Here is a 55,903-nt window from a genome sequence, read left to right as displayed (position 1 = left end):
GGACGCCCTCCACGCGCGCGAGGCCGAGCCGCTCCAGTACGTCGGGCAACTCGTCGTAGACCGCGTGCACGAGGGTGGCCCTGTCCCCGAAGGGGGCGAGGCGCTCGCCGGAGAGGCGCAGGGCCTCCTTGTCGCGGTCCAGGGCGACGAGGTGAACCTCGGGGAACCGGGTCAGCAGGGCCTCGCTGTGCCCGCCGAGGCCGAGCGTGCAGTCGACGACCACCGCGCCCGGCCGCTCCAGGGCGGGTGCCAACAGGTCCAGGCACCGCTGGAGCATCACCGGGACGTGTCGACTCTGGCTCAAGGGGCCCTCTCAGGTCCGGCACGGGGCTGTACGCACCGCCGGGTCCCCGCCCGCTCAAGAAGGGGAGGCCTGCCGGCGCCGGAAGCGTCAGCCGACCGGGAGCGGGAGGAGGCCGAGCCGTACGTACGCGCCGCGCACGTGGGGAGAATCCGGAAAGTCGCCGGGGTCTCCGGGAAAAGTCCAGCAGGGAGAGCCTCGCCTCCCGCTTCGCGCAACTTTAGTCCACGCTGTCTCGCGGTCAATCAACCGGCCTGCGCGTCGCGGGCCCGGGTGCGTGCGAAGCCTCAAAACGGGAAGAATCACCCGGACGGGTGCACCCCCGCCACCCGTGTGGGTTACCTCACAAGAGGACGCAATGACGCTCTTTTTCCCATCCCGCACCAAGACCGCACCGCCGGTGACCAGTACCGTCATAGGTATGACGACCTCCGCATCCGTACCCACAGAGTCCGAAGGCGCCATAGCCGACGGCGGGACTGTGACGGACCGCCTCGTCGAGGCCAACGCGCAGTACGCCGCCGCCTTCACCGATCCCGGGATGGACGCCCATCCCGTCCTGCAGGTGGCCGTGGTGGCCTGCATGGACGCCCGTCTCGACCTGCACGACGCGCTCGGCCTGGAGCTGGGCGACTGCCACACGATCCGCAACGCGGGCGGTGTGGTCACCGACGACGTGATCCGTTCCCTCACCATCAGCCAGCGGGCGCTCGGCACCCGCAGTGTCGTGCTCATCCACCACACCGGCTGCGGTCTGGAGTCCCTCACCGAGGAGTTCCGGCACGACCTGGAGATGGAGGTCGGCCAGCGCCCCGCCTGGGCGGTGGAGGCCTTCCGGGACGTCGAACAGGACGTACGGCAGTCCATGCAGCGTGTGCGCACCTCGCCGTTCCTGCTGCACACTGATGATGTGCGCGGCTTCGTCTTCGACGTGAAGACGGGTCTGCTGCGCGAGATCGACCCCGCCTGACGCGCCCGCCCGCCCCGAAACTTCGAAAAGTTCGCCGCTGGGACCGCCCAAAAGGTCGTAAGACCCGACAAAGCGAAGGCAGTTGTCCACAGGCGAGTGACACGAACCGGTAACGGCAACAAGAATGCGGGTGTGGCGTCACGCGGAACTATTCCCGCGTGCCGTCCGTGTTTCGGGGTGGGCCGGTCCGCAGTGCGTGCGCCGGCCCATGGAAAGAACGGGCCGAGGAGGGCCGGGTGACGACCTATGACGATCGAGCGAGCCTTACAGATCTGACCGCCACTGTGGAGCGAGTCCGCAGTTCGGTGGAAGGAGTGATCGAGGGCAAGCCCGAGGTCGTACGGCTTTCGCTGACCGTGCTGCTCGCCGAGGGACATCTTCTGATCGAGGACGTTCCGGGTGTGGGCAAGACAATGCTGGCCAAGGCGCTGGCACGGTCGATCGACTGTTCGGTGCGGCGAATCCAGTTCACGCCCGACCTGCTGCCCTCGGACATCACCGGGGTGTCCATCTGGGACCAGCAGCAGCGGGACTTCGAGTTCAAACCGGGCGCCATCTTCGCGCAGATCGTGATCGGCGACGAGATCAACCGCGCCTCGCCGAAGACCCAGTCCGCGCTCCTGGAGTCCATGGAGGAGCGTCAGGTCACCATCGACGGCCAGACCTACGAGCTGCCCAGCCCCTTCATGGTGGTCGCCACGCAGAACCCGGTCGAGATGGAGGGCACCTATCCGCTGCCCGAGGCCCAGCGCGACCGCTTCATGGCCCGGGTCTCCATCGGCTATCCCAGCGCGGAGGCCGAGTTGCAGATGCTGGACATCCACGGCGGGGTGAGCCCGCTGGACGATCTGCAGCCGGTGGCCCATGCGCACGACATCGTCAAGCTGGTCGAGGCGGTCCGCGGCGTCCATGTCGCCGACCCGGTGCGCAGGTACGCGGTGGAGCTGGTCTCCGCCACGCGCAACCACCCCGACCTCAGACTCGGCGCCTCCCCGCGCGCGACGCTGCACCTGCTGCGCGCGGCGAAGGCCTCCGCCGCCCTGAGCGGCCGTGAGTACGCGCTGCCGGACGACATCCAGGCCCTCGCGGTCGCGGTCCTGGCGCACCGCCTGCTGCCGACCGCGCAGGCCCAGCTGAACCGTCGTACGGCGGAGCAGGTCGTCCAGGAGATCCTCCAGCGCATCCCCGTGCCCGCGGCGCCCCCGCAGCAGAGCAGCTTCGGCATGGGCCGCGGTGCGCCGTCCTACGGCGAGCAGCCGCCCCGGAGGCTGTGATGGCCGTCGGGGGGCCGGGCGACCCGGAGCCCGAGCGGGACGAGAAGGGCGGTGTCCGTACGGCCCTGGCGGGGCTGACCACCCGCGGTCGCTCGTTCCTGGCGGCCGGTATCGCGGCGGCCGTCTGCGCGTACGTCCTGGGGCAGGGCGATCTGCTCCGGGTCGGGCTGCTGCTGGCCGTGCTGCCCCTGGTCTGCGCGACCGTGCTCTACCGCACCCGCTACCGGGTCGCCGGCAGCCGCCGGCTCTCCCCCGCGCGCGTGCCGGCCGGCAGCGAGGCCCGGGTCCATCTGCGGATGGACAACGTCTCGCGGCTGCCCACGGGATTGCTGATGCTCCAGGACCGGGTGCCGTACGTGCTCGGTCCGCGTCCCCGGTTCGTCCTGGACCGGGTCGAGGCGGGCGGCCGGCGCGAGGTGTCCTACCGGGTCCGCTCGGACCTGCGCGGCCGCTACCCCCTGGGCCCGCTGCAGCTCCGTCTGACGGACCCCTTCGGGATGTGCGAACTGACCCGCTCCTTCTCGACCTTCGACACCCTGACGGTCATCCCGCGCGTGGAGGCCCTCCCCCCGGTCCGCCTCAGCGGCGAGGCCAAGGGCTACGGCGACGGACGGAACCGCTCGCTGGCCCTGGCGGGCGAGGACGACGTGATCCCGCGCGGCTACCGCTACGGCGACGACCTGCGCCGCGTGCACTGGCGCTCCACCGCGCGCTACGGCGAGCTGATGGTGCGCCGCGAGGAGCAGCCGCAGCGCGCCCGCTGCACGGTGCTGCTCGACACCCGGGGCATCGCCTTCGCGGGCCAGGGTCCGGACTCGGCCTTCGAGTGGGCCGTGTCGGGCGCCGCCTCCGTCCTGGTGCACATGCTCGAACGGGGCTTCTCCGTAAGGCTGTTGAGCGACACCGGCAACTCGGTGCCCGGCCAGGACGCCGACGGGTTCGCGGGCGCGAGCCAGGAGTCGGCGGACGCGGCCGGGCTGATGATGGACACCCTCGCGGTGATCGACCACTCGGACGGCTCGGGCCTGTCCCGGGCCTACGACGTCCTGCGCAGCGGGAACGAAGGGCTGCTGGTGGCCTTCTTCGGCGACCTCGACGAGGAACAGGCGGCGGTGGTCGCGCGGATGCGCCAGCGCAGCGGAGGTGCCCTCGCGTTCGTGCTGGACAGTGACGGCTGGGTGCGTGAGACGACCGACGTCCCCGGTGCCGGGGACCAGCAGGACGAGCGGCTGCGGATGCTCCGCGACGCGGGCTGGACCGCCGTGGGCGTGCCGCGCGGCGCGTCCCTGACCGAGCTGTGGCAGCAGGCCGACCGGGAGCGGAACGGCATCACCGCGGCCGGCCTCGGGGAGGGATGGGCATGAGCGGGCGGGCACGACTGGCGGTATGCGCCTGGGTGGCCACGTTGTTGGCGGCCACCGCCTTGATGCCGCTGGTCACCCCGGCGATCTGGATCTTCCAGGCCGCCTTTCTGCTGGCGATCCAGACCGGGGTGGGCGCGGCGACCCGGCGGGTCCCGCTGGCCCGGCCGCTGACCGTCGCGGCGCAGGCCCTGGTCACGCTGCTGATGCTGACCCTGGTCTTCGCCCGCGAGCAGGCCCTCGCCGGGATCGTCCCGGGTCCGCAGGCCTTCCAGCACTTCGCCGACCTGCTGCAACAGGGCTCCGACGACGTCTCCCGGTACGCGATCCCGGCACCGCTGCACGACGGCATCCGGCTGATGATCATCGGCGGTGTCCTGGTGATCGGCCTCGCGGTGGACACGCTCGCGGTCACCTACCGCAGCGCGGCCCCGGCCGGCCTGCCGCTGCTCGCGCTGTACTCGGTCGCCGCCGGGCTGTCCGACAGCAGCGTCGACTGGCTGTGGTTCCTGCTCGCCGCCGCGGGCTATCTGATGCTGCTCCTGGCCGAGGGCCGGGACCGGCTCGCCCAGTGGGGCCGGGTCTTCGGCGGGGCGCCCCGCACCACCCCGGGCTCGGACTCCTCCGGGCCGCTCGCCCCGGTCCGCACCGGGCGGCGGATCGGCGCCGTCGCGCTGGCCATCGCCCTGCTGCCGCTGCCCACGATCTCGGGCGGTCTGCTGGACGCCGCCGGGACGGGCGTGGGCGCGGGCACCGGAGGCGGCGGCACGATCTCCGCGGTGAACCCGCTGGTCTCCCTGCGGGACAGCCTGAACGTGAACGAGAACCGCCAGGTCCTGTCCCTGCGCACCAGCACGAACGACATCTCGGACCTGTATCTGCGGATCGTGTCCCTGGACGACTTCGACGGCACCACGTGGAAGCCGTCGCAGCGGCACATCGTCGGCGTACCGGACAAGTTCCCCACCCCGACCGGCCTCGGCGCCGGCGTCAAGCGCTCGGTGATCCAGACCCGGATCTCGGCCGCGGGCTGGTACGCCCAGGACTGGCTGCCGATGCCGTACCCGCCCAGCGGGGTGAACGTGGACGGCAGTTGGCGTTATGAGCCCGTGGGCATGACGGTCGTGGGCGACCACGGCCAGAACACGCGCGGGGTGAGCTACACGGTCGACAGCCTGGATGTGCAGCCGACCGCGGAGCAACTGGCCACGGCACCGGAGCCGCCGGCCGCCCTGAAGAAGCAGTACACCAAGGTGCCGAAGTCGCTGCCCGCGGTGGTGGCCGAGACCGCCCGCCAGGTCACCGCGGGCTCGACCAGTCACTACGAGGAGGCGGTCAAGCTCCAGGACTACTTCGCGGTGACCGGCGGCTTCCAGTACGACACCCAGGTCGACGTCGGCACCGGCCGCAACGCCATCGCGAAGTTCCTGAAGGACAAGCAGGGCTTCTGTGTCCACTTCTCCTTCGCGATGGCGGCGATGGCCCGCACCCTGGGCATTCCGGCCCGGGTCGCGGTGGGCTTCGCACCGGGCACCCCGGAGGCGGACTCCTCGGTTTCGGTGGGCCTGAAGGACGCACACGCCTGGCCCGAGCTGTACTTCGAGGGCATCGGCTGGACCCGCTTCGAGCCGACCCCCAACCGGGGCTCGGTGCCGTCGTACACCCAGTCGACCACGCCCGGCAGCGACATCCCGGACCCGGCCCGGCCCTCGACCTCGACGAGCCTGGCGCCCTCCACCGCCCCCTCGGCGAGCGAGAGCTGCACCGCCCAGCTGCGGAAGCTGGACGGCTGCACGAGCCAGGCCCCCGCCCTCGCGGCGGGCGACGACGGCAGGGGCCCGTGGTGGTACCTGCGGATGTCGGCGCTGGGGCTGGGCGCGCTCCTGCTGCTGACGATCCCGTTCTCGCCGATGCTGTGGCGGACCCGGATGCGCTCCGTACGGCTGGGAGCGCACGGTCGTACGGAAGCGGACGCGGCGGTCCACACGCTGGCTGTCTGGGAGGAACTGACCGATACGGCCTGGGACTTCGGGATCTCCCCCGACGAGTCGCAGACCCCACGCAAGGCCGCCGCCCGGATCGTCAGGCTCGGCCGTCTCGACCCGCAGGCCGCCGCCGCGGTGCACCGCGTGGCGGACGCCGTGGAGCAGGTCCTCTACGCGCCCCGGCCACAGCTGACGGCGGGGCTCGCGAAGGACGTCCGACAGGTGGTCGTCGGCTTCCAGGACACGGCCGGCCGCAGCACGCGGCTGCGCGCACTGGTCGCCCCGCGCTCGACCGTCCGGGTGGTGTGGGCGCTGTCGGCCTGGCGGACGTCCGTGGCGACGCGGGCGGCAGCGCTCCGGCCGACGCTGCGGAAGCCGTCCGGGCAGCAAGGCTGAGGGTTCAGGGCCCAGCGCGAGCAGGGCATGAGTGAGGGGGTGACCACCGGTTCGGTGGTCACCCCCTCACTCATGTCTTGAGGAGCGCCTCGCGTCTGGAGAAGCCGGCCGCTGCTACTGGCCCTGTTGCTCGTCGCGGCGGCGCTGCCAGCGCTGCTCGATACGATCCATCACCGAGCGCCGCTGCCGTCCCTGACGGCGGGCGTGCGGAGCGCCTGCGGCGGGCTGTTCGCCAGGCTTGGGGGCCTTGCGCCAGCCGGTCACGGCGAGTACCGCACAGCCCAGCATGACGAGGAATCCCACCACGCTGACCCAAATCTGCTGTGCGACCATTCCTGCCATGAGGAGCGCAATACCTACGAGGAAGCCGGCCACCGCCTGGTAGACCCGTCGCCGGGTGTACGTGCGCAGCCCGCTTCCCTCAAGCGCTGTCGCGAACTTGGGATCTTCGGCGTACAGCGCTCGCTCCATCTGCTCGAGCATTCGCTGCTCGTGCTCCGAGAGCGGCACGGAGTCCTCCTCATCGTGCAGTCGCCGGGGCGACCCGGGGGGTCCCTTCAGGATAGGCAGGGAATCGCCCCCGTGAAACCCGCCCCTCTACGCCAATTGACCAACCGGAATCCGCCATGGCCGTTCCGGCTCGCTGAAGCTTCCATTCCCCAGCGGCCGTCCCGTCATGCCGGGCGGTCTCCCTCGATCATACGGCGCCGGGCCCCCGATCGGGGGGCCTGTGGCGTACTCCATGTGCTGTCGAGCCCCTGATCAGGGGTCCGGCACGGGAGGCCACTCACGCCTCGACCGCACCCCGAGTCTCGCCGAGCACATGAAGCTGCGTGGCCACGGAGTGGTACGCCGGGAGCTCGGCCGCCGCGGCCTCCAGCTTCAGCAGCGCGTCCAGGGCGCCGGGCTCGGTGTCCACGAGCACTCCGGGCACCAGGTCGGCGAAGACCCGCACCCCGTGCACGGCGCCCACGTCGAGGCCCGCGCCCCGGACGAACGCGGTGAGCTGTTCGGCGGTGAAACGGTGCGGGACGGGGTCGGCGGCGCCCCAGCGGCCGTTCGGGTCGCCGAGGGCCTGGCGGGCCTCCGTGAAGTGGCCGGCGAGGGCGCGCGCGAGCACGGCGCCGCCGAGCCCGGCGGCGAGCAGGCTGAGGACGCCCTCGGGGCGCAGGGCGGCCACCACGGTGCGGACGCCCTCGGCGGGGTCGTCCACGTACTCCAGGACGCCGTGGCACAGCACCGCGTCGTAGCCGCCGCGCTCGACCACGTCGAAGAGGCCGTGGGCGTCACCCTGGACGCCCTGCACGCGGTCGGCGACACCGGCCTCGGCGGCGCGGCGCTCCAGCGCGAACAGCGCGTTCGGGCTGGGGTCGACGACGGTGACGCGGTGACCGAGGCGGGCGACGGGCACCGCGAAGTTGCCGCTGCCGCCTCCGGTGTCGAGGACGTCCAGCACGTCCCGACCCGTGGCCTTGACCCGGCGGTCGAGGGCGTCCTGAAGGACGTCCCAGACCACGGCGGTACGGAGGGAGGCGCGGGGGCGGCTCGGGTCCGACACGGCAGTTGACTCCTCGGCGCGGCACCGCCTGTGCACGGCGGAGCGAACGGGCTGCCTCCCCGGTCCCGGCATGGGTGGAGGGAAGGCTTCAGGCGCCCTCCACCCTATTGCCTCCGGTGCCGTACCTGAGCGCTCCGCTGGTAGAGCGGTGATGAACCTGCCGGCCGGTGGGGGCTGGTCGCGGCCACGCGGCGGAGCCGCATATCGATACAGCCCCGCGCCCCTTCGGGGCGCTTCGCCCGGGCGCCACTCACCCGGCGCGGTCCCCCGGCCGCTCCGGGTCCTGGCGTGGCTGGGGCAGGACCGGCTGGAGGACCAGCATGCGCTCGACGAGGCGCAGGAACATCGCCACGTCGCGTATGAGGTCGTCGGCGTCCCGGCGGGTCGCCGCGCCCTGGATGCCCGCCTCGGCCCGCGCGCGGCGCCGGGCTCCGGAGGCGAACAGGGCGCTCCACTCGGTGAGTTCGGGCGCGATCTCGGGGAGCACTTCCCAGGCGCTGCGGATACGGCCGCGACGCCGGGCCGTGGGCTCCGGCTGGACCCGCGCGGCGAGTACCGCGGCGGCGGTGCGCAGGGCGGCCAAGTGGGCTGTGGCGTAGCGCTCGTTCGACGTTTCGAGGACGGCTGCCTCGTCCAGTCCCGCACGGGCCTGGGCCAGGAGGTCGAGGGCGGCGGGCGGGGCCGTGGCCCGGCGGAGCACGGGGTGTACGTCGCTCGCCGGGCCGGTCAGTGAGGGGGCAGGGCCGGCGGCGCGGCGCCGACGGGCGGCGGCTGCGGACGGGTGGGCCATGACGAACCTCCTGTCGTCGTGTGACGGCACGCCCAGTCAGGTAGTGCCGTATGTGCCCATCGTGAGGTATGGCACTGACAATCCGTTCTGACCTGCGCTTTTGCTTCGATCGAAGGTTCGCGTTAGTTTTTGCACTGACCAGTCAGTTCAAAGAGTTCGCTTTGCGGGCAGGGGGCGGGGAACCGTGGGTGGGGTCGGTGTCACGGCCGAGGACTTCGGGCTCAGGGGGCCGCGCGGCTGGGCGTTCCGGGGGATCTCCCTGGACGCCGGGCCCGGGTCTCTGATCGCCGTGGAGGGGCCGTCCGGGTCCGGGCGTACGAGCCTGCTGCTCGCGCTCACCGGACGGATGAAGGCGTCCGAAGGGACCGCCACCGTGGGCGAGTTCACGCTGCCGAAGCAGTCGGCGGCCGTACGGCGGGTCAGCGCGCTGGCCAATGTCGCCGGGGTCACCGACCTCGATCCGGCGCTGACCGTGGGCGAGCATCTGCGCGAACGGGCGCTGCTGCAACGGCGGTTCGGGGACTCCGTACGTGGACTGCTCCGTCCGCGTGCCGAGCGGGCCGTCGAGGCGGGGCTGCGGATCGAGCGGGCTCTGACCTCCGCCGGGCTCGACCGCGAGGCGCTGCCCAAGGGCTCGCGGACCGCCGTACGGGATCTGGAACGGCCGCAGGAGGTGCGGCTGTCCATCGCGCTGGCGCTCGTCGGGCGGCCGGCGCTGCTCGGTGTGGACGACGTCGATCTCAAGCTCTCGGATGCCGAACGGGCCGAGATCTGGGACCTGTTGAGGTCGCTCGCCGAAGCCGGAACGACAGTCGTGGCAGTGTCCACCGAGGGGACGGAGAAGGCCGATGCACGCGCCACGACTGGCCGCGCTTGAGCTCAGGCGCTTCGGCAGGGGGAAGCTGCCGCGCGCCGCGCTCGTCGCCCTCCTGCTGCTGCCGCTGCTGTACGGCGCCCTGTACCTGTGGTCCTTCTGGGACCCGTACGGCCGCCTGGACCGCATCCCCGTGGCGCTCGTCAACGACGACAAGGGGGCGAGTGCCGACGGGAAGAAGGTCACCGCGGGCGACGACATCACCGAAGGGCTGCGCGCCAGCGGGACGTTCGAGTGGCACGAGGTGAGTGCGGCCACCGCGCGGAAGGGCGTCGAGGACGGCACGTACTACCTGTCGCTGACCATGCCCGCCGACTTCAGCAGGCGTGTCACCTCCAGTGCGGGCGACTCCCCGGAGACGGGCGCGCTCCAGGTGCGGACGAACGACGCGAACAACTACATCGTCGGGCAGATCTCCCGGACGGTGTTCAGCGAGGTGCGGTCGGCCGCGTCCACCAAGGCCTCGCGGACCTTCCTGGACCGGATCTTCGTCTCGTTCTCCGACATCCACGGCCAGACCGTGAAGGCGGCTGACGGCACCGACCAGCTCAAGGGCGGCATCGGTACCGCCGAGGAGGGCTCCAAGGATCTCGCCGACGGCCTGAAGGACGCCAAGAAGGGCAGCGGCAAGCTCTCCAAGGGCCTGAAGAAGCTCGACACGGGCGCGGGCGACCTGGCGGACGGCTCGCGGCAGGTCGCGGCGGGGACGCAGACCCTCGCCGACACGGTCAACGGGGTCGCCGACAAAGTGGGCCCCTTCCTCAAGGACAACGAGAAGACCATCGGGGACACGGCTCAGTTGGTCGCCGACTCGGCCAAGACCATCCGCGCCAACCTGGGCACCCTCGCGAAGACCGCTCCGGTCGCCGCCAAGGGCGCGCACGCGGCCTCGGACACCCTGGCCGAGGTCTACAGGGCGCGCTGCGAAAGCGTCGTCCTGAAGGATGACGCCTGTCCCGACCTGAAGAAGGCCGCTACGGCCGCCTCCGATGTGGCGAAGGTCGCCGACGACGTGAACAGCCTGGTCGCCGACCAGAACGGCGACCTGAAGAAGCTCGACGCCAACCTCGCCACGCTCCAGACGCAGGCCCAGGCGCTCGCCGACCGCGCCCCGCACCTCTCCGAGGACCTCGACGACGCGGTGGCCAAGGTCAACAGGTTGAACGACGGAGCCTCGAAGGTCGCCGCGGGCGCCAGGACCCTGCACACCGGGCTCGGCACGGCCAAGACCGGTGCCGCCGACCTGGACACCGGTGTCGGCAGGCTCAGGACGGGTGCCGTGGACCTCAACGGCGGCCTGTACAAGCTCGTCGACGGCTCCGGGAAGCTCGCCGGCGGTCTGCACGACGGCGCCGCGCAGATCCCGGACTACGACAAGCAGGACCGCGACCAGCGCACCGGCGTCATGGCCGACCCGGTCCAACTGGCCACCCAGGACCTGCACAAGGCGCCCAACTACGGCACCGGATTCGCCCCGTACTTCATCCCGCTCTCCCTGTGGGTGGGCGCGATGGTGGCGTACATGCTGATCGCGCCCATGAACCGACGCGCGCTCGCCGCCGGCGCCTCGGCCTGGCGGATCGCGCTCGCGGGCTGGCTGCCCGTGGTGGCGGTCGGGGTGCTCCAGACCGTGGCCCTGATGGCCGTACTGCACTGGGCGATCGGCCTGGAGATGGCACACACGGCCGGCACGATCGGCTTCCTGTTCCTGGTGACGGCGTGCTTCGCGGCCATCGTGCAGTGGCTGAACGCACGCTTCGGGGCGGCGGGCCGGATCCTCGTACTCGCCCTGCTGATGCTCCAGTTGACGTCGGCGGGCGGCACCTATCCGGTGCAGACCAGCCCGGGCTTCTTCAACGCGATCCATCCCTTCCTGCCGATGAGTTACATCGTCGAGGCCCTACGGAGGCTCATCACGGGCGGTGGCCTGGGACCCGTGTGGCACGCGTGCGTGGTGCTCGTCGCCTTCACCGCGGGCGCGCTCGCGCTGACCGCGCTGTCCGCGCGCCACCGCCAGGTGTGGACGCTGGACCGGCTGCACCCGGAGCTGAGCCTGTGACCCGGCCCAGGACCTCGGCACCCGTGCCCGCGGCAGGAACCGGGCCTGTGACAATCAGGCCCATGGAAAGCAGCAACACCCCGTCGGGCGGCAGCACGCGCCGCGAGGCCACCCGGCAGAAGCTCTACGAGGCGGCCGTCACACTCATCGCCGAACAGGGCTTCTCGGCCACCACGGTGGACGAGATCGCCGAGCGTGCCGGGGTCGCGAAAGGCACCGTCTACTACAACTTCGCGAGCAAGTCCGTCCTCTTCGAGGAGCTGCTGCGGCACGGCGTGGGCCTTCTCACCGCCTCGCTCCGGGAGGCGGCCGAGCAGACGGCCCGGGACGGCGGCAGCAAGGTGGACGCCCTGGACGCGATGATCCGCGCGGGCCTCGGCTTCATCGCCCGCTACCCGTCCTTCACGCAGCTCTACGTGGCCGAGCTGTGGCGCACCAACCGCGCCTGGCAGCCCACGCTCATGGTGGTGCGGCAGCAGGTGAACGCCGCCATCGAGGACGTGCTGCACGCGGGCGTGGCGGGCGGCGAGTTCAGCCCTGAGATCGATGTCCGGCTGACCGCCGCCGCGCTGGTCGGGATGGTCCTGGTGGCCGCCCTGGACTGGCAGTCGTTCCAGCCGGAGCGCTCCCTGGACGACGTCCACTCGGCGCTGTCCCGGCTGCTCCAGGGGCGGGTGAGCGGGGGCAACTGAGCGCACACACAGAAGCGCCGGTCCGTTGTGGCCGCGTCCCCCGCGGGCCGCCTCGAACCGGCGCTTCCTTGTGCTTCCCCCGTACGTTCCCCCCGTTGGAACCCCCGTCGGTCAGTCCCCCGGGTTCCCCCGTGCCTCGCTTCCGCCGAAGGTTCGGCGGAAGGAGCGGCCAAGGGCGCGGGCCCCGTTCCGCCGCCCCGTGTCGGCGGTTCCGGAGCCGCGCCCCTTTCCGTGTCTCCACTCTCTCGTTCGCGCAGGTCGCACCCCATCCGCGCGCGTACTCATCTCACTCCCTAGGTACGGATACTCAGCCGTACGCACTCAGGCCCAGGACGCCATGTTGCCGAGTGGTTACTATCGCCTCCGTGTCCGTACTCCCCCTGGTCTTCACCAGCGGCTGGGCCAGCGGCATCAACGCCTACGCGGTGGTGCTGCTGCTCGGGATCTTCGGCGCGACCGGAGTGACCGACGCGGTCCCCGAGTCGCTGCAACGCCCTGAGGTCCTCGTCACAGCGGGCGTGCTGTTCCTGTGCGAGGCGGTCGCCGACAAGATCCCCTACGTCGACTCCGTGTGGGACTCCGTGCACACGGTGATCCGGCCGGCCGCAGGGGCGTGGGTCGGGGCGGTGCTCGCCGGTCACAGCGGTTCGATGAACGATGTGGTGGCGGGACTGATCGGCGGTTCGTCGGCGCTGGCCAGCCATACCGTCAAGGCCGGGACGCGGATGGCGATCAACACCTCGCCCGAGCCGTTCAGCAACGTGATCATGAGTTTCGCGGAGGATCTCGGGGTCGGCGGGATCGTGTCGTTCGCGATGTTCCATCCCCAGGCAGCGGCGATCATCGCGGCCGTGCTGCTGGTGGCCGGGCTCACGGTCCTGTTCTTCCTGATCTCGCGGATCCGGCGCTTCCTGCGCCGCCGGGCCCAGCGCCGGGAGGAGAAGCAGCTCGCCGCGCAGGTGGGACATCCTCCCGGACGGCCACCGGACCAAGATCCCTGGTGACCGCCCGCGGCCGGGACTGTCAGTGGCGGCCGATAAAGTCGCAGGCATGGCACGGATTGCGGTGATCGGCGCCGGCATGGGCGCGATGGCGGCCGCTGCCCGGCTGGCCGTCGCGGGCCACCGGGTGGCGGTCTACGAGCGTACGGAGACGTACGGCGGTGCGGTGCGCCGCTTCGAGCGGGACGGGTTCTCCTTCGACACCGGCCCCGGGCTGCTGGCCGTGCCCGCGGTCTACCGCGACCTGTTCGTCAAGACCGGCAAGGAGCCGCTGGAGGACCTGGTCGAGCTGGTCCAGGTCGACCCGTCGTCCCGGCACGTCTTCGCGGACGGCACGGCGGTGTCGTTGCCGAACGCCTCCCGCGCGGGCGTCGTCACGGCCCTGGACGAGGCTCTGGGCGGCGGCGCGGGACAGCGCTGGGGCGACTTCCTGATCCGGGCCCGCGAGGCCTGGGACCGTACCCGCAGGCCCCTCCTGGAGGAGCCGTTGTGGCCCAACTGGTCGGTGCTGGCCGAGCAGGAGCCGTATCCGGCGGTCCCGCACAAGAAGCTGCTGCGCACGCGCAGGGCGAGCACCCTCGCCGAGATCGGCGCCTGGGAGCTGCGTGACGACCGTCTGACGGCCCTCTTGGAGAGCCACGCTCTCGCGTACGGCCTGCACCCCCGGTCCGCTCCGGCGAGCGCGGCCGTGCTGCCGTACATGGAGCATGCCTTCGGTACCTGGTATGTGCGGGGCGGTATGCGGGAGTTGGCGCGCGCGGTGTACGAGCGGTGTCTGGCGAGGCGGGTCGAGTTCGTCTTCGGGGCCGAGGTCACCCGGGTGCTGGAGAAGGACGGGCGGGCGGCGGGGATCGAGCTGGCCGACGGTCAGGTGGTCGACGCGGACCATGTCGTCGCCGATGTGGACCCGGCGCGGCTGCGGACCCTGACGGAGCGTCCGCTGGACGAGGACGGTGATGTGCGGGCCGACCCGGACTCACCCCGGCCGGTGCGGTTCACGCTCCTGCTGGCCCTGCGCGGCCCGCGCGAGGACGGAGCCGTGCATCGGACGGTCGTCCACGCGCCGGACCGCGAGGCCGAGTTGGACTTCCTGGCCTCCCCCGGCGGCGACGAGCCCCGCTGTCCCACGGTGACGGTGCTGCGCCCCGACGACCCCCCGCTCCGGCCGGACAGCGCGCACGAGTCCGCGGTGGTGTCCGCCGTGCTGTCGAGCGAGGCCGGCTGGGAGGACGAGAGGACGGTCCGGCGGTACACGGACTTCCTGCTCGAAGCCGCCGGACGGGCCGTTCCGGGGCTGCGGGAGCGCCTGTTGTGGCACGAGGTGCGCGGACCCGAGGACACGGTGAGCGAGACCGGCGCTCGCTTCGGCGCCGTGCCCGCTCCGTCGCTCGCCGCCGGGCAGGGCCGTTTCCTGCATCCGGCGAACACCACACGCCTGCCCGGGCTCTACCGGGTCGGCGGCTGGTCCCACCCCGGCGGCGGTCTCCCGCACGCCGGCATGTCGGGGGCGCTGGTCGCTGGACTGATCGTGGAGGGGCCGCAGTTCAGAGGGTCTCAGTAGGCTTCAGAAACGGTACTGCTCGTCGTAGCCGGCGCCCGACTGCGGCTGCTGCTGCGGCTGTTGCTGGCCGTCGCCCTGGTAGGGGTACTGCTGCTCCGCCGGGAGTTCGCCGCCGTAGGTCTCGTCGTTGCGCTGCTGCGGGACCCACACGCCGCCGGCCGGGGTCTCGGCGACATAGCCGCCGTTGCCGTACTGGTCCTGTGTGTAGCCCTGCTGGGGATACTGCTGCTGGCCGTCGTAGCCCGTGTCGTACGTGGCGCCGCCGTAGGTCTGCGTGCCGATGTACGGGTCGGAGTAGGCCGCGTACTGCTGCTGGCCGGTCGTGTCGTAGCCGTACTGCTGCTGGTCGTAGCCCGAGTAGCCGTCGTAGTTGTAGTTCTGGTCGCCAGCCTGGGCCGCAGCCGCGTAGGCCTGGTCCTGGGTCTGGCCCGCGGTGGCGTACGCCTGGTCCGTGCCCGTGTACTCGGGGTCGGTGGCGTTCGCGTACGCGGCGGTGTTGTAGACGCCGTAGGAGCCGGTGTCGTCGGGCAGGGGCTGCGGCTCGTAGACCGAGGTGGTCTCGGCGGCCGTCGGGTCGACGGGGCGGTTCGGGGTGAAGACGTCGTCGCGGTCGTAGTCGTCGTCCCGGCCGTAGGCGGCCTTGTTCTGGCCGTACTCCTGGAAGCCGCCGCCCGTGTCGAGACCGGAGGCCTCAAGGCCCGGATCCTGCTCGTCCGGTTCGCCGCCGCGGCGCTTGCTGCCGCCCGCGCCCGGTCGCCCGGAGACCGCCCAGCCGGCGTCGAAGCCGCTGCGGAACGACAGGGTGACGTAGGTCTGGCCGACGGCGAAGGCCACGGCACCCAGGCCGATCACGACGACCGAAGCCATCAGCACCCCGAGCACGACGCCCAGGAAGCCCACGAAGGCGAGCAGCCGCCAGCGCAGCCTTGCCTTGTACTGCAGCAACACCTCACCGAGCAACCACAGTGCGACGATGCCGAACGCGATGTAGAGGACCGTCCAGCCCATGTACGCCCCTCTCCCAGTGGCCGCTACGCAGTGTGTCGTATGTCCGGGCGGCCGGTCTAGGCCCGCGGTGGGTGGTGCAGGCCCAGGTTCTCGTAGATTTCCAGCGTCGCCGTGGAGTTGTTGAGCGTAATGAAGTGCAGTCCTGGCACTCCCTCGGCCAGCAGCCGGGCACAGAACTCCGTGGCGAACTCGATCCCGATCGAGCGTACAGCCGCGGGATCGTCTTTGGCTGTGAGGATTCGCTCTTTCAAACCCTCCGGGATGGCGGCGTTGCTGAGCTGCGGCAACCGCTCCAGCATCCGGACGCTGGTCACCGGCATGACCTCGGGGATGACCGGGGTGCCGCAGCCCGCGGCCTCGACGCGGTCGCGCAGCCGAAGATACGACTCCGGCTGGAAGAACATCTGGGTGATCGCGTAGTCGGCGCCGGCCCGGCACTTGTCGACGAAGTGCGCGACGTCCGTGTCCCAGTCCGGGGAGCGCGGGTGCAGCTCCGGGAAGGCGGCGACACCGACGCAGAAGTCGCCCGACTCCTTGATGAGCCGGACCAGTTCGGCCGCGTACGTCAGCCCCTGCGGGTGCGCCACCCAGTCGGCCATGGGGTCGCCTGGCGGGTCGCCGCGCACGGCGAGGATGTTGCGGATCCCGGCGTCGGCGTACTGGCCGATGATGTTGCGCAGTTCGGCGACGGAGTGGTTGACCGCGGTCAGGTGGGCGACCGGGGTGAGCGTGGTGTCGGCGACGATCTGCTCGGTCTCCTTGACGGTGCCCGCGCGGGTCGAGCCGCCGGCGCCGTAGGTCACGGAGACGAAGTCGGGGGCGACGGCCTCGACCCTCCGCAACGCGCTCCACAGGTTCCGCTCGCCCTTGGGGGTCTTCGGCGCGGAGAACTCGAACGAGTACGTCCTCTTGCCGGTCGCGAGCATGTCGCGCACAGTTCGTGCGCGATCAGTCCTGGTGGATGCGGTTCCGAAGGCCATACCCGCAGGTTAGTCAGGGGGCGGCGGTCACCCAACCGGAACCGGAAATTTGCCTGATTTGTCGCCCTGTTGTCCACCCACCGGACACCAGCGCGACCATATGGACAGCCGTCAGAGCTGCCGGAGCCGCTTCGCGAACTCCGCCGCCGCCGCGCCGGGGTCGTCTGCCTCCGTGATCGCCCGTACGACGACGACCCGGCGGGCGCCCGCTTCGAGCACCTCGTCGAGGTTGCCGAGGTCGATGCCGCCGATGGCGAACCAGGGGCGGTCGGTGCCCAGGGCGGCCGTGTACCGGACGAGGTCGAGGCCGGGGGCGTGGCGGCCGGGCTTGGTGGGGGTCGGCCAGCACGGGCCCGTGCAGAAGTAGTCCACGCCCTCCTGGACGGCGGCTGCGGCGGCCTCCTGCTCGGCGTGGGTGGAGCGGCCGGTCAGGACGTCCTCGCCGAGGATCGCGCGGGCCGCGGGCACCGGGAGGTCGCCCTGGCCCAGGTGCAGTACGTCGGCGCGGGCGGCGTGGGCGACGTCCGCGCGGTCGTTGACCGCGAGGAGCCTGCCGTGCCGGGCGCAGGCTTCGGCGAAGACCTGGAGGTGCTCCAGCTCCTCGGCGGCCTCCATGCCCTTGTCGCGCAGCTGCACGATGTCGACCCCGCCGGCCAGGACCGCGTCCAGGAACTCCGCGAGGTCGCCCTGGCGCCGGCGGGCGTCCGTGCAGAGGTAGACCCGGGCGTCGGCGAGTTCCGCGCGGGTGGCGGCTGCGGCGGTGTCGGGCATGCGGGTGTCCCCCGTTGTCGTTGCGTGGTGGTGTCGCGTACGGGCCGCGGGCAGGGCCTCTTCGAGCAGGTCCCCGCGGCCCGTACACCGGTCGGTCGTCCGGGTCAGACGGCGAGCGCCTGGGCGCGGCGCTTCACCTCCGTGCCGCGATTCTCACTCAGCGCCTGCGCGGGGGTGCCGGGCAGGCTCGGGTCGGGGGTGAAGAGCCATTCGAGCATCTCTTCGTCGGAGAAGCCGTCGTCCCGCAGGAGCGTCAAGGTCCCGGTGAGGCCCTTGACGACCTTCTGCTCGGCCCCGTCGATGAAGGCGGCGGGGACGTGCAGCGCGCGGTTCTCACCACGGCGTACGGCGATGACTTGGCCGTCCTTGACCAGCTGCCGCACGCGCGTCACCTCGATATCGAGCATCTCTGCGATGTCGGGCAGCGTGAGCCAGGCGGGGACGAGAGCTTCGGTCTTTGCGTCAATCTCGGTCACGTAAACAGCGTGCCATCCCGGACTGACAGTCGGAAGTCGGGCCGGTCCGACCCGGGGGGACGAACTAGGCGATAGCCGCCTTCATCGGGAGAGAAGCGTCCGCCAGCAGCTCGGGATTCACCGGGGTCGCCGACTCGATCAGACGGCGGCCCTGGGCCAGGTCACGGGGGCGGCCGACCGCCAGGAGGGCCACCAGACGGTCCCCGCGCAGCCAGCAGACGCTCCACGCCGGGGCGGACGGGTCGCCGCGCCACAGGGTGGTGTCGGCGGACGCGTGGTGGCCGGCGTACTGGACGAACCGGCCGAACTGCTCGGACCAGAAGTACGGCACCGGGTCGTAGACCGCCGGGGTCTCCCCGACGATGTTCGCGGCGACCGTGCGCGGGCCCTGGAGGGCGTTGTCCCAGTGGTGGACGAGAAGTCGCTCGCCGTACCTTCCCGAAGGGAAGGAGGCGCAGTCGCCGACCGCGTACACGTCCGGTACCGAGGTGCGCAGCCCGTCGTCGGCCAGGACCTCGCGGTGTGCGCCCAGTTCGATGCCGGAGCCCGTCAGCCAGGCGGTGGCGGGGCGGGCGCCGATGCCGACCACCACGGCGCCGGCGGGCAGCCGTGAGCCGTCGTCGAGGACCACCGTGCCGGGTTCGATGCGCTCCACGCGTGCGTGCGTCCGCAGCGAGGCTCCGGCGTCGGCGTACCAGGCGGCCATCGGCGCGGCCACCTCGGCGGGCAGCGCGCCCGCCAGCGGCCGGTCGGCGGCTTCTACGACGGTCACCGCGCAGCCCGCCTCGCGCGCGGCCGTGGCGAACTCGGCGCCGATCCAGCCCGCGCCGACGACCACGATGTCGTGCTGCCGGGCGAGCACGGGCCGCAGCCGCTCGGCGTCGTCCAGGGTGCGGAGCAGATGCACGCCGGGGATGCCGTCGGCGCCCGGCAGCCGGATCGGTTCGGCACCGGTGGCGAGGACGAGGACGTCGTAAGGCACCGGCCCTTCAGCCGTGTCCAGTTCGTGGTCGGCGGGGCGCAGGCCCAACACCTCGCGCCCCAGCTGCACTTCGATGCCGAGCGCCTCGAAGTCGACGTCGAAGGCGGAGCCCTCGGCCTTGCCGAGCAGGACGGCCTTGGACAGCGGGGGCCGGTCGTACGGCTGATGGGGTTCGGCGCCGATCAGGGTGACGGTGCCGGTGAAGCCCTGTTCCCGGAGGGCGACCGCGGTCTGCACCCCGGCCATGCCCGCGCCGACGACGACCACGCGCCGCCCTGCTGTCGTGCCCTGTTCCCGCGTCTGCTCACTCACTCGATCACCATAGACACCTGACAATTTGTCAGTCAGCGGGCGCGTCAGGTGACCTGTTCCACACCGCTCGTCCCGCCGCCGTGTCGCGACGTCGCCGCCCGCGGACTCGGCCCAGGTCTCGCGGAGGCTCCCTTACCGACACATACGGCACGGGCTAGGGTGGCCGAGGTAAAGCACTCGCGGGAGTCCGGACGACCGGGCTGAGAGGGAGGCTGGCGGCCTCCGACCGTACGAACCTGATCCGGGTCATGCCGGCGAAGGGAGGGGCTGGACGCCCATGCCTACACGTAGCTCAGACGTCCTCGTCGTCGGGGGCGGGATCATCGGCCTGGTCACGGCCTGGCGCGCGGCTCAACGCGGGTTCGCCACGGCCGTAGTGGACCCCGAGCCGGGCGGCGGGGCCGCCCAGGTGGCCGCCGGGATGCTGGCCGCCGTCACCGAACTCCACTACGGCGAGCAGACCCTGCTCGCCCTGAACCTCGCGTCGGCGCAGCGCTACCCGGACTTCGCGGCCGAGCTGACCGACCTCACCGGCCTCGACCTCGGCTACCGCCGCTGCGGCACGCTCGCTGTCGCCCTGGATGCCGACGACCGCGCCCATCTGCGCGAACTGCATGCCCTGCAGCACCGGTCGGGCCTGGACTCCGAGTGGCTGTCCGGGCGCGAGTGCCGACGCCTGGAGCCGATGCTCGCGCCGGGCGTGCGCGGGGGGCTCAGGGTCGACGGCGACCACCAGGTCGACCCGCGGCGGCTGGCGGGCGCGCTGGTGGCCGCCTGCGAGCGCGCCGGGGTCGTCTTCCACCGGACGTGGGCCGAGCGGCTCACGGTCGAGCGGGACCGCGCCACGGGGGTCGTCACGCGCGAGGGCGAGGCACTGGGCGCGGGCGAGGCACTGGGCGCGGGCCAGGTGGTCCTCGCCGGCGGCAGCCTCAGCGGGCGGCTGAAGGGGGTCCCTGACGACGTCCTGCCACCCGTACGGCCGGTGAAGGGGCAGGTGCTGCGGCTGACCGTGCCGGAGCGCTACGCGCCGTTCCTGAGCCGCACCGTGCGGGCCGTGGTGCGCGGCAGCCACGTGTACCTGGTGCCGCGCGAGAACGGCGAACTGGTCGTCGGCGCGACCAGCGAAGAACTGGGCTGGGACACAACCGTGACAGCCGGCGGTGTCTACGAACTGCTGCGCGACGCCCACGAGCTGGTCCCCGGCATCACCGAACTGCCGCTCACCGAGACCCGGGCCGGACTGCGCCCCGGCTCCCCCGACAACGCGCCGCTGCTCGGCCCGACCGAACTTCCGGGACTGCTGCTGGCCACCGGGCACTACCGCAACGGCGTGCTGCTCACCCCGGTCACCGGCGACGCCCTGGCACACGCGCTGACCACCGGTGAACTCCCGGACGAGGCACGCCCGTTCACACCGAGGCGATTCGGCGCCGGAGCACTCCTGGAGCAGCCCGTATGAACGTCTCCGTCAACGGAGAGCCCCAGGAGATCGCTCCCGGCACGGCTCTCGACACCCTCGTGCGGACCCTGACCCCGTCGCCCTCCGGCGTGGCCGCCGCCCTCAACGAAACCGTCGTCCCGCGCGCGGAGTGGCCGTCGACGTCCCTCTCCGAGGGAGACCGCGTCGAGGTCCTCACCGCCGTCCAAGGAGGCTGACCCATGGCCGACGACCCCTTCGTCCTCGGTGGTACGTCCTTCACGTCCCGGCTGATCATGGGCACCGGCGGTGCGCCCAGCCTCGACGTCCTGGAGCGCGCGCTGGTGGCCTCCGGTACGGAGCTCACGACGGTCGCGATGCGGCGCGTAAACGCTTCCGTGCACGGCTCGGTGCTGTCCGTCCTGGAGCGGCTCGGTATCCGGGTGCTGCCCAACACCGCGGGCTGCTTCACGGCGGGCGAGGCGGTGCTGACGGCGCGGCTGGCGCGGGAGGCGCTCGGGACGGACCTGGTCAAGCTGGAGGTCATCGCGGACGAGCGGACACTGCTGCCGGACCCGATCGAGCTGCTCGACGCCGCCGAGACCCTGGTCGACGACGGTTTCACGGTGCTGCCGTACACGAACGACGATCCCGTGCTGGCGCGGAAGCTGGAGGACGTCGGGTGTGCGGCGATCATGCCGTTGGGGTCACCGATCGGTTCCGGGCTCGGTATCCGCAACCCGCACAACTTCCAGCTGATCACCGAGCACGCGCGTGTGCCGGTGATTCTGGACGCGGGGGCGGGTACGGCGTCCGACGCGGCGTTCGCGATGGAGCTGGGGTGTGCGGGGGTGATGCTCGCCTCGGCGGTGACGCGGGCGCAGGAGCCGGTGTTGATGGCGTCGGCGATGCGGAGCGCGGTGGAGGCGGGGAGGTTGGCGTTCCGGGCGGGGCGTATCCCTCGTCGGCATTTCGCAGAGGCGTCCTCTCCTGCGGAGGGCCTGGCACGGTTCGACCCTGAACGCCCGGCCTTCTGATCTCCCACCCGCGCACCACCCGTTTCCAGTCCGTCGAGTGGTGAACCTTTCCCGTGGGGGTCCCGCCGTCGGCGGCTGGCCGTGCGTGGGATGCGTCACAGGTCCGCTGCAGTACCGCCCCGATCCTGGCCGAAAAGGCGGTGCTGTCAGCGTCGGCTCGTACACTCACCTGCGTGGATACGACCCTTCATGACCCTCTCGTCGGGCAGTTGCTCGACGGCCGGTATCGCGTCGACGCGCGGATCGCCGTCGGCGGGATGGCCACGGTCTACCGGGCCGTGGACACCCGCCTGGATCGGGTTCTCGCGCTCAAGGTGATGCACCCGGGGCTGGCGGCCGACGCCCACTTCGTCGACCGGTTCATCCGCGAGGCCAAGTCGGTCGCGCGGCTGGCGCATCCGAACGTGGTGCAGGTCTTCGACCAGGGCGCCGACCGGTCGTACGTCTATCTGGCGATGGAGTACGTCGCCGGCTGCACCCTGCGCGACGTCCTGCGTGAGCGCGGGGCGCTGCAGCCGCGGGCCGCGCTGGACATCCTGGAGCCGGTGCTCGCCGCGCTCGGTGCCGCGCACCGGGCCGGGTTCGTGCACCGGGACATGAAGCCGGAGAACGTGCTCATAGGGGACGACGGCCGGGTCAAGGTCGCCGACTTCGGGCTGGTCAGGTCCGTGGACACGGTCACCAGCACCACGGGGTCCGTGCTCGGCACGGTGTCGTATCTCGCGCCGGAGCAGATCGAGGGCACCACCGCCGACCCCCGGGTCGACGTGTACGCGTGCGGTGTCGTCCTGTACGAGATGCTGACCGGCCAGAAGCCGCACGACGGGGACTCCGCCGCGATCGTGCTCTACAAGCACCTGCACGAGGACGTCCCGCCGCCCTCGGCGCTCGTGCCGGGGCTGGCGTACGAGCTGGACGAGCTGGTCGCCACCGCCACCGCGCGCACCCCGGACCTCCGGCCCTACGACGCGGTCGCGCTGTTCGGTCTTGTCCGCGAGGCGCGGTCGAGGCTGAGCGCCGAGCAGCTGGACGCGGTGCCGCCGCAGGCGCTGACCTCGGAGTATCCCAACGCCGAGAACCGTACGAGCGTGATCCCGCGCTCGCTGACCGTGCCGCGTCCGCTGCCCGTGAACGAGGACGACGAGCCCGGTGACCCCTTCAACCGGACCAGCCGGTTCGAGAGCGGGCCGCCCATGCCGCCCCGGCGGCGCGAGGCGCGGCGGCCCCGGCGCGGGCTGCTGGCCATCGTCGCCGCCCTGCTGCTGATCGTCGGGGTCGGGGCCGGGGTCTGGTACATCAACTCCGGCCAGTTCACCAAGGTCCCGCCGCTGCTGGCGAAGACCGAGACGCAGGCGAGGGAGCGGCTGAAAGACGCCGGTCTCGACGTGAAGTCGGTCAAGCATGCCTACAGCGACACCGTGAAGCGCGGCACCGTCATCAGCACCGACCCGGTGGCCGGCGCCCGCATCCGGGACAACGACTCGGTGGCTCTGACCGTCTCGGACGGCCCGGAGACCGTGAAGGTGCCCGGTCTGGAGGGCTACGCCCTGGGCAAGGCGCAGGCCCTGCTGAAGACGGACGGGCTGGCGGCCGGCATGGTCACCAGGGAGTTCAGCGACGACGTCCCCAAGGGCTTCGTCATCAGCACGGACCCGACGGCGGGCACGAAACGCCACGCGGGCTCGGCGATAGCCCTGACCGTCAGCAAGGGCAGCGCGATCGACGTGCCCGACGTCACCGGTGAGGACCTGGACGAGGCGAAGTCGGACCTGCAGGACGCCGGTCTCAAGGTGACGGTTTCGGCCACCGAGATCACCTCGGAGTACGACGCGGGCCAGGTCGCCCAGCAGACCCCGGCCGGCGACAGCCAGGCCGCCGAGGGCGACACGGTGACGCTGACGGTGTCCAAGGGCCCGGAGATGGTCGAGGTCCCGAGCGTGGTCGGCGCGAGCGTCGACGCCGCGACGAAGCTCCTTGAGCAGTCCGGCTTCAAGGTCAAGGAGGACCGGGGCATCCTGGGCCTGTTCGGCGACACAGTGAAGAGCCAGTCCGTGGACGCGGGCGAGCAGGCCGCCAAGGGGTCGACGATCACGATCACCATCCGGTGACGGGGGCGGCACGCGCGCGTGACACCCTGGCCGGGTGAGCACCCAGCACCTCTCCCCCACCGCCCCCGGGCTCCCCTCCCCCGCCCCTCGGCTCCTTTCCCGCAACCCCGTCGGCGGCCATGTCCCCGTGGCCGGCGGCCTCCACTCCGTGGGCCTGTCCTACGCCCGTGAGCTGGCCGCCGAGACCGTGCAGGTCTTCGTCGCCAACCCGCGCGGCTGGGCGACGCCGGTCGGGAACCCGCGCCAGGACGAGGAGTTCCGCGCGGCCTGCGAGGCCGACTCGATCCCGGCGTACGTGCACGCCCCGTACCTGATCAACTTCGGCTCGCACACCGAGGCCACCGTAGAAAAGTCCGTTGATTCGCTACGGCACTCGCTGCGGCGCGGGCGGGAGATCGGGGCGCTCGGCGTCGTCGTGCACACCGGGAGTGCGACGGGCGGGCGGGAGCGGTCCGTGGCGCTGGCCCAGGTGCGGGAGCATCTGCTGCCGCTGCTGGACGAGTTGACCCACGACGACGACCCGTTCCTGCTCCTTGAGTCGACGGCCGGTCAGGGCTCGTCCCTGTGCTCCCGGACCTGGGACTTCGGGCCGTACTTCGAGGCGCTGGACGCGCATCCGAAGCTGGGCGTGTGCCTGGACACGTGCCACATCTTCGCCGCCGGGCACGACCTGACCGGCCCGACCGGCATGCATCAGACGCTCGACCTGCTGGTGGACACGGTCGGTGAGGGACGGCTGAAACTGATCCACGCCAACGACTCCAAGGACGTCGTCGGCGCCCACAAGGACCGCCACGAGAACATCGGCTCCGGGCACATCGGCGAGGATCCGTTCCGCGCGCTGATGACCCACCCGGCGACCGCGGGCGTACCGCTGATCATCGAGACGCCCGGCGGCAGGGAAGGGCACGCGGCGGACGTGGAGCGGCTGAAGAAGCTCAGGGACTCATAGCTCGGGACCCTCGCCGGGTCCCTCCTGGTACGAGTACCGCTGCTCCTGCCAGGGGTCGCCCACGTTGTGGTAGCCCCGCTCCTCCCAGAAGCCCCGCCGGTCCGCCGTCATGTACTCGACGCCGCGGACCCACTTCGGGCCCTTCCAGGCGTACAGGTGGGGGACGACCAGGCGGAGCGGGAAGCCGTGTTCCGCGGTGAGGAGTTCGCCGTCCTTGTGGGTGGCGAAGATGGTGCCGTCGGCGGCGAAGTCGGCGAGCCGGAGGTTGGCGCTGAAGCCGTACTCCGCCCACACCATCACATGGGTGACGGCCGCTGCCGGCGGGGCGGTCTCCAGGATGGTGCGGGCGGGGATGCCACCCCATTCGGCGCCGAGCATGCTGAACTTCGTGACGCAGTGCAGGTCGGCCACGACCGAGTCGTAGGGCAGGGCCGTGAACTCTTCGTGGTTCCAGCAGTGCTTGTCACCGTCGGCCGTAGCGCCGAAGACCCTGAACTCCCAGCGCTCGGGGCGGAACTTGGGCACCGGGCCGTAGTGGGTGACCGGCCAGCCGCGCTGGAGCCGCTGGCCCGGTGGAAGCTCGGGCTGTTCGACCCCTCTCTGACCCATGACTCCATCCTGACAGACCCGGGGCGATGCACATGACCGGCTCTGGGCGGATTCGGGCAACTCCTACTAAGCATGCACTTACTGGACGGCCTCTTCGCGCCGGTGCAATCATGCGGCGCAACCCGCCAGTTCCCCCCGTTTTGGAAGGAGCCTCTGCGATGCAGGGCGACCCCGAGGTCCTTGAGTTCCTGAACGAGCAGCTCACCGGTGAGCTGACCGCGATCAACCAGTACTGGCTGCACTACCGCATCCAGGACAACAACGGCTGGACCAAGCTCGCCAAGTACACGCGTGAAGAGTCCATCGACGAGATGAAGCACGCGGACAAGATCACCGAGCGCATCCTGATGCTCGACGGTCTGCCGAACTACCAGCGGCTGTTCCACGTGCGGGTCGGCCAGACGGTCACCGAGATGTTCCAGGCGGACCGGCAGGTGGAGGTCGAGGCGATCGACCGCCTCAAGCGCGGGATCGAGGTGATGCGCACGAAGGGCGACATCACGTCGGCCAACATCTTCGAGGACATCCTTGAGGACGAGGAGCACCACATCGACTACCTCGACACGCAGCTGCAGCTGATCGAGCAGCTCGGCGAGGCGCTCTACATCGCGCAGCAGATCGAGCAGCCCAGCTAGGGTCTGCCCCTAAGCGGCTTCGTCCAGGTCGGCGAAGACCGGCGCGCCCTCTTCCGCGAGATCGCGGCGCGGGCAGCTGCCGCGGCCGAGGATCGCCTGGATCCGGCGGACGCACGAACCGCAGTCGGTACCGGCCTTGCAGGCGGAGGCGATCTGGCGGGGCGTGCAGGCACCCCCACCCGCGTGCTGCTGGACCTGCGCCTCGGTCACCTGGAAGCAACTGCAGACGTACACGCGGATTCACCTCCCGCCGGAACTTGATAAGGCCAACCTAACCTTACCCGGCCCGCAGGAGCTGTAAAAGTGCCGTGGGGCGGGGATCGTATGTGATCCCCGCCCCACGGCATACTGCTGTAACAGGTGAAACCGCTACTGGTCCCTGTACATCTCGGCGACGAGGAAGGCCAGGTCGAGCGACTGGCTGCGGTTCAGCCGGGGGTCGCAGGCCGTCTCGTAGCGCTGGTGCAGGTCGTCGACGAAGATCTCGTCGCCGCCGCCCACGCACTCGGTGACATCGTCGCCGGTGAGCTCGACGTGGATGCCGCCCGGGTGGGTGCCGAGGCCCTTGTGGACCTCGAAGAAGCCCTTCACCTCGTCGAGCACGTCGTCGAAGCGGCGGGTCTTGTGGCCGGAGGCCGCCTCGTACGTGTTGCCGTGCATCGGGTCGGTGATCCAGGCCACGGTCGCGCCGGACGCGGTGACCTTCTCGACCAGCTCGGGCAGCTTGTCGCGGACCTTGTCCGCGCCCATCCGCACGATGAAGGTGAGCCGGCCGGGCTCGCGGTCCGGGTCGAGGCGCTCGATGTACTGCAGCGCGTCCTCGGCGGTCGTCGTCGGGCCGAGCTTGATGCCGATCGGGTTGCGGATCTGGGAGGCGAACTCGATGTGCGCGCCGTCCAGTTGACGGGTGCGCTCGCCGATCCACACCATGTGCCCGGAGACGTCGTAGAGCTTGCCGGTGCGGGAGTCGACCCGGGTCAGGGCCGACTCGTAGTCCAGCAGGAGCGCCTCGTGCGAGGCGTAGAACTCGACGGTCTTGAACTCCTCCGGGTCGGTGCCGCAGGCCCGCATGAAGTTCAGCGCGTTGTCGATCTCCCGCGCGAGCTGCTCGTAGCGCTGGCCTGACGGGGACGACTTCACGAAGTCCTGGTTCCAGGCGTGCACCTGGCGCAGGTCGGCGTAGCCGCCGGTGGTGAAGGCGCGGACCAGGTTGAGCGTGGAGGCGGACGCGTTGTACATCCGCTTCAGGCGCTCGGGGTCCGGGATGCGGGACTTCTCGTCGAAGGCGAAGCCGTTGACCGAGTCGCCGCGGTACGTCGGCAGCGTCACGCCGTCACGGGTCTCGGTGCCCTTCGAGCGCGGCTTCGAGTACTGGCCGGCGATACGGCCGACCTTCACGACCGGCACCGAGGCGGCGTACGTGAGTACGGCGCCCATCTGGAGCAGGGTCTTCAGCTTGTTGCGGATGTGGTCGGCGGACACCGCGTCGAAGGCCTCGGCACAGTCGCCGCCCTGGAGGAGGAACGCCTCTCCCTTGGCGACGGCCGCCAACCGGGCGCGCAGCTGGTCGCACTCGCCCGCGAAGACGAGCGGCGGATACGACGCGAGGTCCGCGATCACTGCGCGCAGAGCCTCGGTGTCGGGGTACTCGGGCTGCTGCGCCGCGGGCAGGTCTCGCCAGGTGTTGCCAGCGCTCGCGCTGGTCTTAGCGTTCACGGTCACGCCCTCAACATTACGGGGTCGTGTCGAGCAATTTTCGCGCGGCTCGACAGGTGAGATGCCCGCGCGCTCAGGTGGGCGTGGGGTATGGTGCCTCGCATGTTCGCGCATTCGACTCAGAACTGGTGGTGGACCGCTCATCCGGCGGCCCACTGACTGCGCGTACTCGACCGTACTTCGCAAAGGCCGCCCGAGGGGCGGCCTTCGGTGTGTCCGGGGTCCGTTCCTCTCCACGAGAAGGAACCAGGGACCCATGCATCTGGACGACCTGCTCCGCGACTCCCGCCCGTTCGCCCTGCTGCGCCGTCGCACTCCGGGCCACGACCAGGACGTGATCGAGGTCATGATCGGCCCGGTCGCCTCCTACGACCGTCTCGCCGACCTCCCCGACGAGGGCCTGGCCCTGATCCCCTACCGCCAGATCCGCGAACGCGGCTTCGACGTCCGCGACGACGGCACCCCGCTGACCTTCCTCACCCCCGAGGAGTCGTACGAGATCCCGCTCGCCGACGCCCTGGAGCAGTTGCCCGCGCACGACGTCCGGGTCGAGGGCGGGGGCTTCGACGTCGACGACGAGGCGTACGGCGAGATCGTGGGGCGGGTGCTGCGGGAGGAGATCGGGCGGGGCGAGGGCGCCAACTTCGTCATCCGGCGGACGTACGAGGGGGAGATCCCGGGGTACGGCAGGGCCGACGCGCTGGCGTTGTTCCGGCGGCTGCTGGTGGGTGAGCGGGGTGCCTACTGGACGTTCGTCGTGCACACCGGGGAGCGGACGCTCGTGGGCGCGAGCCCCGAGGTGCACGTCCGGATGTCCGGCGGGACCGTCGTGATGAACCCGATCAGCGGGACGTACCGCTATCCGGCCGAGGGGCCGACGCCCGAGCACCTGCTCTCCTTCCTCGCCGACGGCAAGGAGATCGAGGAGCTGTCGATGGTCGTCGACGAGGAACTCAAGATGATGTGCACGGTCGGCGACATGGGCGGGGTCGTGGTCGGCCCGCGCCTGAAGGAGATGGCCCATCTCGCGCACACCGAGTACGAGTTGCGCGGCCGTTCCTCGCTGGACGTGCGCGAGGTCCTGAAGGAGACGATGTTCGCGGCGACCGTCACCGGGTCGCCCGTGCAGAACGCCTGCCGGGTCATCGAGCGGCACGAGGTCGGCGGGCGCGGCTACTACGGCGCCGCCCTGGCCCTGCTCGGCCACGACTCCGGCGGCGCCCAGACCCTCGACTCCCCCATCCTCATCCGCACCGCCGACATCGACACGGCCGGCCGGCTGCGGGTGCCGGTCGGCGCCACCCTCGTCCGCGGTTCGGACCCGGCGAGCGAGGTCGCGGAGACCCACGCGAAGGCGGCGGGAGTGCTGGCGGCTCTGGGCGTACGACCGTCCCGGCCCCGGGACGAGGACTCGCGTCCCCGGCTGGCCGACGACCCACGCGTGCGTGCCGCGCTCGACGGTCGCCGCACCTCCCTCGCCCCGTTCTGGCTGCGGATGCAGGAGCGGTCCGAGGAGCTGACCGGGCACGCGCTGGTCGTCGACGGGGAGGACACCTTCACGGCGATGCTCGCGCACGTGCTGCGGTCGAGCGGGCTCAATGTGACCGTGCGGCGGTACGACGAGGAAGGGCTGCGGGAGGCGGTGCTCGCGCACGAGGGGCCCGTGGTGCTGGGGCCGGGGCCGGGTGACCCCTCCGACATGGCCGACCCGAAGATGCGGTTCCTGCGGGCGCTGACCGCCGAGGTCGTCCGGGAGAACCGGCACGGCGTCCTCGGCGTGTGCCTCGGGCACGAGCTGATCGCGGCGGAGCTGGGCCTGGAGATCGTACGGAAGGAGGTTCCGTACCAGGGGGCGCAGACGGTGATCGATCTGTTCGGGCGGGAGGAGACCGTCGGCTTCTACAACAGCTTCGTGGCGCGCTGCGACGACGAGGCCGCCGTCGAGCTGGGTGCCCATGGCGTGGAGGTGAGCCGGAGCGGGTCGGACGAGGTGCATGCGCTGCGCGGTCCCGGGTTCGCCGGGGTGCAGTTCCACCCCGAGTCCGTCCTGACGCTCAACGGGGCAGTTGTCGTACGGGAGTTGGTGGGTCAGCTGCGTGGGACGAGCGCGGGGTCGGTGGAGCGCCGGACGGGCTGAGTTGCCCGGCCGACGCCCGGAGTGCGGCCACGGCTCAGCCGAAGAACACCCCGACCTCCTCGTACAGCTTCGGGTCGACCGTCTTCAGCTGGGCCGTGGCCTCCGCGATCGGTACGCGGACGATGTCCGTGCCGCGCAGGGCGACCATCTTGCCGAAGTCGCCGTCGCGGACGGCCTCGATGGCGTGCAGGCCGAAGCGGGTGGCGAGCCAGCGGTCGAAGGCGCTGGGGGTGCCGCCGCGCTGGACGTGCCCGAGGACGGTGGTGCGGGCCTCCTTGCCGGTGCGCTTCTCCAGCTCCTTGGCCAGCCATTCGCCGACCCCGGAGAGGCGGACGTGCCCGAAGGAGTCGAGGGTCCCGTCCTTCAGTACGACGTCGCCGTCCTTGGGCATGGCCCCCTCCGCGACGACCACTATCGGGGCGTACGACGCTTTGAAGCGGGAGGTGATCCAGGCGCACACCTGGTCGACGTCGAAGCGCTGCTCGGGGATGAGGATGACGTTCGCGCCGCCCGCGAGGCCGGAGTGGATGGCGATCCAGCCGGTGTGCCGGCCCATCACCTCGCAGACGAGGATCCGCATGTGCGACTCGGCGGTGGTGTGCAGCCGGTCGATCGCCTCGGTGGCGATGCCGACGGCGGTGTCGAAGCCGAAGGTGTAGTCGGTGGCGGACAGGTCGTTGTCGATGGTCTTCGGTACGCCGACGCAGGGCACCCCGCTCTCGTCCCACAGCCGCGCGGCCACCCCGAGGGTGTCCTCGCCGCCGATCACGATGAGCGCGTCGACCTCCTGCGCGGCGAGGTTGGCCTTGATGCGGCTGATGCCGTTCTCCAGCTTCAGCGGGTTGGTGCGGGAGGAGCCGAGGATGGTGCCGCCGCGGGGCAGGATGCCGCGCACCGCGGGAATGTCGAGCCGGACGGTGTCGCCTTCGAGTGGACCTCGCCAGCCGTCCCGGTAGCCGACGAAGCCGTAGCCGTACTCCTGTACGCCCTTGCGGACGATGCCCCGGATGACGGCGTTGAGTCCGGGGCAGTCGCCGCCTCCGGTCAGTACTCCGACGCGCATGGAAATATCCCTTCGCCGCGGTTTCCTGTGAGAGCCACGCTAATGGTGATCCAGGTCACAGAGGGATGGGCGGGAAGGTCAATTCCGAGATCAAGTGCGGTGAATTGTCGGGTAGTTGATCTACCGACCTGGCTACGCGTCGTCGAGGCCGCGCTCTATCGCGTACCGGACCAGCTCGACCCGGTTGTGCAACTGGAGCTTGCCCAGGGTGTTTTGGACGTGGTTCTGGACCGTGCGGTGCGAGATGACCAGGCGTTCGGCGATCTGCTTGTAGCTCAGGCCCTTGGCGACCAGGCGCAGTACTTCGGTTTCCCTGTCGGTGAGTTGGGGCGCCTTGGGCTCGTCGCTGTCGGCGGCCGGTGCCGGGTCGGAGGCGAGGCGGCGGTACTCGCCGAGGACCAGTCCGGCGAGGCCGGGGGTGAACACCGGGTCGCCGACCGCTGTTCGGCGCACCGCGTCCAACAGCTCTTCCGTGGACGCCGACTTGAGCAGATAGCCGGTCGCGCCGGACTTCACCGCCTCCAGTACGTCGGCGTGCTCGCCGCTCGCGGAGAGGACCAGGACGCGCAACGCCGGGTTGGCGCCCACCAGTTCCTTGCAGACCTGGACGCCGGGCATCTGCGGCAGGTTCAGGTCGAGGACGAGGACGTCGGGGGCGGCGGCCTTGGCCCGGCGCACCGCCTGCTCGCCGTCCCCGGCGGTGGCGACCACGTCGAAGCCGGACTCGGCCAGGTCGCGGGCGACGGCGTCGCGCCACATCGGGTGGTCGTCGACCACCATGACCCTGATCGGGCCCTGCTGCTCACTCATCGTGTCCCCGCCTTCCCCCGCGCTTTCGGTACCTTCAGCTCAACTTCCGTGCCCTGTCCGGGAATCGAGACCAGCTCGGCGCTGCCGCCGAGGTGCCGCAGCCGTCCCCGGATCGACAGGGCGACCCCGAGCCGCCCCTCCCCCTCGGCCTGCGCGAGCCGGCCCTCGGGGATGCCGGGCCCGTCGTCCCGCACGGTCACGACGACCTCGCCGGGCTCGTCCTCGACCAGGATCCAGGCGCGGGCGTCCGCACCGGCGTGCCTGCGCACATTGTCCAGGGCGGCACCGACAGCGGCGGCCAACTCCTTCGCCGCGGGCGCGGGCAGCGGCACCGGGGCACCGGGCTCGGCGAAACTCACCTTCGCGGCGGCGTACGGGGCGAGCAGCGCCCGCAGATCGACCGGCCCGTCGTCATCGGGCGCTTCCGCTTCTACCTCTACGGCTCTGACGACCGCGCCCTCCGCCGCGTCCAGCGAGACCCGGGACACGGGCACCAGGGCGCCGGAGACCAGGGTGCGCAGCGCGACCTCCTGCTCGCCCGCCATCCGGCCCAGCTCGCCCGCCTCGCCGCCGAGCACGGCACCGCGCCGCTGCACCATGGCCAGCACCTGGAGGACGCCGTCGTGGATGTCCCGGGCGAGGCGCTCCCGTTCCCGGGTGGCGGCCTCGATCTCCAGGGCGCGGGCGAGGGTGCGCTCGGAGGCGCGGGCGACCTCCACGACGTAGCCGATGGCGATGGAGGCGACCCAGACGAGGACGACGTTGTGGACGGTGTCGCGGGCCGGGGAGCCGCGCTCGATCAGGTTGGCGACGGCGACCGGTGTGGAGGCGAACACGGCCCAGCGCCAGCCGCCCTTGATGGCGTAGGCGAGGACCGAGCCGGCGGTCCATATCGACGGCAGGGTGGGACCGCCGCTTGAGATGTGGTGGTCGTCGGCCGCGAGCGGGGTGAGGACTATGCCGGTCAGCGCGATAGCGAGGTCGACGGCGAGGAAGCGCTTGGTGCAGGCGACCGCGCTCTGCACCCGGGGCAGGGTGGCGAGCGTCCAGACGAACAGGACGACGTAAAAGGCGATGGCGATGCCGGGGCGGTCGAACTCGTCGTAGGCGCTGGCGAACAGCCCGATCGCGTACAGCATGGTCAGCACGCGGTAGCCGCTCAGGGCACGCCAGAGCGGCTGCTCGACGGACATTCTGACGACGCGTACCTGCTTGGCCATCTCCCCCACCCCCGACACAGACTCCGGCCCGCCTATGGGCTGGTCTGTTCCTTCTCCGCTTGTGCGAGCGCGGCCTTGGCCGCCTTGTCCGCTTCCTTGTCGGCCTTCGCCGCGTCCGCGATCTGCCGCTTGGCGGCGGTCGCGTAGATGTCGACGTACTCCTGGCCGGAGAGCTTCATGATCTCGTACATGACCTCGTCGGTCACCGCGCGGAGGACGAAGCGGTCGTGCTCCATGCCGTTGTACCGGCTGAAGTCGAGCGGCTTGCCGATCCGGATGCCGGGACGCATCAGCTTCGGCATGACCTTCCCGGGCGGCTGGATCTTCTCCGTGTCGATCATCGCGACCGGGATGACCGGCGCTCCGGAGGCGAGCGCCACGCGCGCGAGGCCGCCGGGTTTGCCGCGGTAGAGCCGGCCGTCCGGGGAGCGCGTGCCCTCCGGATAGATACCGAACAGTTCACCGCGCTCCAAGACGTCGATCCCGGCCTTGATCGCGGCCTCGCCAGCCCCGCGCGCACCGGAGCGGTCCACCGGAAGCTGGCCGGCGCCCTTGAAGAACGCGGCCGTCAGCTTGCCCTTCACCCCGGGCGTCGTGAAGTACTCGGCCTTCGCGATGAAGGTCACCTTGCGGTCCAGGACCGCGGGCAGGAAGAACGAGTCCGAGAACGAGAGGTGATTGCTCGCCAGGATGGCGGCACCCTCGTCCGGAATGTTCTCCAGGCCCTCCACCCAGGGTCGGAAGGCGACCTTCAGCGGTCCCCCGATGGCGACCTTCATCGTGCCGTACAACAACCGAGTGCCTCCCGTATCCGTCGATCAGACCTTAACCCGGAGCACCGTCAAAGGACCCGACGACCCTGGTCGGTGTCAGTGCGGTCGCGTACGGTTAACCGCACCTGGACTTGTTCAGACCCCTCTCATGAACACGCGTCTCACCACCACGCCCCTCTCATGAACAGGAGACCGAAGGTGCCGGTCCTCCCCGGAGCCGAGCCGTACCGCCACGAGGGCGGGGAGGTCGGAGTTCTCCTCTGCCACGGCTTCACCGGTTCCCCGCAGTCGCTGCGCCCCTGGGCGGAGTATCTGGCCGAGCGCGGCCTCACCGTCTCGCTGCCGCTGCTGCCCGGGCACGGCACCCGCTGGGAGGACATGCAGCTCACCGGCTGGCAGGACTGGTACGCGGAGGTGGACCGCGAGCTGCGCGCCCTGCGTGAGCGCTGCTCGCAGGTCTTCGTCGCGGGTCTGTCCATGGGCGGCGCCCTGGCCCTGCGGCTGGCCGCGAAGCACGGTGACGAGATCAGCGGCGTCGTGGTCGTCAACCCGGGCATCAAGGTGCACGGCCTCGCCGCGTACGCCCTTCCGGTGGCCCGCCATCTGGTGCGTACGGCGCCGGGTATCGCCAGTGACATCGCGAAGGAGGGCAGCGAGGAGGTCGGGTACGACAAGGTGCCGCTGCACTCCGCGCACTCCCTGCGCAATTTCTTCCGGCTGGTCGACCGCGAGCTGCCTCAGGTCACCCAGCCGCTCCTGCTGCTGCACAGCTCCCAGGACCATGTGGTTCCGCCGGCCGACTCGGCCCGTGTCCTCAGCCGCGTTTCCTCGACCGACGTGACGGAAATCCTGCTGGAACAGAGCTACCACGTCGCGACGTTGGACCACGACGCGGACCGGATTTTCGAGGAGAGCTTCACGTTCATCGGCCGGCTCGCACCCAGTGTCGGCAAGCAGGCGTCCGACACGGGCCGGGTGAGCGAGCAGGAAGGGACGGCCACAGGTGGCTGAGCACGACTCCGACCGCGAGGGCCTCGAACCGGACGAGCAGGGCGTCCCGTTCGACGAGGAGGCCGCGTGGGCCGCGATCGTCGCCGGATACGGCGAGGAGCCCAAGGATCCGCCGGGCGCCAAGCCGTTCAAGTCGATCGAGGACCTGGCGCTGCTCGATCCCGAGAAGAACGACGAACAGCCCAAGGCCAAGGAACAGGGCAAGGACAAGAGCAAAGACAAGAGCAAGGACACCGGCACGGAGGAGCCGCCGGCGCCCGCCAAGCCGTTGGGCAGCTCGGTCTCCTTCGCGCCCGGTGTCGGCGGGCCTCGTGACTACACCGCGCCGGACTCCGCCGAGGAGGACTTCGACGAGGACGACGAGGGCCACTTCGTGCCGCCGGAGCCGCCCCCGCTGCCGGCCGCCGACACGACGGCCAAGTTCGCCTGGCTCGGGGTGATCGGCGGCCCGATCCTCCTGCTGCTGGCCGTGCTGCTCAGCTGGGACATGACCTGGTGGCTGGCGACCATCGGCATCGGCGGCTTCCTCGGCGGCTTCGGCACGCTGGTGATGCGGATGCGCACGGACGAGGAGGACGGCGAGGATCCGGGGCGGGGAGCGGTCGTCTAGTTCCGGGGGTTCGCGGGGATTCTGAGGGCGGCGAGGACCGGAAAGTGGTCCGTCGCCCTCTTGATGTCGGCCTCCTCCACCCCTGGCAGTCCGAGCGGCACCCCGCAGCCGAGTACCTCGATGCCCTGCGTCGCGAAGATCGCGTCGATGCGCTGGAAGGGGTTGCCGGGCGTCCAGGTGTACTCGTCGCCCCAGGGGACGGTGGCCCAGCAGTCCTGCAACTCCTTGGCCAGCCGCCCGAAGGTCCGGCCGTCGGGGCGGTCGTTGAGGTCGCCGCCCGCGATCACATGGTCCACACCCATTCCGGCCAGCCGGTCGAGCAACATGCCGCCCTGCTCGTACCGCTCGTCCTGGCGAAGGCTGAGATGACAGCTGAGGACACCGAGCCGGGTGCCGCCGAACCGTACGACCGCGGTCGCGAAGCCGCGGCGGTGTTCGCCGGGCGTCAGCGGGAGGAGGACGTCCTCCGTGCGTTCGACTGTCGCCCGGAGCGAGCAGAGCAGGGCCGGGCCCGCGGCGGAGCCTCCGCCGGTGAGGACGACCAGGTCTGACGCTGCTGCCAGCCGGGCGAGCTTCTTGCGCCAGCGGAAGAAACGGGGGGCTTCCTGGACGAGGACGAGGTCCGGGGCGCAAGCCCTGATCACGCGGGCCAGGGCGTCCGTGTCGTCGCGCATCGAGCGGATGTTGTAGCTCAGGACGCGGATGATCGCCGAACCGTCGGGGTCTGTGCGGGAGTTGGGGAGCGGCACCATGTGGATCAATCTACGCCCGACAGCTCGGGGCGCGAGGTACGTGGGCGACTGCCGGTCGTGCGTGGCTGGTCGCGCCCACGCGGCGGTAGCCGCAAATCGACTACCGCCCCGCGCCCCTTAGGTCGGCAGAGTGGCCGTACGCCTACATGATCGGGTCGGGTTCCCTTGCCAAGTCCGCCGCGCCTACCATCCCCGCCTTGTTACCCAGTTGGGCGGCGATCACGTCGGCGACCGGGCGCCAGTTGCCGCCGACCAGCCAGCGCTTGTAGGACTTGCGGATCGGGTCGAGGACCAGTTCGCCCTCGTCCGAGAGGCCGCCGCCGACGATGAACGCGGAGGGGTCGAAGAGGGAGGCCAGGTCGGCGAGGCCGGCGCCGGCCCAGCGGGCCAGTTCGCGGTACGAGTCGACGGCCACCGGGTCGCCCTGACGGGCGGCCATGGAGATGTGCTTGCCCTCGATGCCCTCGGGGGTGCCGTCGCCGAGGGAGAGCAGGACGTCCGCGGCCTCGGGGGTCGCGTTGGCGCGCTGCTTGGCGTAGCGGACGAGCGCGCGGCCGGAGGCGTATTGCTCCCAGCAGCCCTGTGAGCCGCAGCCGCACAGCAGGCCGTCCGGCACCATGCGGATGTGGCCGAACTCGGCGGCCACCCCGAAGTGCCCGCGGCGCAGCTTGTTGCCGATGATGATGCCGCCGCCGAGGCCGGTGCCGAGGGTGATGCAGATGACGTTGCGGTGGCCCTTGCCGGCGCCGAACTTGTACTCGCCCCAGGCCGCGGCGTTCGCGTCGTTCTCCACGACGACGGGGAGGCCCACGCGGGCCTCGACCTTCTCCTTCAGCGGCTCCTGGCGCCAGTCGATGTTCGGCGCGAAGTAGACCGTCGAACGCTGGCGGTTGACGTACCCGGCCGCACCGATGCCCACGCCGACGATCTCGTGCCCGGCGCGCGCTCCGTCGACTGCGGCGGCGATGGCGTCCACGATGCCCTCGGCCGTGCCCGGCGTCGGCACCTTGTGGGTCGAGAGGATGTTGCCTTCCTCGTCGACCACCCCGGCCGCGATCTTCGTGCCGCCGATATCGACGCCGATGGTGAGTCCCATGAATCCCTCAGTTTCGGTCGAGCCCCGCTACGGCCCACCGTACCCGAGGGCCTTCTAGTCCAGGTCGATGCGCTCCCCCGGGCCGGGGTCCTCTCCCCGGTCACGGCGGTCCTTCAGTTCGCTGTCGCGTGCCGTCCAGCGTTGTTCCTGGGCCTGGACCGCGGAGCGGTACGCGGCGAGGAGTTCGCTTCCGGCCGCCGCGAGGTGGTCGAAGACGTCCGGGTTGCGTTCTATGACGGGCTCGACGGCGGCCTTGGCCTGCTGGACGACCTGCTTCACCACCTGTTGGGCGGCCGGTCCCGCGACCTGGCCGAGCAGGGGGGACTGGAGGCCGGACAGCTTGTCCGCGACGGTGTCGACGAGCTTGCGCAGTTCCTCGGCGGCCGAGCCCGGGGGCGGGCCGTACTGGGTGCGGCGGCGGGCCTTCTCCGCCGCTAGGTCTTCGGCGGCCGCCGTCGCCCAGGCGTCGGCGTCGGTCGCCCGCACCTCGTCGAGCGCCTCTTCCTCGCCGGCGTCGGACGGGGGGAGCTCTTCGCTCATGACGGACTCCTGACTACGGTTCGTCTCTACGACGTTACCCGAATGGGCGTACGTGGTTCACGGGGTCGGGCCGCACAAATCCGCACTCGGTCACCTTCCCTGCGGCCACAGGTCCGGGTCGGGGGCGAACCGGATGCGCAGTTCGCCCTCGCGCAGGGCGGCGCCGGCCACGGTGCAGCGGCGCAGAGCCGACGGGAGCGGCACGATACGGCGGAACGGGCCCACGGTGACGACGAGTTCGTCGCCTCGGCGGACGAGGTCCAGCTCGTCCCGTATCGCGCCGGGCAGCGGGATGTGCCATACGAGGACCCTGTCGCCGCCGTCCTCGGCGAGCCCGTCGGTGACGGGCCACTCGACCGTGGAGCCGGTCGCGTTGACTCCGGGCACGGCGAGCGCGGTGAGGTCGTCGGTGCCGCGGGGGTCGTGGCCGAGGTGCGGGACGTGCTGGACGTCGTACGCCCCCTGCCACTCGTCCAGGGTCTTGCGCTGCTGGGCATTGAGGCCGGCCAGCCAGGTGTCCTCGACAGACTCCGGCAGCACCCGGTTGGCGACCAGTACGTCGGGGCGCAGGCCGCGCAGGGCGAGCGCGAGTCCGGCCGCGCGGACGGCGTCGGCGCCGGCCGGTCCGGGCTCGGCGACCAGTCGTACGGTCGTGTTCCGGTCGGCGAGGACTGCCTCGACCGCGGCCAGTTCTACGTCCCAGCGGCCCGCCGTCTCGTACAGCCACTCCGAGGGCATCGGGACGCCGGCGAGGCGGCCGAGGACCGGGCGCAGGGCGCGGGCCGCTTGGCGCTCCGCGGGGAGGAGGCGGCGTAGGTAGCGGCGGAGTTCCTCGGGGAGGGCGAGGAGGGCCAGTGCGTGGGAGGTGGGCGGGAGGTCTACGACGAGGAGGTCGTAGACCTCGGACAGGGCCGCGTCCCTCAGGGCTCGGAGGAGGGCCAGTTCCTCGGCGCCGGGGAGGGGGGTCACCTCTTCCGCGTCCAGGCGGGCCGCGCCCAGGAGTTCGAGGGCGGAGGAGGCGCGGTCCTGGAAGGCGGTGAGGTCTGCGCGGAAGGACTCCGTGGCGTCGGGGCGCCATACCGTGAGGTTCTCGGCGGCCTCCACGGGCGCCGCTCCCGTCACCACGCCCAGGGCGGCGCCGAGGGTGTCGCCGCGGTCGGCACCGAGGAGCAGGGTCCGGGTGCCGGTGCCTGCGGCGGCTTGTGCGGTGGCTGCGGCGATGGTGCTGCGGCCGCTGCCGCCTGGGCCGGTGATCAGGAGGGTGCGCATATGAGTGAACGGTAGTCGGTCGGTGGGGGTTGGGTGCCGTTGCCGGGGGCTCCGCCCCCGGACCTCCGTCGGCCCTGAAGGGGCCTCGTCCTCAAACGCCGGACGGGCTGAGCGTCAGCCCCCTCCTACTGCTCGCCCGACTCCACCCGCTTCTTCAACCCCGCCAGCGCCCGGTCGATGATGACCTTCTCGGCCTTGCGCTTGATCATGCCGAGCATGGGGATCTTGACGTCCACCGTGAGGAGGTACGTGACCTCCGTGGCACCCGCGCCTGTGGACTTGAGGATGTAGGAGCCGTCCAGGGAGCGCAGCATCTGGGACTTGACGAGGGTCCAGGAGACCTCGTTGTCGCCGGTCCAGGTATATGCGAGGGTCTGGTCGTCCTTGATCGCGCCGGCGTCCATGACGAGGCGGACCTGTTCGGCGCGGCCCCGTTCGTCGGTCTTGAGGACGTCCGCCTCCTTCACCTCGCCGGTCCAGTCCGGGTAGCGGGTGAAGTCGGCGATCACTTCCATCACATCGGCCGGTGCCGCCTCGATCGTGATGCTCGAACTGGTGTGTTCCGCCATCGCTGTGGCTCCTCCAGATGCGGACCGGCAGGGCGTCGTCGTGCGCGTGTGCGTGCAGCGTGAAGGCTACCGCGCGCCCGACCGCCCTACCGCACCCCCTACCTGCGGACATCGGCGGGCGGTCACCATTCCAGTGCCCAGGGCTTGCCGCTCCCCGCGAAGTGCCCCACGTTCACGCACTCCGTCGCCCCGATCCGCATCCGGCGGACGAGCGGCTGGTGGACGTGGCCGAACAGTGAATAGCGGGGTCTGGTGCGGCGGATGGCGTCCAGGAGAGCCCGGCTGCCGCGTTCGAAGCGGCGCGCGACGGTGTCGTAGACCAGCTCGGGGACCTCGGGTGGGATGTGGGTGCAGAGGACGTCGACCTCGCCGACCGCCTCGATCTTGGCGGCGTACTCCTCGTCGCTGATCTCGTACGGGGTGCGCATGGGGGTGCGGAGGCCGCCGCCCACGAAGCCGAACGTCCAGCCGCCGATCTCCACGCGTTCGCCGTCGAGCACGGTGGTTCCGGGTCCGGCGTACTCGGGCCACAGGGTCGGCATGTCGACATTGCCGTAGGTGGCGTACGTCGGGGTGGGGAAGGCGGCGAACATCTCGGCGTACTGTTTGCGCACCGCCTTCTCGATCAGGGACGCGCGGTCGCCGCCGACGCCGGCCCACAGGCGGGCGCCCAGCTCGCGGGCCTCCTCGAAGCGGCGGGCGGTGCGCAGCTCGACCAGGCGGTCGGCGTTCTCCTCGCCGAACAGCTCGGGGAAGATGCCGCGTGAGTGGTCGGCGTAGTCGAGGAAGAGGACCAGGTCGCCCAGGCAGATCAGGGCGTCGGCACCCTCGCCGGATCTGGCCAGGTCACGGGCGTTGCCGTGCACGTCGCTGACCACATGGATGCGCGTCCCGGGGTTTCCTGCCGGTGTGAGTGCCATGACGATCAAGCGTAGGCGTGTGCGGCAAACGTGAACAGTAGCGGCGGAGCTTGCGGTTACTGGCCAGTTAAGAAAGGCGTGGACTACTGTGCGCGAGAGGAAACACCAATCTGTGTGACGCAGCGAACATCTCGCCGAGACCCCCTGTCGTAGGAGCCATACCGGCGGGTAACGTCCGGGCAGTCCAGTCGTGCTCAGGATTTCAACCACCGGGTCCTGCGGCACCTGCCCGAGTCTTGGACCGGACCGTCGCATCACACAACGTCGTGGCGCCGGCGCCCTATGAGGAGCAGCAGTCTTGCGCGAGTTCAGCCTTCCGGCTTTGTACGAGGTCCCCGCGGACGGCAATCTGACCGACATCGTCCGCAGAAACGCCGCGCAGCACCCAGATGTCGCCGTGATCGCCCGCAAGGCGAACGGCGGCTGGCAGGACGTGACCGCCACGGTCTTCCTCGCCGAGGTGCACGCCGCCGCCAAGGGGCTCATCGCCTCCGGCGTCCAGCCCGGCGACCGGGTCGGGCTGATGTCCCGCACGCGGTACGAGTGGACGCTGCTCGACTTCGCGATCTGGTGCGCGGGCGGGATCACCGTGCCGGTGTACGAGACCAGCTCGCCGGAGCAGGTGCAGTGGATCCTGAGCGACTCGGGGGCCACCGCGCTCGTCGTGGAGCAGGACGGGCACGCCGCCGCCGTCGAGTCGGTGCGCGCGCAGCTGCCCGCGCTCAAGCACGTCTGGCAGATCGACGCCGGCGCGATCGACGAGCTGGACCGCGCGGGCAAGGACGTCTCGGACGCGACCGTCGAGGAGCGCAGCTCGCAGGCGAAGGCCGACGACCCGGCGACCATCGTGTACACGAGTGGCACCACCGGCCGCCCCAAGGGCTGCGTGCTCACCCACCGCAGCTTCTTCGCGGAGTGCGGCAACATCGTGGAGCGGCTGCGTCCGCTGTTCCGCACCGGCGAGTGCTCGGTGCTGCTGTTCCTGCCGCTCGCGCACGTCTTCGGGCGGCTCGTGCAGATCGCGCCGATGATGGCGCCGATCAAGCTCGGCCTGGTCCCGGACATCAAGAACCTCACCGACGAACTCGCCTCGTTCCGGCCGACGTTGATCCTCGGCGTGCCGCGTGTCTTCGAGAAGGTCTACAACTCGGCGCGGGCCAAGGCGCAGGCGGACGGCAAGGGCAAGATCTTCGACAAGGCGGCCGACACCGCGATCGAGTACAGCCGCGCGCTGGACACGCCGTCGGGTCCGTCGCTGGGCCTGAAGCTCAAGTACAAGACCTTCGACAAGCTCGTCTACAGCAAGCTGCGCGCGGTGCTCGGCGGCAAGGGCGAGTACGCGATCTCCGGCGGCGCCCCGCTGGGCGAGCGGCTCGGTCACTTCTTCCGCGGGATCGGCTTCACGGTCCTGGAGGGCTACGGGCTGACCGAGTCCTGTGCGGCGACCGCGTTCAACCCCTGGGACCGGACGAAGATCGGCACGGTCGGCCAGCCGCTGCCCGGCTCCGTGGTGCGTATCGCGGACGACGGCGAGGTGCTGCTGCACGGCGAGCACCTGTTCAAGGGCTACTGGAACAACGAGGCGGCTACGGCCGAGGCGCTGGCCGACGGCTGGTTCCACACCGGGGACATCGGCACCCTCGACGAGGACGGCTACCTCAGGATCACCGGTCGCAAGAAGGAGATCATCGTCACCGCGGGCGGCAAGAACGTCGCCCCGGCCGTGATCGAGGACCGGATCCGCGCGCACGCGCTGGTCGCGGAGTGCATGGTCGTCGGCGACGGGCGGCCGTTCGTGGGCGCGCTGGTCACCATCGACGACGAGTTCCTGGGCCGTTGGGCTGCCGAGCACGGCAAGCCTGCGGGTTCCACCGCGGCGTCGCTGCGTGACGATCCGGACCTGGTGCAGGCGATCCAGGACGCGGTCGACGACGGCAACGCCGCGGTGTCGAAGGCGGAATCGGTGCGGAAGTTCCGCATTCTGTCCTCCCAGTTCACGGAGGAGTCGGGCCACCTGACGCCGTCCCTGAAGCTCAAGCGCAATGTGGTGGCCAAGGACTACGCGGACGAGATCGAGGCCATCTACCAGAAGTAGACGGGTAGTTGGGGCAACTCTTGGGGATTCCCTCGGGGGTTCCCTTGAAGGTTCCCTTCAGGGTTCAGAAGTCCTCGGCGAGGACCCGTTCCAGCGTGCGCTCGGCGAGCGCGGTGATGGTGACGAACGGGTTCACGCCGATGTTGCCCGGTACCAGTGAGCCGTCCGTGACGTACAGCTTCGAATACCCCTTCACCCGGCCGTAGTTGTCGGTCGCGCTGCCCAACACGCAGCCGCCCAGCGGGTGGTAGCAGAAGTCGTCCGCGAACACCTTGCTGGTGGAGCCGAACAGGTCGTACCGGTAGAGCGTCGCGTTGGCCGCGTTGATCCGGTCGAACAGCTTCTTGGCCATCGCGACCGAGACCGCGCTCTGGGCCGCGGTCCAGCCCAGCTTCACCGTGCCGCTCGCCGAGTCGTAGGTGAAGGACGCCCGTTGGGGGTTCTTGGTGATCGCCAGATAGAGGCTCACCCAGGTCTCGAACCCGATGGGCAGCGGGGCGATCTCCGCGAAGACCGGGTTGTCGGTGTTGGCCCAGTCGTCGATGCCCATGACCGGCATGGTCGACTGGTTGGCGCCGGTGGTGTCCCAGATCTGGTTGGCCCGCCCCACCATGGTGTTGCCGTTGGGCCCCCAGCCCGCCCCGACCGAGGAGTTGAGCGCGGGCAGGGTGCCCGTGTCCCGAGCGCGGACGAGGAGTTCGGTGGTGCCGAGGCTGCCGCCGCCGAGGAACAGATAGGTGCAGCTGTACTGCTTGGTCTCGACGACCGTGCCGGTGTCGTCGATCCGGTCGACGGTCAGGACGTACGACCCGTCGCTCGCCCGCGTGACGGCCTTCACCTTCTCCATGGTGTGGATGGTGACCTTGCCGGTGCCGAGCGCCGAGGCGAGGTAGGTCTTGTCGAGGCTCTTCTTGCCGTAGTTGTTGCCGTAGATGACCTCCTGGGCGAGCGCGGACTTGGTGGCGGTGCCCGCCGCTTCTTTCTCCATGTAGCCGAAGTCGTAGACGTTGGGCACGAAGGTGGTCTTCAGGCCGGTGTTGGTGGCGGCCTTCCGTGAGGTGCGGGTGAACTGGTACCACTCCGTCGACTCGAACCAGGTCGGGTCGACGGTGTTGACGCCGAGCATCGTGCGGGCGCGCGGGAAGTACGTGTTGTACATCGCGGTGGCGTCCACGGTGGGGAACTGCTCGGCGAAGTACGACTGGAGCGGGGTGACCGCCATGCCGCCGTTGACCAGGGAACCGCCGCCGACGCCCCGGCCGACGTAGACGGACATGTTGTCGTAGTGCACGCGGTCCAGGGCCCCCGGGTACGCGGTGATGTCCTTGTTGACGACGTCCAGCCACAGGAAGGTGGCGAGCGGGGCCTCGGTGCGGGTCTTGAACCACATGGAGCGCTTGTCCGGGGCGGCGGTGGAGCAGAAGATCTTGCCGTCCGCGCCCGGGGTGTTCCAGAGCCGGCCCATTTCCAGGACGAGGGTGGTGATGCCGGCCTGGCCGAGGCGGAGGGCGGCGACCGCACCGCCGTAGCCGGAGCCGACGACGATCGCGGTCGCGGACTCGACGGCGGCGGGTTCGACGGCCTGCGCGGACTGCAGGCCGATACGGGTGAGACCGGCGGTGGCGGCGGTCTGGAGGGCGATCATGCCCATGATTTGACGTCTCGTCAGCTGATGCTGCGTCAGTTTTGCTGTCATGCGCGCAGCATCTGCGGATTATCCGGTTCCGCCAAGGGGCTGCGCCGGTTTTGGGGCGCTGTGGGGGGGGTGGGGGGTGCGGTGGTCGGGCGGGTGCGGGTTGTGTGTGGCTGGTCGCGCCCACGCGGCGGAGCCGCATATCGATACAGCCCCGCGCCCCTAAAGACAGGGGGTTCGCCCGGGGCTTTTAGGGGCGCGGGGAACTGCGCAACCAGCCCCCACGCACCCGCACCCGCCCTCATCGATCAACTGGCACCCCGGATGGCGCCCCTACAACAGCGCCCTCAGCTTCTCCGCAAGAAGATCCCACCGCCACCGCTCCTCGACCCACTGCCGGCCCCGCTCCCCCATGTTCTGCCGCAGCTCCGGGTCACCGAGGAGCGCGACGATGCGGTCGGCGGCCTCCTCCGGGGAGCCGCCCCGTACGACCCACCCGGTCTCGCCGTCGAGCACCGCGTCGGGCGCGCCGCCGGAGTCGCCGGCGACGACGGGCAGCCCGGTGGCGGACGCCTCCAGGTAGACGATGCCGAGCCCCTCGACGTCCAAGCCGCCGCGCCGGGTGCGGCACGGCATCGCGAAGACGTCACCGGCGCCGTAGTGCGCGGGCAGTTCGGACCAGGGCACGGCGCCCGTGAAGCGCACGGAGTCGGTGACACCGGTCTCGCACGCGAGCCTGCGCAGGTCCTTCTCGTACGGCCCGCCGCCCACGATCAGCAGGACCGCGTCGGGCTGCCTGGCCAGGATGCGCGGCATGGCGAGGATCAGCGTGTCCTGCCCCTTGCGCGGCACGAGCCGCGAGACACACACGACGACGGGCCGGTCGGTGAGCCCGAGACGCTCCCGCACTTCGGCACCCCCGGAACCGGGATGGAAGACCTTCTCGTCGACACCGGGCGGCAGTTGGACCATCCGGGCCGCCGCCTCCGGGCTCAGCGCAGCGGCGATCCGCGACCGCGTGTACTCGCCGAGGTAGGTGATCGTGTCCGTCGACTCCCCGATGCGGTACAGGAGTTGACGCGAGGCGGGCAACTGCGCCCACCCGGCCTCGTGCCCGTGGGTCGTGGCCACCAGCCGCTCGGCACCGGCCTTCCGCAGCGCCGGCGCCATCAGCCCGAGCGGCGCCGCCGCCCCGAACCACACCGCCGTACACCCGTGTTCCCGCAGCAGCCCCACGGCCTTGCGGGTCGCGGCGGGCGTCGGCAGCAGCATGGTCGTGGCGTCCCGTACTACGGTGAAGGGCTGCTCGGCATCGAAGGCGGCCGTCGCCTCGGCACCCTCCTTGCCGCGCTTCCAGGTCGAGGCGTAGACGACGAGCCGCTCGGGCTCCAGGCGCAGCGCCATGTTGTGCAGAAAAGCCTGGATGCCACCGGGCCGGGGCGGGAAGTCATTGGTCACGATCAGGGTCTTGCGCACGCGGCCGACCCTACCCGGCGGTGACTCACAGCTCGGCACGGCCGCGCTTCATGGCTCTCGCACAGCCCTTCGGGAGATCATGTGCCCCTCAAAAGCGGCATGCGGCACGGAACAGGGGCTCACGTGGAGATTGCGGGCGCGAGACAGCGGCTGGCGCTGCTGCTGGGGACCTGGGGCGTGACCAGGCTGATGCTGCTGCTGTTCGTCTTCAAGGTGCTCGTGTTCCCCGGCCCGGACGTCACCAGCGACGTGACGGTGATCTACCAGGGCTGGTACGAGACACTCCGGCACGGCGGCTTCCCGCTGGACGACGTCACCTGGCAGTACCCGCCCGCCGCCGCCCTCCCGATCCTCGCCCCCGCCCTGCTGGGCTTCCTCGACTACGCGTCGGCGTTCTTCGTCCTCGCCTTCCTCGCCGACCTGGCCGTCCTGGCCCTGCTCCTGTACACGGGCCTGCGCCCCGGCCGGACGCTGCGCGGCGCCTGGGTGTGGGTGGCGGGCGTCCCGCTGCTCGGCCCGACGGTGTACGCGCGCTACGACGTGATGGTGACCGCGGTCGCCGTGGCCGCGCTGCTCGCGGGGGCCAGGCATCCGCGCGTGATGGGAGCGCTGGTCGGCTTCGGGGCGCTGCTGAAGGTGTGGCCGGCGCTGCTCCTGCTGGGCGCGGTCAAGCGCCGTGCGTGGGGCGCTGCGGCGGTGACGGTCGTGGTGATCGCCTCTCTCTTCGCGGTGTCGATGCCGGGCGCGTTCGCCTTCCTGACCTTCCAGCGCGAGCGGGGCACGGAGGTGGAGTCCCTCGGCTCCCTGGTCTTCCACGTGGCCCGGCACTTCGGCTGGAACGGCGAGGTGCTCCTCAACTACGGCTCGGTCGAGTTCGTCGGCCCGTACGTCAACTGGGTCAGCACGGCGGCCCTGGGCCTCACCGCGATGGCCTTCGGCTGGCTCATGCTCTGGCGCCTGATGGCGGCCCGCTTCGTCCCGCACACCCTCGCGGACGCGGCCTTCGTGGCGGTCCTGATGTTCACGGTCACCAGCCGGGTGATCAGCCCCCAGTACGTCGTATGGCTGATCGGCCTCGCCGCCGTCTGCTCCTGCTTCCGGGCCAGCCGGATGAGACTCCCGGTCGCCCTGGTCCTGGCGGCGGCCTTCGTGACGGTCCTGGAGTTCCCGATCTGGTTCGCCCACGTGGTCTTCAGCGACGGGCTGGGCATCGCCCTCCTGTTCCTCCGCAACGGCCTGCTGGTCGCCGCGGCCGTCCTGGGCGCACGCGAACTGTGGCGGGCCTCGGTCACCTGGGCGGACGTACCGCCGCTCCCGAGTCAGGCGACCCGCTCGAAGGCGACGTCGGCGTCCTCCTGACTCCGGGCCCGCCGACGGAACAGCACGCCCACGACCGCGCACTGCACCCCCATCGCGAGCGCCAGCGCCAGGCACACGCCGGGCAGCCCGAGCCCCGACAGCCCGTACGCCAGCGGGAGTTGGACCACTGTGCCGAGCACTGTCACCCGTAGCAGGGCCGGTGCTCCACCGCTCCCCTCGAAGACCCCGCCGAGCGCGATGAAGCCGGCCATCAGGAGCAGGTAGGGGCCGATGCAGCGCAGGAACAGCACGCCCTGGTGGGCGACTTGGGGCCCGGCGCCGAAGGCGGCCATGATCCAGGGGGCGGTGACGAAGAGCAGGACGGCCGCCGCCACGCCCACCGCGCCGGACACCAGCAGCGCCTCCCGCCCGATCTCCCGCCGCTCGTCGCGCCCGGCCCCGCGCAGGTGCGAGGTGTGGATGGAGGCGGCCTGCCGTACGGAGTAGAAGGCCATCGTCGCCACGTACAGGACCTTGTAGGCGATGGCGTACGCGGCCACCGCCGTCACCCCGAGTCGGGCAACGATCGCGACCAGCACCAGTGTTCCGGTCTGCCGGACGGTGAAGTCCGCCGACATCGGCAACCCGGTCGTCAACGTCCGGCGCAGCGCGGCGCGGACGGACTCGGCGGGGGCAACCTTCGTACGCAGCAGGGCATTTCGACGCAGCGCGCGCAGCCCCGCTCCCAGCGCCACGACCCGGCACAGCACGGTCGAGGCGGCGGCGCCCCGGACGCCGTAGAAGTGGATGAGGAACGGGTCGGTGACGAGGATGAGCCCGTTGGCGAGCAGGGCGAGGCGCATCGGGGTTCTGGTGTCGCCGGCGCCTTTGAGGATGCCGTCGACGAGTTGCTGGGCGTAGAAGACGGCGATGCCCGGCAGGGAGATCGCGAAGTAGGCGACCGCGAGCGGGAGTTGGGGGCCACTTCCGCCGAGGACCAGGCGGGCCAGTGGTTCGCGGAACAGGAAGCCGGCCCCGACGACGACCGGTGTGACCAGCGCGCACAGGGCCCAGCCGCCGCGCACCGCGGACCGTACGGCGGCCGGGTCGCGGGCTCCCCTCGCGTGCGCGACCAGCACGGTCGTGCCGGAGGCGAAGACCAGGGCGATGCCCAGGAGCACGTTCTCGGTGTTGGTCGCGACGGCCACGGCGGCGACGGCCGGGCCTCCGAGCCGGGAGACCCAGACGGTGTTGATGATCCCGGCGGCGACGGAGGCCAGGAGCGAGAGGTAGACGGGGTGGGCGAGCGCTATGAGCTGCCGGCGGTGGGTGTTCACGGGCGACTCCCTCGATACGAGCTACCTCTAATCGAGGTAGCTCGATAAGAGGTACCATGAGGGCATCGCGCCCGCAAGGAGGACACATGCTGGAGCTCTCGATCCTGGGCTTCCTCGCCGAACAGCCGCTCCACGGCTACGAGTTGAAGGAACGCATCAAGGCACTCAGCGGCCATGTCCGCCCGGTCAGCGACGGCGCGCTCTACCCGGCGATCACCCGCCTGGTCACCGCCGGCAAGCTCGACCAGCACACGGAGGAGGGCGCGAGCGCGGCCCCGCGCCGGGTCCTGTCCCTCACCGGGAAGGGCCGCGAGGACCTCCTGGAGCGCCTCCGCCACCCCAAACAGGCCGAGATCACCGACCACGTCCGCTTCAACACGGTCCTGGCCTTCCTACGGCACCTGCCCGACCGCCAGGAGCAGGCCGCCGTGCTGCGCCGCCGGCTGGACTTCCTTCAGACCCCGGCGAGTTTCTTCTACCGGGACGGCGAGCCCGTACGGGCGGAGGAGACCCAAGACCTGTTCCGGCAGGGGATGTTGCGGGTCGCGCGGGCGACGGGCGCGGCCGAGCGGGAGTGGCTGACGGAGGCCATCGACCAACTGGATCAGCCAAGATGAACCGGTCGCCGGATCAGGCGAGTTGAGCCTTGAGATAGTCCCGCCACTGCGCCGTGAAGTCGTCCAGTGTCACCCCGAGCACGCTCTTCATCGCGTCCTCCACCGCCCCGGCCCGCTTCTTGTGGGCGCCAACTGCCCGATAGAACCTGCCCAGTCGGTCGACTCCCCACCGGTCCTCGATCATTCGGCAGGCCATCCACCCGCCCTCGTACGCCTGCGCGAGCTTCGTCGCCTCACTGCTGAAGCCGAAGTCCTTGTCGGTGGGGAGGGCGGTCGGGAGGTCGCCGTCCTCGACGGCTCGGTAGAGCTCCGGGGCGGCCTGGGTCGGGGTGCGGCCGGTGCCGCGGTAGCCGATCCAGTCGGCGTAGCCCTCCGAGAGCCAGAGCGGGGTGGCGGCGGTGGTCTGGGCACGGGTGGCGACATGGGTCGTCTCGTGGGTCAGCACGACCTGCTTGCCCACCGAACCCAGCAGCGCGTACGCGTCCGGGTTGACGATGATCCGGTCCGCGGGCGCGCTGCCCGAACCGCCCGCCTCGCCCGTCGTCACCGCGGCGATGCCCCGGTAGGACGCGGCCGGTGCGCCCAGGAGGCCCGCCATACCGCCCAGGGAGCCGGGGACGAGCACGACGACGTGCCGGGTCCAGCCCGTGCCCCAGGCGTCCGACACGGCCGGTACGGCGTGGTCCGCGAGGGCGCGGTAGTCGCGCAGGCTGTCGGCGGACTGCCCGACGCCCATGACGAGGCTGTGCGCGCCCTTGACGACGCTCACCCTGCCCTGGTCCCACAGCTGTTGGCCGGACTTCTTCGCGGGCCGGTCGGAGTCGACGTACCACTGCCCGTCCGCGGTGAGGCGCAGCCCGAGCGTGCGGCCGACCGTGACGGGTGAGGTGTCGTAGCCCTTGACCCGGTAGCTCAGTTCGGCGTCGGCGGTCGCGGTGGCGCCGCCGGTGTGGAGGGCGGTCAGCCGGTACGACCAAGAGGCGAAGGGGACGGCGCGCAGGTTCTCGTACGCGGTGCGGGCGCCGGTCCTCGCGTACGCCGTCTCGTCGTGGTGCAGGACGGCCGCCGCCTGTGCGTCCAGCAGACGCTGCACATCGGTCTTCGCACTGTCCGCCGCCGGCTGTCCGCCGCACCCCACGAGCGAGGCGAGCAGCAGACACAGAGCGAGGACTCCGGAGCGCGACGCCCGCCTACGACCAGTCACTTCCCGATCGTACGACCCTTTCGCGCGGGTTCAGACCCTCGTGACCGACGAGACCGGCATCATGCCGACCGGGTCGTAGCGCACGGGCGCGCCCGGGTAGGGGGCGTGGATGACCTGGCCGTTGCCCACGTACATGGCGACATGGCTGGCGTCGGAGCGGTAGACGACCAGGTCTCCGGGCTGGGCCTGGGAGAGCGGGATCTGCCGGCCGGCGTAGCGCTGTTCCTGCGAGGTGCGCGGGAGGTGGACGCCCGCCTGGGCGTACGACCACTGCATCAGACCGGAGCAGTCGAAGCCGCCGGGGCCGTTGGCGCCCCAGATGTACGGCTTGCCGAGTGCGGACTGGGCGGCGGCCACGGCTGCCGCCGCGCGCCCCGAGGTCGGGACGCCGGCACCGAGGTCGGGCATGTCCTCGCGGGAGGAGCGGGAGGCCCGGTCGAAGGCGGCGCGGTCGGCGAGCGGCATCTGGTTGAGCAGTTGCCGGGCCTTGGCGAGTTTCCCCTCGACGGTCTTCTTGTGGGTGGCGACGGCCTTGCGGCTGCGCTCCAGTTCGGCGAGGTGTCCGGCGGCCTCGGTGCGCTCCTGGGCCAGTTCGCGCATGGCCTCCTGGAGGTCCTTGAGCTCACCCGCCTGCTGGGTGGTGATCCGGTCGAGGACGGACGCCTTGTCGAGGTAGTCGGCCGGGTCGTCGGAGAACAGCAGCGCGACGGTGGGGTCGATGCCGCCGGAGCGGTACTGGGCGCCGGCGAGTGAACCCAGCGCGTCCCGCATGGTGTTGATGCGCTGCTGCTGCCGGGCGATCCGGTCCTGGGCGTCGCTCACCTGCCGGTGCAGCTGCCCGGCGTGCTCGTCGGCCTTGTCGTAGGCCTCGGTCGCCTTCTCGGCCTCCTGGTAGAGCCGGTCCACCTCGGCTCGGGCGTCGTCGTGCGGCGCGGCCACGGCGGAGGTGGCCGGCATGGCGCCGAGTGCGGCAGCAGCCGCGCTCAAGACACAGACCGCGGCACTGGCGCCTCGGTCGAACCCGGACGGTGCAAGGCGACGACGGGATCCCACGGGAAGCCGCACTTCCTTCCGCTGGCGGACACGGACCGCTCCCCCGATGCGGGGAAACGCGCCAGACAGTAGCTCTGTGAAGGGGTGCGGGCCAAAGACCTCCGCGGACACACAACGTGACGCCCCGCCTATGACGCAGGTCATGGGCGGGGCGTGGGGTCAGCCTGGAGTGTCGTAATTCGCCCGTTCGGGCGGTCCGGAACGACCGGATGAGGACGGGATCAGATCCGGACGCCGAACTGGAACGGCATGTCGCTGATCGACTCGTAGCGCACCACGGCGCCCGTGTGCGGGGCGTGCAGCACCTGATTGTTGCCCGCATACAGGCCGACATGGTGGCGGTCGCCGTAGAAGATGACCAGGTCGCCGACCTTCAGGTCGCTCACGCTGGAGATGATCGTGCCCGCGCTCGCCTGGGCCTCGGACGTGCGGGGTATGGAGACGCCCGCCTGCGCGTAGGCCCAGGAGGTCAGGCCCGAGCAGTCGAAGGAGGACGGTCCGGAGGCGCCGTAGACGTACGGCGAGCCGATCACGGACTGGGCGGCGGCGAAGGCCGCGGCGGCCCGGCTGGAGGCGGAACCGGTGTTGCCGAGATTCACGCGTGAGCTGGAGCGGTTGGCGGCCTGGGCCTGTTCCTGGGCGAGAGACGCCTTCTCCGCCGCGGTCAGGGTGTTGAGGAGTTTCTGGGCCGCGGCCAGCTTGGCCTTGACCTCGTCCTTCTTCTTCTTGAGCTCGGTGCGGGTGGCGGAGAGGTCCTTGAGCTTGGTGCTCGCGTCCGCGCGCTCCTGGGCGAGTTCGCGCTGCTTGGCCTGGATCTTCGTCAGCGCCTCGACCTGCTGGCTGCTCAACTGGTCCATCGTGGACGCCTTGTCGAGGTAGTCGTCCGGGTTCGAGGACAGGAACAGCTGGATCGACGGGTCGATGCCACCGGTGCGGTACTGGGCGCTCGCCATCGTCCCGAGGCCGTCCCGGAGCTTGTTGAGCTCCTCCTGGCCGCGGGCGACGTTGTCCTGGATGGTCGAGATCTCTTTCTGGAGCTTCTGCTGCTTCTCCTGCGCCCCGTCGAGCTTCTCGGTGGCCTGCTCGGCCTGCTCGTAGAGGGCGTCGACCTTCGACTTGACCTCGTCCTTGCTGGGCTTCTCGCTCGGCGCGGCGTTGGCGGCCTGAGCGCTGAAGGCAACGGCGGCAGCGGCTGCGGTGGTCAGCACAGTGACACGCGTGCGGCTCGGCTGCTTCGGTCGACGATGGGACGCCACGGAGTCGAGCTCCTTCTATTGAGTGATCACCCGTTCGGAGGTTCGAGGCACGACCCTAGTGATGTTTCTGTGATCAGTTCAAATCCTCACACGAAAAAATGCCGTCACTCAAAGCATTCTTTGCACATAACCAACATGCAGTGATGGTCGATTGACGCTACGTTGCGTGACGGTTCGGTCAATTCCGGCATTAAACCTGCACGTTGACTTTCACGACAGTCGCTTGAGGAGTACCGCAGAAGCGACGGGCCGGGCGCCCGCCTTCGCGATGCCGTCGGCCACCTCACGGTCGGTCGAGACGACGATCACCGGCCGGCCGGGCGGCTCGGCGCGCACCAGCTGGCGGATCAACTCGTCGGCGGTGACGCCCGGTTTGGAGAACAGCACCCGCACCCCGCGCGGCGGCGCGAGCAGCACGGGCGCGGCCAGCTCGGCCCCGTCGAAGACACAGGTGACCTCGGCGCCGGTCTGCGCGGCGAGCTGCGAGAGCTGGCCGAGCAGCCTCAACCGCTGCTTCTCCAGGGGCATTTGGGGATAGCCGGTCTTGGTGACGTTGTAGCCGTCGACGACCAGATGGGCCTGTGGCAGCGCGAGCAACTGGTCGAGGATCGCGGGGTCGTTCTCGGACAGCGCCCGCGCGGCGATGTCTTTCGGTGTCATTCGTCCCGGTTCGACCGCGTCGACGGTCTCGGCGGGCCGTACGGAAACGGGCGGCAGAGCCAGTTCCCTCCGCAGCCCCTGGGTTGCCTCCAGCACGGTGTCGAGCAGCAGCCGTACCCGCATGTCCTCGACGCTGCGCCCCTCCCGGGCCGCCTTGCGGGTGGCCTCAAGGGCCGCCTCCGCCTCGCTGAGCCGCGCCTTGAGCCGTCTGCTCTCGCTCTCGGCCGCGGACACCTGGGTCTGCCCCTCCGCGCGCGCGACGTCCGTCTCGGCCCGCAGCTTGCGCAGGGCGGCCTCGCCGCGCTTGACGTCACTGTGGGCGGCGCGCAGCTTGCGGTGAAGCGATTCCGCTTCCTTCTTCGCCGCGTCCAGCTCGGTGCGCAGCCGCTCGGTCTCGGTCCGGGTCGCGTCCCGGGCCTGCGTCAACTCCTCGCGCAGCCGCTCCAGTTCGGCCCGGCTCTCCTCGTCGGCGCGCTCGGCGTCGGCGCGCAGCGCCTCCTCGCCGGCGGCGGTCACGAGCTTCACCCAGCCGGTGGGGCGCAGAACATAGGCCGCGGCCGCCACGTCGAGCGGATCCGCGGCCGGGGGCGGCGAGCCGGAGTCGAGAGCACCCGCAAGCTCCGACTGGGCCTCTCTGAGCTTCTCCCCGATACGCTGCCGGAACAGCGGATCCGTCTCCAGAGCGGCGGCCATGGCATTGCCCGCGAACTTGGCGCGCCGGTTGGGGGCGAAGCGGGCGTACTGTCGTAGCTGCGAAGGCAGTTCGGCGACGGTGAGCCCACCGAAGCCGTCGGACACGATCTGCACGACTCGTCTCCGCACGCCGTCGGGCAGCGGACGGTCGAGCACCTCGGCGGCGCCGTCGCCCGGCCCCCCGCCTGAGTTCTCCACCATCCCTCACACCCCAATGTCTGTGCGGGGCCTCTCCCTCTCAGGAGCCGGCGCCCGGCCTGTCGACGAGTTCCACCTGATCCACGGCGTTGCACCAGCGGCAGCGCACCGACTCGATGGTCTCACTGACCACCTCGCGCTCCTCCACCTTCGGCTCACCGGCCAGGTCCAGGTGGAGGTACTCCACGACCTTCGACGAGCGCGTCACGTCGAAGCGCGTGAGGTTGCCGCAGAGGGTGCAGCGCCACCGCGTCGAGGCAGTCGGCAGGGGAACCGTCATCGTGGCTGTCCGCTTCCTTCTTGTTCCAGTTTCCGTGATCGCCGGTTACCCCGGCGAGTGTGGCTCGTAACCCTACGGCCTGGCGGGTACTCACCGCTCGGCCGTCCACAGCGGCGAGGCACTCTGTGCTGCTACGCCCCGTTACGTCATGCTCTGTATCCATGATCAGCAACTGGGGCTCGGCACTCGTCAGGACGTTCCGCGGCACCTCGGCGCCCATGACGTACACCCTGATCGGCCTGTGCTGCCTGATCTTCGTCCTCGGCCCGGCCTCGGGCTTCGTCCCGTCCTACGGCACCGGGGACGCGCTGCTCGCCGCGCAGCGGGCGTACTTCCACCGCTGGGGCGTGGTCCCGGCCGACCTGTTCGCCGACCCCGCCCGCGAGGCCCTCACCCCCGTCACGGCCCTCTTCATCCACGGCAGCTGGATCCATCTCCTCGGCAACATGCTCTTCCTCTACGTCTTCGGAGCGATGACCGAGGAGCGTCTTGGCCGGGTCGAGTTCACCCTGTTCTACCTGGTCTGCGGCTACCTGGCCCTGCTGGGCTACGCGGTTGCCAACGCCGACTCCGAACAGTCACTGGTCGGCGCGTCCGGGGCGATCTCGGCGGTCCTCGGGGCGTTCCTGTACTTGTTCCCCCGGGCCCGCGTGACGAGTCTCCTCCCCTTCCTCTTCTTCCTGCCGCTGCGCTTCCCCGCGTGGGTCGTGCTGCCGTTCTGGGCGGCGTTGCAGTGGCTGGCGGCGGGGCAGACCGCGCAGGGTCCGGGGGTGGCGTACCTGGCCCACCTGGTGGGCTTCACGCTGGGCTTCGGCTACGCGTGGGTGAGATTCAGGAAAAAGAAGGGCCCGAAGGGCGGCCTTGGAAGGGCGGTGGTGGGAGACGGGCGGGCGACTAGAGTTGGGCCCGCCCCAGTAACGGTCCCCGAGGGAGAGAACCAGCCGTGATCACCGCGATCGTCCTCATCAAGACCAGCGTGGACCGGATTCCGGAGATCGCCGAGTCGATCGCCGCGCTCGAATCTGTGAGCGAGGTCTTCTCCGTCACCGGTACGTATGACTTGATCGCGATGGTTCGGGTGCGGCAGCACGAGGATCTGGCCGAGGTGATTCCTGGGCGGATCAGCAAGATTCCCGGGGTGGAGGGGACGGATACGCACGTGGCGTTTCGGACGTACTCCCAGCATGATCTTGAGGCGGCTTTTGCTATCGGGTTGGACTCGTGAGGTTGGGCGCCTAGGGGGGTGGGGGGCGCGGATCGTTTGCGGCTGACCGTCCGGCTGTGGCTGGTCGCGCAGTTCCCCGCGCCCCTGGGTGGGCTGCCTTTGAGGCTCGTTACATCGCACCGTAGGCACGCAACGGCCGTCTGCAGGTGGTCGCGCCCGCGCGGCGGAGCCGCAAATCGACACAGCCCCGCGCCCCTGGGTGGGCTGCCTTTGAGGCTCGTTACATCGCACCGTAGGCACGCAACGGCCGTCTGCAGGTGGTCGCGCCCGCGCGGCGGAGCG

54 protein-coding genes and 1 riboswitch (1 of these 55 only partly in view) are annotated in these 55,903 nt (G+C 70.8%); of the genes, 24 read left to right on the top strand and 30 right to left on the bottom strand.

Annotated elements, in window-relative coordinates:
• Positions 1 to 304, bottom strand: the beginning of a protein-coding gene (gene rsmH / locus AB0I69_RS41645) for a 16S rRNA (cytosine(1402)-N(4))-methyltransferase RsmH (RefSeq protein WP_363100995.1). The gene continues 653 nt to the left of window position 1, outside the view; 304 of the gene's 957 nt are visible here — the first part of the coding sequence; it begins with the start codon at positions 302 to 304; its stop codon lies off the left edge, out of view.
• 418 nt (positions 305 to 722) lie between these two features.
• Between rsmH and AB0I69_RS41640 the strand changes: the two genes are divergently transcribed.
• The 4 genes from AB0I69_RS41640 (at position 723) to AB0I69_RS41625 (ending at position 6,287) form a co-directional block, all read left to right on the top strand.
• Positions 723 to 1,271 carry a carbonic anhydrase gene (locus AB0I69_RS41640; RefSeq protein ID WP_363100994.1) on the top strand — a complete coding sequence of 183 codons (549 nt, stop codon included), beginning with the start codon at positions 723 to 725 and terminating at the stop codon, positions 1,269 to 1,271.
• 236 nt (positions 1,272 to 1,507) lie between these two features.
• On the top strand, positions 1,508 to 2,545 hold the full coding sequence (locus AB0I69_RS41635; RefSeq protein WP_363100993.1) for a MoxR family ATPase: 1,038 nt from the start codon (positions 1,508 to 1,510) through the stop codon (positions 2,543 to 2,545).
• A complete protein-coding gene (locus AB0I69_RS41630; RefSeq protein ID WP_363100992.1) occupies positions 2,545 to 3,909 on the top strand; it encodes a DUF58 domain-containing protein in 1,365 nt (454 codons plus the stop codon). The genes AB0I69_RS41635 and AB0I69_RS41630 overlap by 1 nt, the downstream gene beginning before the upstream one ends.
• Positions 3,906 to 6,287 carry a DUF3488 and transglutaminase-like domain-containing protein gene (locus AB0I69_RS41625; RefSeq protein WP_363100991.1) on the top strand — a complete coding sequence of 794 codons (2,382 nt, stop codon included), beginning with the start codon at positions 3,906 to 3,908 and terminating at the stop codon, positions 6,285 to 6,287. The genes AB0I69_RS41630 and AB0I69_RS41625 overlap by 4 nt, the downstream gene beginning before the upstream one ends.
• Before the next feature lie 114 nt (positions 6,288 to 6,401).
• Here the strand turns inward: AB0I69_RS41625 and AB0I69_RS41620 are convergent, their stop codons facing one another.
• The 3 genes from AB0I69_RS41620 to AB0I69_RS41610 form a co-directional block, all read right to left on the bottom strand.
• Positions 6,402 to 6,797, bottom strand: coding sequence for a DUF3040 domain-containing protein (locus AB0I69_RS41620; RefSeq protein ID WP_355922421.1), 396 nt, complete (start codon positions 6,795 to 6,797; stop codon positions 6,402 to 6,404).
• Positions 6,798 to 7,074: 277 nt separating this feature from the next.
• On the bottom strand, positions 7,075 to 7,845 hold the full coding sequence (locus tag AB0I69_RS41615; protein WP_363100990.1) for a methyltransferase: 771 nt from the start codon (positions 7,843 to 7,845) through the stop codon (positions 7,075 to 7,077).
• A gap of 250 nt (positions 7,846 to 8,095) precedes the next feature.
• Complete coding sequence (locus AB0I69_RS41610; protein ID WP_019062337.1) at positions 8,096 to 8,635, bottom strand: SAV_6107 family HEPN domain-containing protein; 540 nt, start codon at positions 8,633 to 8,635, stop codon at positions 8,096 to 8,098.
• 184 nt (positions 8,636 to 8,819) lie between these two features.
• On the opposite strand from AB0I69_RS41610, the gene AB0I69_RS41605 reads away from it, so the two are divergent.
• The 5 genes from AB0I69_RS41605 (at position 8,820) to AB0I69_RS41585 (ending at position 14,822) form a co-directional block, all read left to right on the top strand.
• The gene (locus AB0I69_RS41605) at positions 8,820 to 9,512 is read left to right on the top strand and encodes an ATP-binding cassette domain-containing protein (protein WP_363100989.1); all 693 of its coding nucleotides are present in this window, start codon (positions 8,820 to 8,822) and stop codon (positions 9,510 to 9,512) included.
• Positions 9,484 to 11,568 (top strand): YhgE/Pip domain-containing protein, encoded by a 2,085-nt coding sequence (locus AB0I69_RS41600; RefSeq protein WP_363100988.1) that lies wholly within the window; start codon positions 9,484 to 9,486, stop codon positions 11,566 to 11,568. Before AB0I69_RS41605 ends, AB0I69_RS41600 begins: the two co-directional genes overlap by 29 nt.
• 62 nt (positions 11,569 to 11,630) lie before the next feature.
• Complete coding sequence (locus tag AB0I69_RS41595) at positions 11,631 to 12,260, top strand: TetR/AcrR family transcriptional regulator (RefSeq protein WP_363100987.1); 630 nt, start codon at positions 11,631 to 11,633, stop codon at positions 12,258 to 12,260.
• Between the two features lie 365 nt (positions 12,261 to 12,625).
• On the top strand, positions 12,626 to 13,264 hold the full coding sequence (locus AB0I69_RS41590; RefSeq protein ID WP_363100986.1) for a DUF4126 domain-containing protein: 639 nt from the start codon (positions 12,626 to 12,628) through the stop codon (positions 13,262 to 13,264).
• Positions 13,265 to 13,310: 46 nt separating this feature from the next.
• Positions 13,311 to 14,822: an NAD(P)/FAD-dependent oxidoreductase gene (locus AB0I69_RS41585; protein ID WP_363100985.1), complete on the top strand. Its 1,512-nt coding sequence runs from the start codon at positions 13,311 to 13,313 to the stop codon at positions 14,820 to 14,822.
• Between the two features lie 3 nt (positions 14,823 to 14,825).
• On the opposite strand, the gene AB0I69_RS41580 is transcribed toward AB0I69_RS41585, so the two are convergent.
• From AB0I69_RS41580 to AB0I69_RS41560, 5 genes are all read right to left on the bottom strand, one after another.
• Positions 14,826 to 15,830, bottom strand: coding sequence for a hypothetical protein (locus AB0I69_RS41580; protein WP_363100984.1), 1,005 nt, complete (start codon positions 15,828 to 15,830; stop codon positions 14,826 to 14,828).
• 56 nt (positions 15,831 to 15,886) lie between these two features.
• Positions 15,887 to 16,810 carry a methylenetetrahydrofolate reductase [NAD(P)H] gene (gene metF, locus AB0I69_RS41575; RefSeq protein WP_363100983.1) on the bottom strand — a complete coding sequence of 308 codons (924 nt, stop codon included), beginning with the start codon at positions 16,808 to 16,810 and terminating at the stop codon, positions 15,887 to 15,889.
• Between the two features lie 111 nt (positions 16,811 to 16,921).
• A complete protein-coding gene (thiE, locus tag AB0I69_RS41570; protein ID WP_363100982.1) occupies positions 16,922 to 17,581 on the bottom strand; it encodes a thiamine phosphate synthase in 660 nt (219 codons plus the stop codon).
• 104 nt (positions 17,582 to 17,685) lie between these two features.
• On the bottom strand, positions 17,686 to 18,057 hold the full coding sequence (locus AB0I69_RS41565; protein WP_363100981.1) for an Rv2175c family DNA-binding protein: 372 nt from the start codon (positions 18,055 to 18,057) through the stop codon (positions 17,686 to 17,688).
• 64 nt (positions 18,058 to 18,121) lie between these two features.
• Positions 18,122 to 19,351 carry an FAD-dependent oxidoreductase gene (locus AB0I69_RS41560; RefSeq protein ID WP_363100980.1) on the bottom strand — a complete coding sequence of 410 codons (1,230 nt, stop codon included), beginning with the start codon at positions 19,349 to 19,351 and terminating at the stop codon, positions 18,122 to 18,124.
• A 169-nt stretch (positions 19,352 to 19,520) separates the two neighbouring features.
• Positions 19,521 to 19,631: riboswitch (TPP riboswitch) on the top strand.
• Between AB0I69_RS41560 and thiO the strand changes: the two genes are divergently transcribed.
• From thiO to AB0I69_RS41535, 5 genes are all read left to right on the top strand, one after another.
• Positions 19,629 to 20,810, top strand: coding sequence for a glycine oxidase ThiO (gene thiO, locus AB0I69_RS41555; RefSeq protein WP_363100979.1), 1,182 nt, complete (start codon positions 19,629 to 19,631; stop codon positions 20,808 to 20,810). Its footprint overlaps the riboswitch before it by 3 nt.
• Positions 20,807 to 21,007: a sulfur carrier protein ThiS gene (thiS, locus tag AB0I69_RS41550; protein WP_363100978.1), complete on the top strand. Its 201-nt coding sequence runs from the start codon at positions 20,807 to 20,809 to the stop codon at positions 21,005 to 21,007. The genes thiO and thiS overlap by 4 nt, the downstream gene beginning before the upstream one ends.
• Positions 21,008 to 21,010: 3 nt before the next feature.
• Positions 21,011 to 21,805 carry a thiazole synthase gene (locus AB0I69_RS41545; protein WP_363100977.1) on the top strand — a complete coding sequence of 265 codons (795 nt, stop codon included), beginning with the start codon at positions 21,011 to 21,013 and terminating at the stop codon, positions 21,803 to 21,805.
• A gap of 173 nt (positions 21,806 to 21,978) precedes the next feature.
• Positions 21,979 to 23,913 carry a Stk1 family PASTA domain-containing Ser/Thr kinase gene (gene pknB / locus AB0I69_RS41540; RefSeq protein ID WP_363100976.1) on the top strand — a complete coding sequence of 645 codons (1,935 nt, stop codon included), beginning with the start codon at positions 21,979 to 21,981 and terminating at the stop codon, positions 23,911 to 23,913.
• Positions 23,914 to 23,947: 34 nt separating this feature from the next.
• Complete coding sequence (locus tag AB0I69_RS41535) at positions 23,948 to 24,865, top strand: deoxyribonuclease IV (protein ID WP_363100975.1); 918 nt, start codon at positions 23,948 to 23,950, stop codon at positions 24,863 to 24,865.
• On the opposite strand, the gene AB0I69_RS41530 is transcribed toward AB0I69_RS41535, so the two are convergent.
• A complete protein-coding gene (locus AB0I69_RS41530) occupies positions 24,860 to 25,474 on the bottom strand; it encodes a sulfite oxidase-like oxidoreductase (protein WP_363100974.1) in 615 nt (204 codons plus the stop codon). The genes AB0I69_RS41535 and AB0I69_RS41530 overlap by 6 nt on opposite strands.
• A gap of 158 nt (positions 25,475 to 25,632) precedes the next feature.
• Between AB0I69_RS41530 and bfr the strand changes: the two genes are divergently transcribed.
• Positions 25,633 to 26,109: a bacterioferritin gene (bfr, locus tag AB0I69_RS41525; RefSeq protein ID WP_019062355.1), complete on the top strand. Its 477-nt coding sequence runs from the start codon at positions 25,633 to 25,635 to the stop codon at positions 26,107 to 26,109.
• 9 nt (positions 26,110 to 26,118) lie between these two features.
• Here bfr and AB0I69_RS41520 read toward each other — a convergent pair whose 3' ends face one another.
• Positions 26,119 to 26,343 carry a (2Fe-2S)-binding protein gene (locus tag AB0I69_RS41520; protein WP_363100973.1) on the bottom strand — a complete coding sequence of 75 codons (225 nt, stop codon included), beginning with the start codon at positions 26,341 to 26,343 and terminating at the stop codon, positions 26,119 to 26,121.
• 135 nt (positions 26,344 to 26,478) lie between these two features.
• Complete coding sequence (locus tag AB0I69_RS41515) at positions 26,479 to 27,831, bottom strand: class II 3-deoxy-7-phosphoheptulonate synthase (RefSeq protein ID WP_043675465.1); 1,353 nt, start codon at positions 27,829 to 27,831, stop codon at positions 26,479 to 26,481.
• Between the two features lie 84 nt (positions 27,832 to 27,915).
• Here AB0I69_RS41515 and AB0I69_RS41510 point away from each other — a divergent pair, with 84 nt between their 5' ends.
• Both AB0I69_RS41510 and AB0I69_RS41505 read left to right on the top strand, forming a co-directional pair.
• Positions 27,916 to 27,984, top strand: coding sequence for a trp operon leader peptide (locus tag AB0I69_RS41510; RefSeq protein ID WP_082319554.1), 69 nt, complete (start codon positions 27,916 to 27,918; stop codon positions 27,982 to 27,984).
• Between the two features lie 97 nt (positions 27,985 to 28,081).
• Positions 28,082 to 29,962, top strand: coding sequence for an anthranilate synthase family protein (locus tag AB0I69_RS41505; RefSeq protein WP_363100972.1), 1,881 nt, complete (start codon positions 28,082 to 28,084; stop codon positions 29,960 to 29,962).
• Between the two features lie 34 nt (positions 29,963 to 29,996).
• Here AB0I69_RS41505 and AB0I69_RS41500 read toward each other — a convergent pair whose 3' ends face one another.
• From AB0I69_RS41500 to AB0I69_RS41485, 4 genes are all read right to left on the bottom strand, one after another.
• A complete protein-coding gene (locus AB0I69_RS41500; RefSeq protein ID WP_363100971.1) occupies positions 29,997 to 31,025 on the bottom strand; it encodes a 6-phosphofructokinase in 1,029 nt (342 codons plus the stop codon).
• 132 nt (positions 31,026 to 31,157) lie between these two features.
• Entirely contained in the window at positions 31,158 to 31,835 is a 678-nt protein-coding gene (locus tag AB0I69_RS41495) for a response regulator transcription factor (RefSeq protein ID WP_363100970.1), read from the bottom strand.
• Entirely contained in the window at positions 31,832 to 33,055 is a 1,224-nt protein-coding gene (locus AB0I69_RS41490; RefSeq protein WP_363100969.1) for a DUF5931 domain-containing protein, read from the bottom strand. Before AB0I69_RS41490 ends, AB0I69_RS41495 begins: the two co-directional genes overlap by 4 nt.
• A gap of 32 nt (positions 33,056 to 33,087) precedes the next feature.
• The gene (locus AB0I69_RS41485; RefSeq protein WP_363101030.1) at positions 33,088 to 33,834 is read right to left on the bottom strand and encodes a lysophospholipid acyltransferase family protein; all 747 of its coding nucleotides are present in this window, start codon (positions 33,832 to 33,834) and stop codon (positions 33,088 to 33,090) included.
• 192 nt (positions 33,835 to 34,026) lie between these two features.
• Here AB0I69_RS41485 and AB0I69_RS41480 point away from each other — a divergent pair, with 192 nt between their 5' ends.
• Both AB0I69_RS41480 and AB0I69_RS41475 read left to right on the top strand, forming a co-directional pair.
• Positions 34,027 to 34,839: an alpha/beta fold hydrolase gene (locus AB0I69_RS41480; protein WP_363101029.1), complete on the top strand. Its 813-nt coding sequence runs from the start codon at positions 34,027 to 34,029 to the stop codon at positions 34,837 to 34,839.
• Positions 34,832 to 35,449, top strand: coding sequence for a hypothetical protein (locus tag AB0I69_RS41475; protein WP_363100968.1), 618 nt, complete (start codon positions 34,832 to 34,834; stop codon positions 35,447 to 35,449). The genes AB0I69_RS41480 and AB0I69_RS41475 overlap by 8 nt, the downstream gene beginning before the upstream one ends.
• On the opposite strand, the gene AB0I69_RS41470 is transcribed toward AB0I69_RS41475, so the two are convergent.
• From AB0I69_RS41470 to AB0I69_RS41445, 6 genes are all read right to left on the bottom strand, one after another.
• Positions 35,446 to 36,201: an endonuclease/exonuclease/phosphatase family protein gene (locus tag AB0I69_RS41470; protein WP_363100967.1), complete on the bottom strand. Its 756-nt coding sequence runs from the start codon at positions 36,199 to 36,201 to the stop codon at positions 35,446 to 35,448. The genes AB0I69_RS41475 and AB0I69_RS41470 overlap by 4 nt on opposite strands.
• 142 nt (positions 36,202 to 36,343) lie before the next feature.
• Complete coding sequence (locus tag AB0I69_RS41465; RefSeq protein WP_317886877.1) at positions 36,344 to 37,297, bottom strand: ROK family glucokinase; 954 nt, start codon at positions 37,295 to 37,297, stop codon at positions 36,344 to 36,346.
• Between the two features lie 54 nt (positions 37,298 to 37,351).
• The gene (locus AB0I69_RS41460; RefSeq protein WP_363100966.1) at positions 37,352 to 37,837 is read right to left on the bottom strand and encodes a DUF5304 domain-containing protein; all 486 of its coding nucleotides are present in this window, start codon (positions 37,835 to 37,837) and stop codon (positions 37,352 to 37,354) included.
• 90 nt (positions 37,838 to 37,927) lie between these two features.
• Positions 37,928 to 39,106 carry an ArsA-related P-loop ATPase gene (locus tag AB0I69_RS41455; RefSeq protein WP_363100965.1) on the bottom strand — a complete coding sequence of 393 codons (1,179 nt, stop codon included), beginning with the start codon at positions 39,104 to 39,106 and terminating at the stop codon, positions 37,928 to 37,930.
• A 125-nt stretch (positions 39,107 to 39,231) separates the two neighbouring features.
• Positions 39,232 to 39,675, bottom strand: coding sequence for an SRPBCC family protein (locus AB0I69_RS41450; RefSeq protein WP_363100964.1), 444 nt, complete (start codon positions 39,673 to 39,675; stop codon positions 39,232 to 39,234).
• 122 nt (positions 39,676 to 39,797) lie between these two features.
• On the bottom strand, positions 39,798 to 40,553 hold the full coding sequence (locus AB0I69_RS41445; RefSeq protein WP_363101028.1) for a metallophosphoesterase: 756 nt from the start codon (positions 40,551 to 40,553) through the stop codon (positions 39,798 to 39,800).
• Between the two features lie 340 nt (positions 40,554 to 40,893).
• Between AB0I69_RS41445 and AB0I69_RS41440 the strand changes: the two genes are divergently transcribed.
• On the top strand, positions 40,894 to 42,690 hold the full coding sequence (locus AB0I69_RS41440) for an AMP-binding protein (RefSeq protein ID WP_363100963.1): 1,797 nt from the start codon (positions 40,894 to 40,896) through the stop codon (positions 42,688 to 42,690).
• A gap of 64 nt (positions 42,691 to 42,754) precedes the next feature.
• On the opposite strand, the gene AB0I69_RS41435 is transcribed toward AB0I69_RS41440, so the two are convergent.
• Positions 42,755 to 44,335: a GMC oxidoreductase gene (locus tag AB0I69_RS41435; RefSeq protein WP_363101027.1), complete on the bottom strand. Its 1,581-nt coding sequence runs from the start codon at positions 44,333 to 44,335 to the stop codon at positions 42,755 to 42,757.
• Positions 44,336 to 44,656: 321 nt separating this feature from the next.
• Complete coding sequence (locus AB0I69_RS41430; protein WP_363100962.1) at positions 44,657 to 45,799, bottom strand: glycosyltransferase family 4 protein; 1,143 nt, start codon at positions 45,797 to 45,799, stop codon at positions 44,657 to 44,659.
• A 123-nt stretch (positions 45,800 to 45,922) separates the two neighbouring features.
• On the opposite strand from AB0I69_RS41430, the gene AB0I69_RS41425 reads away from it, so the two are divergent.
• A complete protein-coding gene (locus tag AB0I69_RS41425; protein ID WP_363100961.1) occupies positions 45,923 to 47,158 on the top strand; it encodes a glycosyltransferase 87 family protein in 1,236 nt (411 codons plus the stop codon).
• Here the strand turns inward: AB0I69_RS41425 and AB0I69_RS41420 are convergent.
• Positions 47,119 to 48,435, bottom strand: a complete 1,317-nt coding sequence (locus AB0I69_RS41420; RefSeq protein WP_363100960.1) for an MATE family efflux transporter — start codon at positions 48,433 to 48,435, stop codon at positions 47,119 to 47,121. The two genes, AB0I69_RS41425 and AB0I69_RS41420, sit on opposite strands and share 40 nt — an antisense overlap.
• 86 nt (positions 48,436 to 48,521) lie before the next feature.
• Here AB0I69_RS41420 and AB0I69_RS41415 point away from each other — a divergent pair, with 86 nt between their 5' ends.
• Entirely contained in the window at positions 48,522 to 49,052 is a 531-nt protein-coding gene (locus AB0I69_RS41415; RefSeq protein ID WP_363100959.1) for a PadR family transcriptional regulator, read from the top strand.
• A 13-nt stretch (positions 49,053 to 49,065) separates the two neighbouring features.
• Here the strand turns inward: AB0I69_RS41415 and AB0I69_RS41410 are convergent, their stop codons facing one another.
• The 5 genes from AB0I69_RS41410 to AB0I69_RS41390 all read right to left on the bottom strand — a co-directional run bounded on the left by AB0I69_RS41410 (position 49,066) and on the right by AB0I69_RS41390 (position 54,396).
• Complete coding sequence (locus AB0I69_RS41410; RefSeq protein ID WP_363100958.1) at positions 49,066 to 50,256, bottom strand: hypothetical protein; 1,191 nt, start codon at positions 50,254 to 50,256, stop codon at positions 49,066 to 49,068.
• Positions 50,257 to 50,286: 30 nt separating this feature from the next.
• On the bottom strand, positions 50,287 to 51,309 hold the full coding sequence (locus AB0I69_RS41405) for an NlpC/P60 family protein (protein ID WP_363100957.1): 1,023 nt from the start codon (positions 51,307 to 51,309) through the stop codon (positions 50,287 to 50,289).
• Positions 51,310 to 51,530: 221 nt separating this feature from the next.
• Complete coding sequence (locus AB0I69_RS41400) at positions 51,531 to 52,565, bottom strand: NlpC/P60 family protein (RefSeq protein ID WP_363100956.1); 1,035 nt, start codon at positions 52,563 to 52,565, stop codon at positions 51,531 to 51,533.
• A 210-nt stretch (positions 52,566 to 52,775) separates the two neighbouring features.
• The gene (locus AB0I69_RS41395) at positions 52,776 to 54,119 is read right to left on the bottom strand and encodes an NYN domain-containing protein (RefSeq protein WP_363100955.1); all 1,344 of its coding nucleotides are present in this window, start codon (positions 54,117 to 54,119) and stop codon (positions 52,776 to 52,778) included.
• 37 nt (positions 54,120 to 54,156) lie between these two features.
• Positions 54,157 to 54,396 (bottom strand): hypothetical protein, encoded by a 240-nt coding sequence (locus AB0I69_RS41390; RefSeq protein WP_019067815.1) that lies wholly within the window; start codon positions 54,394 to 54,396, stop codon positions 54,157 to 54,159.
• Between the two features lie 161 nt (positions 54,397 to 54,557).
• On the opposite strand from AB0I69_RS41390, the gene AB0I69_RS41385 reads away from it, so the two are divergent.
• Both AB0I69_RS41385 and AB0I69_RS41380 read left to right on the top strand, forming a co-directional pair.
• Positions 54,558 to 55,343: a rhomboid family intramembrane serine protease gene (locus tag AB0I69_RS41385; protein ID WP_363100954.1), complete on the top strand. Its 786-nt coding sequence runs from the start codon at positions 54,558 to 54,560 to the stop codon at positions 55,341 to 55,343.
• Positions 55,340 to 55,621, top strand: a complete 282-nt coding sequence (locus AB0I69_RS41380) for an Lrp/AsnC ligand binding domain-containing protein (RefSeq protein ID WP_019062383.1) — start codon at positions 55,340 to 55,342, stop codon at positions 55,619 to 55,621. Before AB0I69_RS41385 ends, AB0I69_RS41380 begins: the two co-directional genes overlap by 4 nt.
• Positions 55,622 to 55,903 lie beyond the last annotated feature (282 nt).

Source organism: Streptomyces sp. NPDC050508, assembly GCF_040655155.1.
Lineage (GTDB): Bacteria > Actinomycetota > Actinomycetes > Streptomycetales > Streptomycetaceae > Streptomyces.
This window is presented reverse-complemented; position numbering and strand designations above follow the sequence as displayed.

Excerpts from the sequence above, each read along its gene's own strand:
- AB0I69_RS41490 (WP_363100969.1), bottom strand. The coding sequence starts at position 33,055 with ATGGCCAAGCAGGTACGCGTCGTCAGAATGTCCGTCGAGCAGCCGCTC.
- AB0I69_RS41500 (WP_363100971.1), bottom strand. The coding sequence starts at position 31,025 with ATGCGCGTCGGAGTACTGACCGGAGGCGGCGACTGCCCCGGACTCAAC.
- AB0I69_RS41640 (WP_363100994.1), top strand. The coding sequence starts at position 723 with ATGACGACCTCCGCATCCGTACCCACAGAGTCCGAAGGCGCCATAGCC.
- AB0I69_RS41495 (WP_363100970.1), bottom strand. The coding sequence starts at position 31,835 with ATGAGTGAGCAGCAGGGCCCGATCAGGGTCATGGTGGTCGACGACCAC.
- metF (WP_363100983.1), bottom strand. The coding sequence starts at position 16,810 with ATGGCCTTCGGAACCGCATCCACCAGGACTGATCGCGCACGAACTGTG.
- AB0I69_RS41485 (WP_363101030.1), bottom strand. The coding sequence starts at position 33,834 with ATGAAGGTCGCCATCGGGGGACCGCTGAAGGTCGCCTTCCGACCCTGG.
- AB0I69_RS41465 (WP_317886877.1), bottom strand. The coding sequence starts at position 37,297 with ATGGGACTCACCATCGGCGTCGATATCGGCGGCACGAAGATCGCGGCC.
- AB0I69_RS41385 (WP_363100954.1), top strand. The coding sequence starts at position 54,558 with ATGATCAGCAACTGGGGCTCGGCACTCGTCAGGACGTTCCGCGGCACC.
- AB0I69_RS41595 (WP_363100987.1), top strand. The coding sequence starts at position 11,631 with ATGGAAAGCAGCAACACCCCGTCGGGCGGCAGCACGCGCCGCGAGGCC.
- bfr (WP_019062355.1), top strand. The coding sequence starts at position 25,633 with ATGCAGGGCGACCCCGAGGTCCTTGAGTTCCTGAACGAGCAGCTCACC.
- AB0I69_RS41600 (WP_363100988.1), top strand. The coding sequence starts at position 9,484 with ATGCACGCGCCACGACTGGCCGCGCTTGAGCTCAGGCGCTTCGGCAGG.
- AB0I69_RS41630 (WP_363100992.1), top strand. The coding sequence starts at position 2,545 with ATGGCCGTCGGGGGGCCGGGCGACCCGGAGCCCGAGCGGGACGAGAAG.
- AB0I69_RS41545 (WP_363100977.1), top strand. The coding sequence starts at position 21,011 with ATGGCCGACGACCCCTTCGTCCTCGGTGGTACGTCCTTCACGTCCCGG.
- AB0I69_RS41610 (WP_019062337.1), bottom strand. The coding sequence starts at position 8,635 with ATGGCCCACCCGTCCGCAGCCGCCGCCCGTCGGCGCCGCGCCGCCGGC.
- AB0I69_RS41585 (WP_363100985.1), top strand. The coding sequence starts at position 13,311 with ATGGCACGGATTGCGGTGATCGGCGCCGGCATGGGCGCGATGGCGGCC.
- AB0I69_RS41470 (WP_363100967.1), bottom strand. The coding sequence starts at position 36,201 with ATGGTGCCGCTCCCCAACTCCCGCACAGACCCCGACGGTTCGGCGATC.
- AB0I69_RS41435 (WP_363101027.1), bottom strand. The coding sequence starts at position 44,335 with ATGATCGCCCTCCAGACCGCCGCCACCGCCGGTCTCACCCGTATCGGC.
- AB0I69_RS41625 (WP_363100991.1), top strand. The coding sequence starts at position 3,906 with ATGAGCGGGCGGGCACGACTGGCGGTATGCGCCTGGGTGGCCACGTTG.
- AB0I69_RS41450 (WP_363100964.1), bottom strand. The coding sequence starts at position 39,675 with ATGGCGGAACACACCAGTTCGAGCATCACGATCGAGGCGGCACCGGCC.
- thiO (WP_363100979.1), top strand. The coding sequence starts at position 19,629 with ATGCCTACACGTAGCTCAGACGTCCTCGTCGTCGGGGGCGGGATCATC.
- AB0I69_RS41460 (WP_363100966.1), bottom strand. The coding sequence starts at position 37,837 with ATGAGCGAAGAGCTCCCCCCGTCCGACGCCGGCGAGGAAGAGGCGCTC.
- AB0I69_RS41530 (WP_363100974.1), bottom strand. The coding sequence starts at position 25,474 with ATGGGTCAGAGAGGGGTCGAACAGCCCGAGCTTCCACCGGGCCAGCGG.
- AB0I69_RS41390 (WP_019067815.1), bottom strand. The coding sequence starts at position 54,396 with ATGACGGTTCCCCTGCCGACTGCCTCGACGCGGTGGCGCTGCACCCTC.
- AB0I69_RS41505 (WP_363100972.1), top strand. The coding sequence starts at position 28,082 with ATGCATCTGGACGACCTGCTCCGCGACTCCCGCCCGTTCGCCCTGCTG.
- AB0I69_RS41455 (WP_363100965.1), bottom strand. The coding sequence starts at position 39,106 with ATGCGCACCCTCCTGATCACCGGCCCAGGCGGCAGCGGCCGCAGCACC.
- thiS (WP_363100978.1), top strand. The coding sequence starts at position 20,807 with ATGAACGTCTCCGTCAACGGAGAGCCCCAGGAGATCGCTCCCGGCACG.
- AB0I69_RS41580 (WP_363100984.1), bottom strand. The coding sequence starts at position 15,830 with ATGGGCTGGACGGTCCTCTACATCGCGTTCGGCATCGTCGCACTGTGG.
- AB0I69_RS41415 (WP_363100959.1), top strand. The coding sequence starts at position 48,522 with ATGCTGGAGCTCTCGATCCTGGGCTTCCTCGCCGAACAGCCGCTCCAC.
- thiE (WP_363100982.1), bottom strand. The coding sequence starts at position 17,581 with ATGCCCGACACCGCCGCAGCCGCCACCCGCGCGGAACTCGCCGACGCC.
- AB0I69_RS41395 (WP_363100955.1), bottom strand. The coding sequence starts at position 54,119 with ATGGTGGAGAACTCAGGCGGGGGGCCGGGCGACGGCGCCGCCGAGGTG.